Origin of the sequence: Pigmentiphaga soli, from assembly GCF_039541095.1 — a bacterium.
GTDB lineage: Bacteria > Pseudomonadota > Gammaproteobacteria > Burkholderiales > Burkholderiaceae_B > Pigmentiphaga > Pigmentiphaga soli.
This window is the reverse complement of sequence record NZ_BAABFO010000008.1, coordinates 166,850-224,000: the sequence shown is the minus strand read 5'-3', so window position 1 is coordinate 224,000 and position 57,151 is coordinate 166,850. Positions and strand designations below refer to the sequence as shown.

The window sequence follows — 57,151 nt, the reverse complement described above, 5'->3', positions numbered from 1 at the left end:
GCACCCCGATGATGAGCACGCCCAGCGCGGTGCGCGCGACCGAGCCCGAGCCGCCGTTCAGGCTGGTGCCGCCCAGCAGCACCGCGGTAATGACCCACAGTTCGTAGGCATTGGCCGCGCTCGGCGTGGCGGTGCCGGCCTGGCCGCTCATCATGATTCCCGCCAGCGCCGCCGACACGCCGCTGGCAACGTATAGCGAGAACCGGTACAGCGGCACGTCCAGGCCAGCGATCAGCGCCGCGCGCGGGCTCGCGCCGACGGCGAAAACGCCCCGCCCGTAGGTCGTCCGCAGCGCGATGAAGTGGCACAGGGCGAGGACGGCCGCCAGGATCCACACCGAGGCCGGCAGCCCGAGAAACTTCTGCGCGCCGAAGAACAGCAGCTGGTCGCTGCTGACCAGGACCGGCTGCCCGTCCTTGGCCACGTAGGCCAGGCCGCGGAACACGGACAGCGTGCCGATCGTCGTGATGATGGGACTGATGTTGAACCTGGCGACGATGATCCCGTTGAACGCGCCGCAGATCCCGCCCGCCAGCAGCCCCAGGGGAATCCCCAGCATCCACGGCACGTGCAACTCTTCGATCAGCATGCTGGTGAGCAGGCCGCACAGCGCGCAGATCGAGCCGAGCGAAAGATCGATGCCGCGCCCGATGATCAGCAGCGTCGACACTGCCGCCATGGTCCCGATCACCGACACCGCGAGCAGCAGGTTCGAAATGTTCTCGGCCGTGAAAAAATAGGGCGAGCGGAACGAAAAGAAAATCATCAGACCCGCGAGAACCCCGATGAGGCTGAGGTAGCGTACGTAGTCTGCCCACCTGGACTTGAGAGGATTGGCCATCTGGCATCACGCTGAAAGATTTGAACGACGATAAGACGGGCGCCTACAGCGCCGCCGCGATCAGTCCGGCTTCCGTGATCTCGCTGCCGCGCAATTCCTTGAGCGCCCTGCCCGCTTTCATCACGATCACCCGCGTCGCGATGGCCGCGATCTCGGCGGCGTCGCTCGACGAGATGAGGCAGGTGCCGCCGCGCGCGGCCAGCGACTGCACGAATCGATAGATTTCCACCCGCGCGCCCACATCCACGCCGCGCGTGGGTTCGTCGAGATACAGTATCCGGACGCCGCGCACGGCCCACTTGGCCACCGAGACCTTCTGCTGGTTGCCGCCGGACAGCTCGTCCACGCGCTGCCTGAAGCCCGCGCAGCGGATGTCGTAGGCCTTGATCGCCGCCTGGCAGACCTCGGCCATGCGCTTTCCGTCGACCAGCCCCCAGCGGCTGACCCTGCCCATGTCGGGCATCAGCAGGTTCTCTCCGATCTGCAGGCTGGTCGCCAGGCCGGCGCCCTTGCGGTCGGCGGGCACGTAGGCCATCCCGAGCGCCAGCGCGCGCCGCGGGCTGGCGGGCAGGCGCTGCCCGCCGGCGGCATCCGGCGCTTGCCGGCCCGCGGCCCGGGCGCGGAAGAAGGCGCAGCGGGCCTTGCGCAGGCCGAACAGGGAATCGCCTATCGCGCTCTGGCCGGCGCCGAGCAAGCCGAAGAAGCCGAGGATCTCGCCTTCGGCGGCCTGAAAGCTCAATCCGCGCAGATCGTTCCCGCTCGCCAGTTCCTGGCACTCGACCACCGGGGCGGCGGATTTCGGCGGCGCGCTCTGCGGGATCTTGTCTTCGTCGCGTCCCAGGATGTGGCGCACCAGCGCATCGCGGCTGATGGCCTCCCGCTCCAGGCTGCCCACCACGCTGCCGTCGCGAAGAATCGTGGCGCGATCCGCGATCTGGGCCACTTCATCGAGCCGGTGGGTCACGTACAGGATGCCCACGCCCTGGTCCCGCAGCCTGCGCACCACGCGCAGCAGGTTGGCGACCTCCGAAGGCGGCAGCGCCGCGGTGGGTTCGTCCAGGACCAGGAAGGACGCCTTGCGCGCCAGGCCCTTGGCGATCTCCACCACCTGCCTGTCGCTGATCGACAGATGGGCGACCGGCGTGCGGGGATCGATCTTCGATCCCATGGTCTGCAGGGAGCGCGACGCCTGCTCGTAGAGCGCTTTCCAGTCGATGCGCCCGGCCCTGCCCGGCAGCCTGCCCATGAAGATGTTCTCGGCAACGCTGAGCGGAAGCGCCAGTTCCAGTTCCTGGTGAACCGTCTGAATGCCCAGCTCGTTCGCCTTGGCGACCGAATCCGGCGCCACCGGCTGGCCGTCCAGGGTGAACGACCCCTCGTCGGCCTGGACGATGCCGGACAGGATCTTGATGAGCGTCGACTTGCCGGCGCCGTTCTCGCCGAGCAGGGCGTTGACCTCGCCCGTGCGCAGGGCGAGGTCGACGCCGCGCAGCGCGTGCACGCCGCCGAACCGCTTGCGCAGGCCCTGGACGATCAATACGCTCATTTGGGAAACAGCGTATCGATGTTCGACTTGTCGATGAACAACTGCTTGGAGGGCCGGACGATGTCCGGAATGGGCTGCTTGTCGGCAAGCTTGATCGCGGCCTCCAGCATGTCCTTGCCCCACGATTCCGGAAAGAACGAGAAAGTGCCGACGTAGGAGCTGTTGGGCTTGCGGATTTCCGGAAAGGCGACCACCTCGCCGCCGGTCGAGCTGACCAGCACGTCCTGCTCCCGGCCCGAATTCCTGGCCGCGGTGATCGATGCGATGCCGACCGCGTCGATGTGGGCCCAGATGATGGCCTTCTTGCCGGGATTCTTGGTCAGGAAATCGGTCGCGATCTGGCGTGCCACGTTCGGGTCGTTCTTGGAGGAGAAGTCTTCCACCTTGGCGCCGGGGAAGGCCTCCAGGATCGCCTTGCGCGCGGCCTCGGCGCGGTCGATGTAGATCTGCCCCGACTCCGGCAGGCCGATGATCAGCACCTGCGGCACGGCGCCCGGCCACCTGGCCTTGGCGGCCGCCGCCAGCCCCTTGCCGGATTCATAGCCGGCCAGCTCGTTGTCCACCGCGAACAGCGGCGTATTGGCGACCCGCACCTGGACCGACAGCATCGGCACCTTGGCGGCCTCGATCAGCCGTGCCACCTGCTGGTTGGCCGCGGTGGCGATCGAGTTGTACTCGATGAACGCGTCCGGCCTGACCGTGGCCACCTGGCGGGCGACGGCGACGGCCTGCGCGGCGTCCTGCTTGTTGTCGTAGTACAGCATTTCGACGTCCGGCCGCGCCTTCGCCGCCGCCTGCACGCCGCGCAGGATCAGCACCCCGAAGCTGGATTCGTCGTTGTAGTTGGCGAACGCGATCCGCTTCTTCTTCGGCTGGGCGAATGCGGGAAAACATGCCAGGCCCAGATAGGATGACAACAGCATCAATACGTTGCGCCGCGTTGGCATGGTTTTGTCTCCTTGGTTGGAATGTAGTGTGAACCGGCGGCGATCGGCTATCGGATCGCCGCTTCGAACCTCGTCAGACCGGCGCGTAGCGCCCCGCGATGACCTGCTGCGGCGGCGCCTTGGGCGCCGGGCCGGCGCGGCCGGCCTTGCGCCACGCGGCATCGGCCAGCGTCTGCACGCCCAGCCGGTACTTCTCGAACAGGAACTCGCGGCTGCCGGATTCGGCGAAAGTGTCCTGCAGGCCCAGCCGCAGCAAGGGCACGCCCGCGCCGGCCTCGGCCATCGCCTCGGCCACCGCCGTGCCCAGGCCACCGATCACCGAATGGTTCTCGACCGTCATCGCGAAGCCCTTCGATCCGATCGCACCCAGCACGGTGGCGGCATCAAGCGGCTTGACCACCGGGCAGTTGACCAGCGAAAGCCGCAGGCCGCCCTGGGCCAGCGTCTTCACCGCCGAAATCGCCGCCGGCACCATCATTCCCGAAGCGATGACGCAGCCGTCCGGCCCCTGGATCAGGTGATGGGCGCTGCGCAGCGTGAACTTGTGGTCCGGTTCGAAGATCACCGGAATCTCGCCGCGCTTCAGGCGCAGATAGACCGGCCCGTCGTGCTCGGCCGCCGCGCCCACCGCCTGGGTGATTTCCTCGGCATCCGCGAGGTCCACCACCGTCATGTTGGGCAGCGCGCGCATCAGCGCCATGTCGTCGATGGCCTGGTGGCTGGGGCCGCCCGGACTCGAAATGCCCGGCATGAAGCCGACGATCTTCACGTTGAGATTCGGATAGGCCACCGCCATCGCGATCTGGTCATAGCAGCGCCGCGTGGCGAACACGCCAAAGCTGTTGACGAACACGATCTTGCCCGCACGCGCCAGGCCGCCGGCGATGCCGATCATATTGGCCTCGGCCATGCCGACGTTGATGAAACGCTCCGGCATCTGGTCGCGGATCAGGTCCGTCTCGGTCTGCCGGGTCAGGTCGGCGCCCAGGCATATCACGTCGGGATTCCGGCGCGCCAGGTCCACCAGCGCCTTGCCGTACGGCTTGAGGACGATATCGTACGGGGACTCACGCATACTCGGCCTCCAGCTGGGCGAGAATGCCCGCCGTCATCTCCGGATCGAGCTTGATGAAATGCGCGTCGACCGTGTCCGGGATCGCCTTCAGGTGCCCCGTGATCTTCGTGCGGCCGACGACGACCAAAGGCTTGCCGCCGCGATCGCTGTCCAGCGCGCCGGTCAGCTGCGCGATGTCGTGGCCGTCGACTTCGGCGACCTGCCAGCCGAAGGCGGCCCACTTGTCGGCGATGGGTTCGATGGTGGTGACGAATTCCACGCTGCCGTCAACCTGCGAATTGTTGGCGTCCAGCACGACGGTCAGGTTGGCGATCCGGTGGTGGGCGGCGAACATCGCGGCCTGGAATTTCTTAACACACCGCGGCGGGCCGCGCTTTTTCCGTGCGGAACGTGGCAGGCGAACATCCGTTCAGCTGACGGAAGCGGCGAGAAAAGTAATCCGCGTCGTCGAAGCCCACGGCGCGCGCCACCTGGGAAACCCGCAGGCAGCTGTAGGCCAGCAGGTCGGCCGCCCTCGCCATGCGCCGCGCGGTCAGCAGTTCCACGAAGGTGCTTCCGGTCTCGCGACGCAGCAAAGAGGTCAGGTAATTGGGCGTCACCGATGCCGCATCGGCCACCTCCGACAAGGTGACCCGCCGGTTCAGGTTCTCGTCGATGTACGCCACGGCGGTCTTCACATAGCGCGTGGCGCGGCCGGTGCCCACGCACTTCTCGGCCTGCAGATCGCCATTGAGCCCGTACCGCCGGACGATGTCGCACAGGAACAGGGAAAGCAGCGACCGGACCACCGTGTCCGAGCAGATCGAATGCTCTTCATAGCATTGGCCCATGCGCTGCAACATGCTTTCGATACCGGCGATGTCGGCGCTCGTGATGCAGAACTCCCGCGTATCCTGGTAAAGAAAGGGGGCGAGTTCCGGCGCCTTGCGGATGACTTCGCCATCCAGGGCGTGGGACGCGGCCAGCTCGGGGTGAAGAAAACCGAGGTCGAAATACAGCAGATAGCACCGGTCGGACTGCTGCAGAAATACCTCGTGCGGCTGCATGGGCGCAACGAAGATGATCGTCCCGGGCGCCGGCGTCACCCGCCTGGCGGCGATGCGCTGGTCCAGCCCGCCCTCCGGAAAAAACAGCAGTTCGAAATACGGGTGCCGATGCGGCCCGAAGGAACCGTATCGTTCGGCCGACCGGCGAAGGCCGAACCTGGGCGCGGACGCCTGGGGTGTCACGAATGCCCTTGCGCATCCAGCATCGGCGCCAGCAATTCGCCAAGCGTGTGCGGACGCAGTGGGAATGTCCTGCTCTCGAAGCCGGGACGGCAAAAGGCCGGCTCCCCCGGCCGCTCGAAGTGCCGCAAATTGCTGTTGGAGACCAGCAGATTGGGCCGATCGACGCTTTTCTGCTGGCGATGACGCAGTACCCGCCCGGCCAGTTGGATCAGCGAACGCACCGACGACGGCTCCACCACGGCCCAGTCGTAGTCATGGTCGCGTCCCACTTCCGTGACGGGCGACCCCAGCACGATGAAAAGCTGGTCCTGCGCGGCTTGGCAATCGATAGCGCGCCGAACGTCTGGGAGTTCGAACACGGCATCGACATCACGCCGGTTCAAGGCCGTGTCGAGCCGATGCTCGATGGCAGAACGCACGTACAGCGGAAATTGCGAGTGATAAACACACAGGTGGATGTGCGTGCCTGCCGGCGCGCCATGCCGGAACAGCGCCAATGCCACGTCGAACAGCGGATCGATGTTGGCCATGCGGACCAGGCCGAAGCTGATGCGTTTCCCGCTGCGGGGGTCCACGCCATGATGGCTGGCGTGCAAGCGCAGCGCGGCGTCGCGCAGCAACAGCGCGAACCCGCGCCGGCGCTCCGCTTTGCCCAGCCCATGCAGCCCTGGCGGCATCGGCAGGAGTTCAGCGCGGCGCCGCGCGGCCAATGCGCCCAGTCTGCGATCACGCTGCCCGACGAAGGCCATATGCCGCGCGTTGAAGCTGTCGGCATCGGCGCACCCCAGGTGATCCTGAGCAAACTCATCCAGCCAGACGCAGCAGACCAGGGGCATTTCCGTCGGCCGCTGCCCCCGATTCTTCTTAAAATGGCCGCGCCCCTCGCGGTACGCCATAAAAAGCCCTTGCACCAGCGCCGGCGGCAAGGTGGCCGACGACAGTAGCACCCGCGCTCCAAGCAGGCCGGCCCAATACACGAGGCGCGTAAGCGCCGGCAGGTCGTCAAGATCGAAATCGTCGGGTTCATCCAGCACCAGATCCCCCGTCATGAGCCTCAGCATCGGCGCGATCTGCCGGCCGCCGCGCAGTCCTTCGGTCGCAGGCGTGAGGTGATCGACGGTGCAGACCAGCAAGGGCGCCGATACAAGCCTGCGCGCATTGGCGTCATCGCCAAGTTGCTTCAGAACGGGATGGCTGTCGTTCCCTTCGTAGACGACATGCGTGGTCTCATCCAGCAGTCCCATGCGCGAAGCGGAACCCGTCTGCTCGGCCAATTGCTCGTAATACTCGAACAGTTCACGGCTGGCCGCACCGCCCACCTGGATCGCCAGTTCGTCATCCCCCAAGCCCAGATCCCGCTGGAAGCTCCGGCCCGTCTGCAGGGTAAGCGTGCGCAGGCCGATGGCGAAGGCGCAACGCAGGCCCTGCCCCGGCTCGGCCAGCGCATTCATGATGCGGGCGTTGCCCAGCGTCTTGCCGCAGCCGGTAGAAGCCATGTTGACGATGAACGCCCCATGTTCGGCCGCGCTGCGACGCAGGCCGGCGACAAGGTCCGCCGCCTTGTCCTGCCAGCGGAACAACGGATGGCTGCTGCGCTTCTTCAAGCCGCGGTGACCGACCAGGTGCGGCAACTGTGCGACCAGACCTGGCAAGGCATGGACGAGTTGACTGGCATGCGCCTCGACACCCAGCAAATGCTCGTCCAGCGGTTGCAGCAAGGCCCCCGTAGCGCGATCGGTATTGGCAAACAGCGGATGATCCTGTTCGCCCCGCACGCGCTGCGCCTCGTCCTTGAGGCTGGAATAATGATGGTCGCCAAGCATCAGCGCCATGCGGGAAACGTGCATGGCGAACGGGTCCTGTAGGGACCCCTGGCTGCCCGGCAAGTTCTTGAGCAAACCTTGCGCGATGCGGGCTGCACGCTTGCGCCACGGCAGCGTGCGCACCGGCAGTCCATGCCCGAAGGTCCAATAAGGCTCGATCAACCCGCGCTCCTGCGGCGTGGGTTGCGACGCCCACGGCTCGTTCCAGTCCGCATCGATCTTGCCCAGCGCCGTGTCCAGTTCGGCGCCGTGCACGCCGCCGGGTATCCGGCCGTGCCACAGTGCCGTTTCCGACGGCTCGGTGCTACTACGGGGCATGGCCGGCAAGCGATGATGGGTGAACACCAGCCAGGCCACGGCCTGGGCCAATGGCGGCAGCCCGCCGTCTCCGGCCCAGGGTTTGTTCGTCCGGGCGCCCTGATCGATCCCATCGCGCAACAGGCGACCATCCGCATGACTCAGCCAGGCGGCCTCGAACACCTTGCCGGCCACGCCTTCGTTCGCACCGTCGGCCAGCCGCTGCAGCCAGGCCGCATCGTCATCCCGGCCAACGAAAGCCTGGAACAGCCGAACCGAGATCCATTCATGGCGATAGCGGTTCTTCTCGCGCGGAGCACCGGGTTTCAGCCGCGCCTGGAAAGCGGCGCAGGCCTTGCCCAGGTCGTGCAGCAAGGCGGCCAGGGCGGCAATCAGGCGGATGACGCGCAGGCTGTGCCAGTCGTTCTCGTCTTCGCGCCGCAAAACGTCACGCACCGTGGTGTCGGTCGGTACGGCCCCCTCGGGGTTGAATTGGCCGGCATCGCCAACGATCCACAACAATTCGCTGTGGTCCCGGCCGCGGATCCAATGGCAGGCGACCGCGGTGTTCTTGCGCGCGGTCTTGCGCAGAAGCCTGCGCAGGGTATCCAGTCCGGCTTGCGTGATGGCGGTCTGCCAAGTCCGCTCGCCGCGCCGCTCTGCGAACTGATCGAGGATGCGCCGGGTTTCCGTCAACGCGCGCTTGCTGCATTGGGAAACCAGCACGACATTCATGCCGTCCCGTCCCTGCCGTTCGCCGGCGCGTCAGCCTGCCGCGCAGTGGCGACTGCAATCTCCTTGACGGCATCGATCATGAAATCCAGCGACTCGCCGCGGGTCAACGCCTCGATGCAGTTGCGGCGGAACTGCTGCTCGTCGTCGCCCGCCATGGCCGACAGGAAGGCCTGCGGCAGAATGCATGCGTCCTTGATCAGATCGGCCACGTCGAATACCAGGCCGCCGCGCCGCGTCTTGCCGTGAAGCACGGCCAGGCCATGCGGCAGACCCAGCACCCAGCAGGCCGTGGCGCCCAGCCCATAGGCCAGGTAATTGCCATGGTCCAGGAAACGGTTGGCCGGATCGGTGCCCGTGCCGCGCTTGGCACGCGTGAACTCCCCATAGCCGACGGTGTCCACGGCCAGCTTGAACAGCGCCTTGGTCAGGCGCGCTTCCTCGGTCAGCAGCGCCGTCGTATCTTCGGCCAGGGCGATCGCCCCAAGCGTCCGGTCCAGCAAGCCATCGAGCCGCCCGGCATCGACCTCGAAACCGGCTTCGCGCAGGCTGCGCGCCCGCCATTCGCTGCGCAGCCGCTGCACGCGCGCACGCTGCAAAGCCTTGGCCGCCATCAGCCGCAGCTCGTCGTCGAACCAGAAACGCACCCAGGCCTGGAGATATTCGGTGGGACGATACTCGCTCTGCGGGCTGAGCCAGGCCACCTCCACGTCCATTTCGTGGGCCGCGAACAGCGGCGTGCCGCCACCGCCGCAAAAACCCACCAGCACGCCGGCCTTGGCCAGTTCGCGCATCGCGGCCTGGGTAATGGAGGTCCCCGTGCCCAGCAGGATGCTGGTCGTGTTGGCGATGGGAATGTTCCAGTACAAGGAACGCTTGCCCGCGTCCGTCACGTATTCGACGCGCCCGCCGTTGACCAGCACCCGGCAGTGTTCCAGGTAATAGATGTTGGCCCGCTTGGAATGCAGGATGGTCTTTAGGTCGGACGGGGCAATATCTTGCATGTATGTTTTTGTAACACATTTGCGCGCAGATTCGGACCATGCATCTACGCGCCAATGGCCGCAAACAAAAACAAACCTTAGCGCCGGCGACCTCCGCCGCAGCCTCGGATTAGCATTGCCCATTCGGAACATGGTCAAATATCCGCGCTCGCTCCCAAGCGCGGCAGCCCCTGCCCGGCCGGCGTTCCACGCGCGCCGCCCCGCCCGACCCCAGATTTGATGAACAAACCAGACACCACCGGCCACACCCCCATGATGCAGCAGTACCTCCGCCTCAAATCCGAGGCCGGATCCATGCTGCTGCTCTACCGCATGGGCGACTTCTACGAGCTCTTCTACGACGACGCCGAAAAAGCCTCGCGCCTGCTGAACCTGACCCTGACCACCCGCGGCGCCTCCAACGGCGTCCCCATCCGCATGGCCGGGGTCCCGTTCCATTCCCTGGAGCAATACCTGGCCCGCCTGGTCAAGCTGGGCGAGTCGGTGGCGATCTGCGAGCAGATCGGCGATCCGGCGGCGGCCAAGGGCCCGGTGGAGCGCCGCATCGTGCGCATCGTCACCCCCGGCACGCTGACCGACGACGCGCTGCTGCCCGCCAAGGCCGACCGCGCGATCGCCGCCGTCCACGCCGGCGCGGCGAAGTCGCGCGGCGGCCAGCAGCGTATCGGCCTGGCCTGGCTCAATCTGGCCAGCGGCGAATTCCGCCTGAGCGAATGCGCCCCCGCCCTGCTGGCCAGCGAGTTGCACCGCATCGCGCCGGCCGAAGTGCTGCTGGCCGAAGGCCAGCCGCTCGAAGCCGATTTCCCTGCCACGCTCACCCAGGTGCCGGTCTGGCATTTCGAGGCCAGCGGCTCGCGCCAGCAACTGCTTTCCCACTTCGGCACCGACTCCCTGGCCGGCTTCGACGTGGAAGACCTGCCCGAGGCGATCTGCGCCGCCGGCGCGCTGCTGCGCTACGTGGCGCACACGCAGTCGCAGGCGCTGGCCCACGTGCAGCAGCTCAGCGCCGACCGCGCCAGCCAGTACGTATTGCTGGACCCGGTCACGCGGCGCAACCTGGAACTGACCGAAACGCTGCGCGGCGAGGAGTCGCCCACCCTGTTCTCGGTGCTCGATCACTGCAAGACGCCGATGGGCAGCCGCCTGCTGCGCCGCTGGCTGCACCACCCGCTGCGCGACAACGCGCCGGTGGCCGCCCGCCAGCACGCCATCGGCTGCCTGCTGGCCTCGGGCGATCCGCAGGCGCTGCAGGCCGTGCTGGCGCCGCTGCCCGACGTCGAGCGGATCGCCGCGCGGGTCGCGCTGCGTTCGGTGCGGCCGCGCGAGCTGGCCAGCCTGCGCGACGCGCTGGGCGCGCTGCCGGCGGTGCACGCGGCGCTGGAAGCGCTGAAAGGCTCCGACTCCATCCTGCCCGAGGCCACCCCGCCGCGCCTGCCCGAACTGGCGCGCCAGATCGTGCTCGACCCCGCCGTGGCCGACCTGCTGGCGCGCGCGGTGGCCGAAGACCCGAGCGCCAATGTGCGCGACGGCGGCATCATCGCCGCCGGCTTCGACGCCGAGCTGGACGAGCTGCGCACGCTGGAAACCCACACCGGCGATTTCCTCGTTCAGCTGGAAACGCGCGAGCGCCAGCGCACCGGCATTCCCAATCTGCGGGTCGAATTCAACCGCGTGCACGGCTTCTTCATCGAAGTCACGCGCGGCCAGACCGACAAGGTGCCCGACGATTACCGGCGCCGCCAGACGCTGAAGAATGCCGAGCGCTACATCACCCCCGAACTGAAAAGCTGGGAAGACAAGATCCTGTCGGCGCAGGACCGCGCGCTGGCGCGCGAGAAGTGGCTGTACGAGCAATTGCTCGACACGCTGGCGCCGCACGTGCGCGCGCTGACCCAGGCGGCCGCGGCGCTGGCCGAGATCGATGCGCTGGCCGCGCTGGCCGCGCACGCGCACGGCAACGACTGGGTGGCGCCGGAGCTGACCGACCTGCCCGAGATCGAGATCGTCCAGGGCCGCCATCCGGTAGTGGAGCGCGCCATCGAGCGCTTCACGCCCAACGACTGCCGGCTCGGCCCGCTGCGCCGCATGCTGCTGATCACCGGTCCCAACATGGGCGGCAAGTCCACCTATATGCGGCAGGTGGCGCTGATCGTGCTGCTGGCCCGCATCGGCAGCTACGTGCCGGCGCGCGCGGCGCGCATCGGCCGCATCGACCGCATCTTCACCCGCATCGGCGCCGCCGACGACCTGGCGGGCGGACGCTCCACCTTCATGATGGAGATGATCGAGGCCGCCGCCATCCTGGCCGCCAGCACGCCCGACAGCCTGGTGCTGATGGACGAAATCGGCCGCGGCACGTCCACCTACGACGGCCTGGCGCTGGCCTGGGCCATCGCCCACCAGCTGGCTACCGCCAACCGCGCGTTGACGCTGTTCGCCACGCACTATTTCGAGCTGACCCGGCTGCCGTCGGTGCGGCCCGAGGCGGCCAACGTGCATCTGGCGGCGGCCGAGTCGCACAAGGGCATCGTGTTCCTGCACGAGGTGCGCGACGGCCCGGCCAGCCGCAGCTACGGCATCCAGGTGGCGCAGCGCGCGGGCATCCCCGCCTCGGTGGTGCGGCTGGCGCGGCGCGAACTGGAAAAGCTGGAGACCCAGGGCACGGCCACGCCGCAGCTAGATCTGTTCGGCGCGCCGTCCTACGCCGCGCAGCCGGACGCCGCGGCAGCCGGCGACACCGCCGACGCCGTCGCCGATCCGCTGCACGACGCGCTGGCCGCCATCGACCCGGACCTGCTGAGCCCGCGCGAGGCGCTCGATGCCTTGTACCGATTGAAAAACCTGGCGCGGGGAGCATGAGGCCCACCCCTACGCGCTTGCGCGCGCCCCTCAAGGGGCGGCACTGGCGGACCGGCGGAGCCGGATCCGCTGTGCCCTGGAGGAGGGGTGGTCTTCTGTTGGCCGCGTTCTGCGCGGTGGCGTTGTTCGTATGGACGGCCATGCCGGCGGCGGCGTCGGAGTCTTCTTACGCTGCGGCGCAGGGCTTCCGTTTTGCGCTGCTGGGGCAGACGCCCGCCCGCCCCGTGGACGAGCCGGTGCTGATACAGACGCTGGCGCAGATCGGCAGCGAGGCGGATCTCGCGGTGCATGTCGGCGCCATCAAGGGCAGAGGCGAGCGCTGCGACGATGCGGTGTACCAGCGCCGCCGCGAGCTGCTCCAGGCCAGCCCGGTGCCGCTGGTGCTGACGCCGGGCGATGAAGACTGGGCCGACTGCGACCAGGAGTCCGGCGGCCGTTTCGCGCCGGTGGAACGGCTGAACCGGATCCGCGAGCTGTTCTTCGACGCCGACCAGTCGCTCGGCCAGCTGCAGCTCGACCTGCAGCGCCAGAGCGACACGGCGCGTTTCCGCGGCTACCCGGAAAACGCGCGCTGGGAGTACGGCGGCGTGGTGTTCGCCACCTTCAACATGCCGGGCAATTTCAACAACTTCCGGCCCGGCGCCGGCCGCAACGGCGAATACGAAGACCGCATCCTGGCCAATGCCTCGTGGCTGCGCCAGGCGTTCGCCGCCGCGTCGCGCGAGAAGGCGCAGGCCCTGGTGCTGGCTTTCCACGCCAATCCGCATTTCGAAGGCAACCGCGACGACCGCCGCGCCGCCGATGGCCGCGACCCCTACGGCGATTTCAAGCTGCTGCTGGCGCGCCTGGCGTCCCGCTTCCCGGGCCAGGTGCTGGTCGTGCATGCCAGCGACAACACGCTGACCGACCCGCCGCCCGCCGACCACCCGCTGCGCCTGAACGGCCGCGTGCTGGCCAACGTGCGCCGCGTGCAGACCTACGGTTCGCCGCTATCGCAATACTGGATCCGCATCGACGTCGCTCCCGGCCGCAAAGGCGCGCTGACCGTGACCCGGCGCACCGCCGTGCTGCTCCCGCCGCGTCCCTGAACCACCGCGCCTCGACAGTGCATCCAGGACGCCGCGGATCCGGCTCCGCCGGTCCGCCAGCATCGCCCCTTGAGGGACGCGCCAAGCGCGTGGGGGTGGATCCAACTAGTGCAAAGTATCCGACTGCCGACGGATCTCGATCATCGCGTCGAGCACTTCGTCGCTCTCGTCTTCTTCGTCGGCATAGCCCTGCTCGATCTCTTCCGGATCGGCCGGGCGCACGGCCAGCAGCTTGATGCGTACGCGCAGCGCCATCCCCGCGAAGGGGTGGTTGGCGTCCAGCACGACCTTGTCTTCGGTCAGGTCGGTCACGACGAAGATCAGCGCGTTCTCGTCGGGCTCGTCGTCATCGTCGGCCACCGTCACCACCGGGCCGTCGCCGTCGCCCTGGCCGGGCACGCCTTCGAAGCGCATGCCGACTTCGAGCGGCTCCGGGAAGCGCGAACGCTCTTCCACGCGCAGCAGGTCGGTGTCGTAGTCGCCGAAGGCATCGGCCGGTTCGAGGTGGAAGGTCTGCTCGAAGCCGGGCTCCTGGCCTTCCAGGCCGTCGTCGAGCCGCGGCAGCAGGCTGTCGTGGCCGCGGTGCAGGAAAGAAACCGGGCCGCCGCTGTCGTCCAGCGCCTCGCCGTCGGTACTGGAAATCCAGAATTCAACGGTCACCACGGTGTTCTCGCCGACCGTCAATCCGGGAGGGTTCGTGGATGCAGTCATAATCTCGGTTCCCGTTTGGCTGGGTCAAACACCCATTTTATACAGACATCCCCGCATGGACCCGCATCGCCCCACCGCCCTGCTGGGCGGCCTTTCGCCCGCCGAATTCATGCGCCGCCACTGGCAGCGCAAGCCCCTCCTGATCCGCCAGGCCTTTGCCGGTTTCCGGCCGCCGCTGTCGATCGCCGAGACCCGGCGGCTGGCGCGCCGCGACGACGTCGAATCGCGCCTGGTGTGGCGCGAGCAGGGCCGGTGGCAGATGGAGCAGGGTCCATTCGGCCGGCTCCCTCCGGCGCGCGAGCCGGGCTGGACGCTGCTGGTGCAGGGCGTCAACCTGCACAGCGATGCAGCCGCCGACTTGATGCAGGCATTCCGCTTCGTGCCGGACGCGCGGCTCGACGACGTGATGATCAGCATCGCCACCGACGGCGGCGGCGTGGGCCCGCATTTCGACAGCTACGACGTCTTCCTGCTGCAGGGCGTGGGCCGCCGCCGCTGGCGCATCGGCCGCCAGAAGAACCTGGCGCTGCGGCCCGATGCGCCGCTGAAGATCCTGGCCGACTTCGAACCGTCGGCCGAATACGTGCTGGAGCCGGGCGACATGCTCTACCTGCCGCCGGCCTATGCCCACGACGGCGTCGCCGAAGGCGATTGCATGACGATCTCGATCGGCTTTCGCTCGCCTTCGCTGGCCGAACTGGCGCGCGGCATGCTGGAAACGGCCGCCGACGGCCTGGCCTCGCCGCCGCCGGCGCTGCGCGGCCATTACCGCGATCCCGGCCAGCCCGCGGTCGACGCGCCGGCCGCATTGCCGCCGGCGCTGGTCGAACGGGCCGTACAGGCCGCCGCGGCGGTCCGCCTCGACGCCCGGCTGGCCTCCCGCTTCCTGGGCTGCTGGCTGACCGAGCCCAAGCCCCAGGTATTCTTCGATCCGCCGGCAGGCGATACGCCCGACCTGGCCGAAGCCTGGCCGCCCGCCGGCCGCCTGGCGCTGGACCGCCGCACGCAGATGCTCTATCGCGACAAGGCCTTGTACATCAACGGCGAAGAGCCGCCGGTGGCGGCCTCCCGCTTCTGGAAGGCATTGGCCGATCGCCGCAGGCTGGACTGCCGCGATCCGCTCTGCGCCGAGCTTACCCTTCAGGACCGCGGCTTGCTGGCTGAATGGCTGGCGGCCGGGTGGATGCACTACTCGGCCGACTGAGACGCATGCCGGATTGCTCCATCGCATCACTCATCCGGCCTAGCCTAAACGCGGCGGAAATGCCACAAACCCGAAACCCTTGCCAACACTATTGACCGAACCGATACACAAATTGCTTACGTGAGACTTACTTTTAAGCGCAACCATGGAAAGTCCCTAGTCACGCTGTTAAAATTTACATGTGCTCGAATACAGGCCTTCCCGTCCGGCAATTCCTACCCGGAACCGCAGAACGCAGGCCGAGTATCTGGCCATGACCGGAAATAGCGCTATTTCTAGTTGGTTGTATTTGGATTACTACTATAAGGAATGCTCATGAAGAAGACTCTGTTCGTCGCGTCGCTGCTGGCGCTGGCCCTGTCGGCTTGCAACAAGCAGGAAGAATCCACTCCCGCCCCGGCCGATACCGCTCCTCCTCCGGCCGCGGCTCCCGCTGAACCCACCCCGGCGCCGGCCACGCCCGCGCCGGCCGATCCGTCGGCTCCGGTTACGCCGCCGGCCGACTCCGGCACGACCCCGGCCCCGGCTCCGTCGTCGAACTGATCGGCGCCTCCAGACCGGCGCACCGGATTCCGCTTCCGGCAGCAACCCCCGCCCGCCGCCGGTCTGGCGGGCTCTCGAGCCCAGACGAAAAAGCCAGCCGCAGGGCTGGCTTTTTGCTGTCCGGCGCCGCCGCTACAGCGTCACCCAGTCGAAACCGTCGTCCTGCGATGCCACGCCGATTTCCGCCGGCGCGCAGCCCAGCACGCCGGCCAGCGCGATCCGCGCCAGTTCCGGCGCGTTGTTTTTCCGGCTCAGGTGCGCCGCGTGCAGGAAGCGCAGCCGGGAACGGTCTACCGCCTGCAGGATCTCCGCCGCCGCGCCGTTGGAAAGATGCCCGAAGCGGCCGGCGATGCGCACCTTCAAGGAGGCCGGATAATCGCTGGCGGCGAGCATGTCGGGGCAGTGGTTGCATTCCAGCACCAGCGCGTCGCAGCCCGACAACATGCGCTGCACGTGCGGCGTGCCCTGCCCCAGGTCGGTCAGGACGCCCACGCGCCGGGCGCCGTCGCTGAACACGAACTGGACCGGCTCGCGCGCATCGTGCGGCACCGGGAAGGGGAAGATCTGCAGGTCGCCGACCGCGAACGGCGTGTGGCTGTCGCAGCGCCGCGCCTGCATGCCCTCGGGAATGCGCAGCGCCACCGCCGCGCGGGTGCCGGTCGTCATGTAGACGGGAATGCCGTGGCGACGCGCCAGCCGGAACACGCCGCCGATGTGATCCCCATGTTCATGCGTGACCAGGATGGCGTCCAGCGCGGCCGGCGCCACGCCGCGCGACAGCAGCCGCCGCTCGATTTCGCGCAGGCCGAAGCCGCAGTCGACCATCACATGGGTGACGGTGCAGCCCGACCGGGCCCGAACCACCAGCGCGTTGCCTTCGCTCCCACTGCCCAGGCTCGTATAACGCATAGACGCCGTACCCGCCAGCTTCAGTTGCCCATGGCGCCACGCGCCTGCCCACCGCATGAACCCGCGCCGCCCCACCCAGGATGCGGCGGATCCGGCTCCGCCGGTCCGCTCGCATCGCCCCTTGAGGGGCGCGCGTAAGCGCGTAGGGGTGGGCTCATTTCAACTGATTGGAAAGCACGTTCAGGATGCGCCGCCCGGTCTGCGACCGTTCCGGATTGCCCTGGGCGTCGAGCACGGTCACGCGGGTCTGTTCGCCGGCGGTGGACAGCTTGACGCGGTACTGCGGACTGTTCTCGGGCTTGCCGCGGCCGAACAGGCGGCTGAGGAAACCCGGCTTGCTGTTGTTGGCGTCGGAATCGACGTCGACATAGCGCACGTAGTAGACGCCTTCGGCCCGGTTGCGGTCTTCCACCGTGAAGCCGCCGCGGTCCAGCGCCAGCCCGACGCGGCGCCAGGCGCGGTCGAAGGACTCGCCGATCATGAGCTCGCCGCTGTCGCCGGAGCCCGTCACCAGCTGGGTCGGCGCGCCGGAGGCCGGCTCAGGCGTAGCCTGCGCCACCATTGTCTTGGCGCGGTCGGCATCGCTGCCCAGCCGCACCATCAGGCGGCTGAGGAACTCGGCCTCCAGGCCGGGATCGTTCGGGCGGCTGGTCCAGGCGGTCTGCGTCTTGTCGGCGCCGACCAGCTCCTCGACCGCGCCGCGGTGGCTGATGTAGATCTCGGTACCCTTGTCGGTACGCTCCAGCCGGGTGCGGAACATGTCGCGCTCGCCGGTATCCCAGGCCGAATCGAACACCCGGCCGATGGTCCGGCGCAGGAAATCCTGCGGGATCTTGGCCCGGTTTTCGGCCCAGTCGGTTTCCATCACGCCGGCCTGCTGGTCTTCCTCCCGGATCAGGAAGCCGTTGTCCTGCCAGAACTGGCGCACCAGCGGGTAAAGCTGCTCCGGCGAGCGATTGTCGACCACCAGCCAGCGCTGGTTGCCCGAGCGCTCCACGCGCATGTCGGGGCGGGTGGGCAGCACGTTCGACGCGCTGGCCGGGCGCTGCTCTTCCGGCTTGGCAGCCGCGTAGCTGGAGAATGTGGTCGTGCCGCTGGTACCGCCGGCACCGGCCGCCGCGCTGGCGGTGCCGCTAGGCGCGCCCGGGACCTGGTAGCGGGTGTCGTTGGGCAGCTGCGTCAGGTCGGGCGGCACTTCCAGCTTCTGCACCGGCGCCGAGGTGGCGCTTTTGTAATCGATGGACTCTTCCTTGCCGAGCAATTGGTTGACGCTGCTGCAGCCGGCAAACAGCGCAGACAGCGAGACCAGCACCGGCAGCAGCGCCAGGCGCGGCAGATTCGAACGCACTGCATTCATTGACTCGTGACTCCTGAAACCGCGGACGGCCGCCGACCCGGGCGGGCGCAGGCCTGGCGGCATGAAACGCAAAGCGTGGGCAAAATCAAACGTCGATCCCGGCCGCCTGGAGCGCCTCGCACACCGCCGCGTGATGCTGCGGGGCGAGTTCGACCAGAGGCAGGCGATAACCCAGGGCCGTGCGCCCCATCCGGGCCAGGGCCCACTTGACGGGGATCGGGTTGGGTTCGACGAACAGGTTGCGGTTGAGCAAGGCCAGCCGGCCGTTGATCCGCCGCGCGGCCGCGGCATCGCCGGCCAGCGCCGCGGCGCACAACTCGTGCATCAGGCGCGGCGCGACGTTGGCCGTGACCGAGATGTTGCCGCGCGCGCCCATCAGCATCAGCGCGGCGGCCGTGGGGTCGTCGCCGCTGAACACCGCGAACGACTCCGGCACCCGGCTCAGCAGCAGCGAACCGCGGCCGATGTCGCCGGTGGCGTCCTTCAGGCCGACGATGCCGGGCACCTCCGCCAGCCGCAGCACGGTATCGTGCGCCAGGTCGGCGCCGGTGCGGCCCGGCACGTTGTACAGGATGACCGGCAGGTCGACCGCCTCGGCGATGGCGCGGAAATGCCGGTACAGACCTTCCTGGTTGGGACGGTTGTAGTACGGCACCACCGACAGGCCGGCATCGGCGCCGATGCGCTTGGCTTCCTTGGACAGCTCGATCGCCTCGGCGGTGGAGTTGGCGCCGGTACCGGCGATGACGGGCGCGCGGCCCGCCACGTGCTGCACGGCAAAGCGGATCAGCTCCACGTGCTCTTGCACCGACACCGTGGGCGATTCGCCCGTGGTGCCGACCACCACGAAGCCGTCCGTACCCTCGGCCAGGTGCCAGTCCAGCAAGGACTTGAAAGCGCCGTAGTCGAGTTTCCCGTCGGCCTGCATCGGGGTGACGATTGCGACGATACTGCCCTGGATCGGTGTGCGGTCGGAGGTTGCCATACGGTCGATCGGCGCCGTGCGCCGCGAAAACGTAAATCGCTCAAGTGTACCGGATATGGAAGGCGCCGGCGGATCCGCGCATCACAGGAAAAGCCTGACGATGCCGTTGCCCAGCGCCAGCACCGGCGCCACCAGGAAACCCAGCATGTTGGTGGCCAGCAGCAGGATCAGGATGACCATGCCGTAGGGCTCCAGCTTGGAGTATTGCCAGGCCAATCGGTTCGGCAGCAGGCTGAATACGATGCGGCCGCCGTCGAGCGGCGGGATCGGCAGCAGGTTGAGCGCCATCAGCATCAGGTTGACCCGCACGCCTGCCGCCGCCATGCCGAGGAAGAAATCCTCCTGCACCCCGCTTTCGATCATCAATTTGAGGCCAATGGCCCACATAATGGCCATCAGCAGGTTGACGCCCGGCCCGGCCGCCGCCACCCATAGCATGTCGCGCTTGGGGTGGCGCAGGCGGCCGAAATCCACCGGCACCGGCTTGGCCCAGCCGAACAGCAGGCCGCCCACGCCCATCAGCTTGGCGGCCAGCAGGATCAGGATCGGCACCAGCAGCGTGCCGACCGGGTCGATGTGGCGCACCGGGTTGAGCGTGACCCGGCCGGCCAGCTGCGCCGTGGGGTCGCCGAACATCCGGGCCACGTAGCCGTGAGCCGCTTCGTGCAGCGTGATCGCGAAAATCAGCGGGATCGCGTAGACCGCGATGGTTTGAATGACGGAGTCCATCGCGCGATTGTAATGGCTGCGATGGATGCGGCGCCTAGCTTTCCTGCAGGCCGAGGGCGGCGGGATCGCCGCGGCCGCGGCGCAGGACCTGCGGCGGCTCGGCGGTCAGGTCGATCACGGTGGTGGGCTCGCCGCAGCAGGCGCCGCCGTCGATCACCGCCGCCAGGTCGTGCTGGTAGCGTTCGCGGATCTCGGCCGCGTCGTTGAGCGGCTCTTCCTCGCCGGCCGGGATCAGCGTGGTCGACAGCAGCGGCGAGCCGGTTTCCTGCAGCAGCGCCAGCGCGATCGGATGGTCGGGGATGCGGATGCCGATGGTCTTGCGCGACGGGTGCGACAGCCGGCGCGGCACTTCGCGCGTGGCCTCCAGGATGAAGGTCCACGGCCCCGGCGTGGCGGCCTTGAGCAGGCGGTACTGGCGGTTATCGACGTGCGCCAGCTGCGCGATCTCGCCCAGGTCGCGGCACAGCAGCGTCAGGTGGTGGCGTTCGTCGACGCCGCGCAGGCGGCGCAGCGCGTCGGCCGCGTGCCGGTCGTCCAGCGGCGCCGCCACCGCATAGCTGGAGTCGGTGGGCACCGCCACCAGCCCGCCGGCGGCGATCATCTGCGCGGCCTGCCGCAGCAGGCGGATCTGCGGGTTCTGCGGATGAACCGAAAAGAACTGCGCCACGATAGTCCTCCATGCGAAAGCGAATTGCGCCGCCGGGACGGCGGACCAGGGGCCGGGCCGCCGGCCGCGGCAGCCGCGAATGGCGGGCGCGGCGGTACGGCAGGCGCTCAGCCGGCGGCCAGCGCGGCCAGTTCGGCGCGCAGCTTGCGCTCGGCGCCGTCGCGCGCGGCCGGATCGTCGAATGACGCCCCGCGCGCCACTTCGCGGCCGTCGAGCACCGCCACGTAGGAATCGCCCTCGGCGCGCACCGTGCCCTCGTCGCCGGCCAGCTCGCGCAGGCGGCGGATGTCGGCGCCGGCGGCCTGGGCGTCGGCGTAGGGGCCGGACAGCAGCAGCGCCTCGCCGTCGGCGGCCAGGAAGCGGAAGCGGAAGCTGCCGTCGTCGTCGCGGAAGCTGACGAAGCGGCCGGCCTTGCCGCCCTTGTCCTTCTTCTTGCCCGCCGCGCCGTCCTGGACGGGGCCGCGCAGGCGGCTCAGCCCCACGGCGGCCCGCAGCTCGGCGATGAAGGGCGCTGCGATCGCGCGCGCCTTGGCGGCGCCGGCCAGCAGGATGTCTTCGATGTCGTCGGGCCGCGCGATCAGCGTCTCGTAGCGCTCGCGCAGCGGCGCCAGATCGCGGTCGATCCGCTCGAACAGCGCCTGCTTGGCGTCGCCCCAGCCCATGCCGCCTTCCAGCGCGGCGCGGAAGGCGGCCGCCTCGCCCGCGGTGGCGAAAGCCTGGTACAGGATGAACAGGTGCGAGCCCTCGGCGTCCTTCGGCTCGCCGGGCAGCCTCGAATCGGTGACCACCCGGCCGATGGCGTCGCGCAGCGCCTTCCTGCCGCCTTCGAACAGCGGGATGGTGTTGTTGTAGCTCTTGGACATCTTGCGGCCGTCCAGGCCCGGCAGCGTGGCCACCGATTCCTCGATCAGCGCCTCGGGCAGCACGAACAGCTCGCGGCCGCGGCCGTACAGGTGGCTGAAACGCTGGGCGATGTCGCGCGCCATCTCGATGTGCTGGATCTGGTCGCGGCCCACCGGCACCTTGCCGGCGTTGAACATCAGGATGTCGGCGGCCATCAGCACCGGGTAGGAGAACAGCCCGAGCGTGACGCCGGCATCGGGCTCCTCGCCGTCGGCCACGTTCTGGTCGACCGCCGCCTTATAGGCGTGGGCGCGGTTCATCAGGCCCTTGGCGGTGACGCAGGTCAGCAGCCAGCACAGCTCGGGAATCTCGGGAATGTCGGACTGCCGGTAGAACGTGACGCGCTCGGGGTCGAGCCCGGCGGCCAGCCAGGTGGCGGCGATCTCCAGGCGCGAACGCAGGATCCGCGCCGGGTCGTCGCACTTGATCAGCGCGTGGTAGTCGGCCAGGAAGAAGAAGGCGTCGGTGCCGGCGTCGCGGCTGGCGGCGATGGCCGGGCGGATCGCGCCCACGTAGTTGCCCAGGTGGGGGGTGCCGGTGGTGGTGATGCCGGTCAGGATGCGGGTTCTCATGAAGCGTGTCTGGTCCGGAAGGCAGGCGAGCAGTTTAACGCCCCGGCGGCCGTAGAATAGGCGGCGGATACCAAGGACGCCCGATGACAGCCCCTACCCCCTACGGCATGCCCGCCTACGAGATCGAGTTCATCGCCGGCGTGCTGCGATGAGCCGGGGCCGCGTGCCGATGCAGGAAATATCCTTCCCGCTGTCCGGGCCCTTCATCGCGCTGTGCGACCTGCTCAAGGTGACTGGCGTGGCCGGCTCCGGCGGCGCCGGCAAGCAGATGGTGGCCGACGGCCTGGTGCGGGTCGACGGCGCGCCGGAGTCGCGCAAGACGTGCAAGATACGGGCCGGCCAGGTAGTAACGGTGGACGGCGTACGGATCAAAGTGACGGCCGGCTGAACCCGGCCGGCCTCAATGCGCCTGTTCCCAGGTAGCGCCGGCCCCGACTTCCGCCACCAGCGGCACCTTCAGCTCCGCCACGCCGCACATCAGTTCGGGCAGCATCCGCCGCACGCCGGCGACCTCGGCGTCGGGCACTTCGAGCACCAGTTCGTCATGCACCTGCATGACCTGGCGGGTGCCCAGGCCCTGGTTTTCGATCCAGTCCTGCACCGCCACCATGGCCATCTTGATCAGGTCGGCCGCGGTGCCCTGCATCGGCGCGTTGATCGCGGCGCGCTCGGCGGCGGCGCGGCGCGGGCCGCTGCCGCCGTTGATCTCGGGCAGCCACAGGCGGCGGCCGAACACGGTTTCCACATAGCCCTTGTCGCGCGCCTGCATGCGGGTTTCGTCCATGTAGCGCGCCACGCCCGGATAGCGGGCGAAATAGCGGTCGATGTAGTGCTTGGCGGCGTCGCGCGCGATGCCCAGGTTGGCGGCCAGCCCGAAGGCGCTCATGCCGTAGATCAGGCCGAAATTGATCACCTTGGCGTAGCGCCGCTGTTCCGACGTGACCTGGTCGGCCGGCGTGCCGAACACCTCGGCCGCGGTGGCGCGATGGATGTCGTCGCCGCGCTCGAAGGCCGACATCAGGTTCTCGTCGCCCGAAATATGGGCCATGATCCGCAGTTCGATCTGGGAATAATCGGCCGACACGATCAGGCAGCCGGGCGAGGCCACGAAGGCTTCGCGCACGCGCCGGCCTTCGGCCGTGCGCACCGGGATGTTCTGCAGGTTCGGATCGCTGGAAGCCAGCCGCCCGGTCACCACCGCCGCCTGCGCGTAGCGCGTGTGCACGCGCTGGGTGGCCGGGTTGATCATCTTCGGCAGCTTGTCGGTATAGGTGGACTTCAGCTTGGCCAGGCCGCGGTAGGCCAGCAGCGCCTTCGGCAGCGGGTAATCCTCGGCCAGCTTGGACAGCACTTCCTCGTCGGTCGACGGCGCGCCGCTGGCGGTTTTCTTCACCGCCGGCAATTGCAGCTTCTCGAACAGGATCTCGCCCAGTTGCTTGGGCGAGTTCAGGTTGAACGGCTGGCCGGCCAGCTCGTAGGCGAGCTGTTCCAGCCGCAGCATTTCCTGGCCCAGCGCGTGGCTCTGCCGGCCGAGTTCGTCGGGGTCGATGCGCACGCCGTTGCGTTCGATCACGCACAGCACGCGCGACACCGGCATCTCGATCGCGTAGATCGCGGCCAGCTTGCCGTCGGCCTCGATGCGCGGATGCAGCACGCCGTGCAATTGCAGCGTGAAGTCGGCGTCTTCGCACGAATACTGGCTGGCGACGTCGATCGCCACTTCGTCGAAACAGATCTGGTTGGCGCCCTTGCCGCAGATGTCTTCGTAGGCCACCCCCTTGCGGCCCAGCCAGCGCAGCGCCAGTTCGGCCAGCCCGACGCCGCGGTGCGATTCCAGCACATAGGCCTGCAGCATGGTGTCGTGCGCCACGCCGCGCAGCGCGACGCCGGCGTTGGCGAACACATGGGTGTCGAACTTGGCGTTGTGCAGCAGCTTGGGCGCCTTGGGGTCTTCCAGCCAGGGCCGCAGCCGCGCCAGCACCTCGTCTTTCGGCAATTGTTCGATCGAGCCCGGGTGGCGGTGCGTGAGCGGGATGTAGCAGGCGCGGCCCGGCGCCACCGACAGCGAAATGCCCACCAGCCCGGCCTGCATTTCCGACAGCGAATCGGTTTCGGTATCGAGCGCCACCAGCCCGGCCTGGCCGATGGCCTCCAGCCAGCGGTCGAACACGGCCCAATCGGTGACCGTGTCGTAGTGCAGCTCGACCGGCGCCGCCGGCGCCTCGGCCTGCACCACGCGCGAATCGCCTTGCGGGATCCGCTCGGCGTCGCCCGTCAGTTCGCGCAGCCAGCTGCGAAAGCCGTAGCGCTCGTACATCCGCTCCAGCTCGGCGCGGTCGGCCGGCCGCTCGACCAGCGCGTCCAGGCCGGGAATGTGCGCGGCCAGGTCGCAGTCGGTGCGGATGGTGACCAGCTTGCGGGTCAGCTCGAAGTTCGGGATCGCGGCGCGCAGGTTGCTGCCGGCCACGCCTTTGACCGAATCGGCCTGCGCCACCAGCTGTTCCAGCGAGCCGTACTGGCTCAGCCACTTGGCGGCCGTCTTGGGGCCGACCTTTTCCACGCCCGGCACGTTGTCGACCGTGTCGCCGATCAGCATCAGGTAATCGACGATGCGCTCGGGCGGCACGCCGAACTTGGCGGCCACGCCGGCGGCGTCCAGCGTTTCGCCGCTCATGGTATTGACCAGCGTGACGTGGTCGTTGACCAGCTGCGCCATGTCCTTGTCGCCGGTGGATACGATGGTGCGCACGTCTTGCGCGGCGGCCATCACCGCCAGCGTGCCGATCACGTCGTCGGCCTCGATGCCCTCGATCGCGAACACCGGCCAGCCTTGCGCCCGCACCGCTTGCACGATGGGCTCGACCTGCAGCGCGAGGTCGTCCGGCATGGCCTTGCGGGTGGCCTTGTAGTCGGCGTAGAGGTCGTCGCGGAAGGTCTTGCCGGGCGCGTCGAAAATGCACGCGATATAGTCTGCCTTATGATCGTTGCGGGCCCGGCGCAGCATGTTGAGCACGCCGTACAGCGCACCGGTCGGCTCGCCCTGCGCGTTGCGCAGGTCGGGCAGGGCGTGATACGCACGGTACAGGTAGCTGGAACCGTCGACCAACAGCAACGTCTTTGCCATGATGAAACACAGAGATATTCAAAAGAAACAGGAAGACCTTTCCGGCAGCATGGATCCGAGGATCGCCGCCAAGAACACGCGGCGCGTGCCCGGCCTGCGCGACGTGGTCAACGTGGAGCGCGCCACCGCCACCAAGGCGCGCGAATCGTGGCACGTGCTGGGGATTATGTCAGAGTTCTTCGAGGCCTCCGAACGGCTGGCCCAGATCCGGCCGGCGGTCAGCATCTTCGGCAGCGCCCGCACCGCGCCCGGCTCGCCCATGTACGAAAAGGCGCAAGCCATCGCCCGCCTGCTGTCGGAAGCCGGGTTCTCGGTGGTTTCCGGCGGCGGGCCGGGCATCATGGAGGCCGCCAACAAGGGCGCCTACGAAGGCCCCAGCCCCAGCATCGGCCTGAACATCGAGTTGCCGCACGAGCAAAGCAGCAACGGCTTCCAGAACATCAGCCTGTACTTCCGCCATTTCTTCGCGCGCAAGGTGGCGTTCGTCAAGTTCACCTCGGCCTACGTGGTGCTGCCGGGCGGCTTCGGCACGCTGGACGAGCTGTTCGAGGCCCTGACGCTGGTGCAGACCAACAAAAGCCGCAGCATGCCCATCATCCTGGTCGGCAGCGACTACTGGGGCGGCCTGCTCGACTGGATCCGCGCCCGGCCGCTGGCCGAGGGGATGATCTCGGTGGCCGATCCCGATCTGTTGCAGCTGATCGACGATCCGCAACAGGTCGTCGAGGCGATTTTCGATTTCTACGAACACGCCGGCTTCACGCAATCGCCCGGCGAACGCGAGGCATTGCTGAATCTCTGAGGTGGGCGCTTCTTCCGGGCTAAAATGAAGCGATTTCGCCGTTTCCCGACCTTCGCCCCCCACCCTACATGGCCGTATTCACCCCTGTCGACGAGGCGGACGCCCGCGATCTGCTTGCGCGCTATCCGCTCGGCGACCTGATTTCGCTGCGCGGCATCGCCTCCGGCATCGAAAACACCAATTATTTCCTGACCACCGGCCGCGGCGAATTCGTGCTGACCGTGTTCGAACGGCTCACGCGCGAGCAACTGCCGTTCTACATCGAGCTGATGCGGCACCTGGCCGAGCGCACGGTGCCGGTGCCCGACCCGCAGGCCACGGTCGACGGCCAGCGCATCGCCGAGCTGCATGGCAAGCCCTGCGCCATCGTCACCCGGCTGCCGGGCCAGTGCGACATGGCGCCCGCCGAGGCCCATTGCGCGCTGGTGGGCGCCGCGCTGGCGCGCATGCACCTGGCCGGACGCGACTTCCCGCTGCGCCAGCCCAACCTGCTGGGGCTGGACTGGTGGCGCGCCACCGCGCCAGTGGTGGCGCCCTACCTGGGCGAACAAGCCGCCGCGATGCTGCTCGACGAAGTCCGCATCCAGGCCGAATTCGCCCAGGGCGCGACCTGGCGCGCGCTGCCCGAAGGGCCGGCCCACTGCGACCTGTTCCGCGACAACGTGCTGTTCGCCGGCACGCCGGAGGCGCCGGAGCTGGGCGGCTTCATCGACTTCTACTTCGCCGGCTGCGACCGCTGGCTGTTCGACGTGGCGGTGTGCCTGAACGACTGGTGCGTGGCGCCGGCCAGCGGCGAATTCCGCCCCGCGCTGGCCGCCGCCTTCCTGCGCGCCTACGCGGGCGTGCGCCCCTTCGAGCCGGCCGAATACGCCGCCTGGGCCGCGATGCTGCGCGCCGCGGCGCTGCGGTTCTGGATCTCGCGCCTGTTCGACTTCCACCTGCCGCGTCCGGCGCAAACCCTGACGCCGCACGACCCCACCCACTTCGAGCGCATCCTCCGGCTGCGCCGCACCCAGGCCCCCTTCCCCCTCCCGTAATGAGCCCACCCCTACGCGCTTCGCGCGCCCCTCAAGGGGCGACGCCCGCGGACCGGCAAAGCCGGATCCGCGGCGTCCTGGATCGAGCCGCGGCGCAGGAGGGCGACGGCCGGGGATGTAACACCATGGACCACTGAACCGACATGCAAGCCTCATCTCTTCCCCCGAACGCGGGCATCCGATGGGTGCGCGAAGGCTGGGCGCTGTTCCGCCGCCAGCCGGTCGCCATGTTCACCTGGGCCCTCACCATCGGTTTCATGGTGCTGGTGGCCAGCCAATTGCAGCCCGTCGGGCCGCTGCTGTTCGTCGTGCTGATGCCGTCGATCACGGTGATGACGCTGCAGGCCTGCCGCGACATCGTGGCCGGCAAGCCGGTCTACCCGCTGCAATTGTTCGCGGTGCTGAAGCGGCCGGGGCTGGCGCGGCGCCTGCTGGCGATGGGCGGCGCCTACGTGGCCCTGGTGCTGGCGGTCGGCATGCTGGCCTTCCTGCCGTTCGCCGATACGCTGCGCGACACGCTGGAACAGATCTCCGACAACGACCTGGCGCCGCTGCTGGTGGCGATGCGCTTCCCGATCGCGATCTTCGGCCTGCTGTACGTGGCGATCGCTGCCCTGTTCTGGCATGCGCCGGCCCTGGTCGCGTGGCAGGGCCTGGGCCTGCGCAAGGCGCTGTTCTTCTCCGGCGTGGCGTGCTGGCGCAACAAGGGAGCGTTCGTGGTCTACGGCCTGGCCTGGTTCGTGATCGTGTCGGCGCTGGAGATCGCCGGCGGCCTGCTGGTCGAGGCCGGCTTGTCGGAAAACCTGGCCGGGCTGATACAGATGCCGTTCAATTTCCTGGCTGCCGCGGCGCTATATTGCAGCTTCTACCCGGTATATGTGTCCATCTTCGGCCAGGACGCCTTCGAGCGGCCGGCCATGGCTTTGCCGGAACGTCATTGACCGCCACCGGCACGGCGATCCAATTCTTAAAAGCAGTTGACGCTGCCCCCAATCCCCCGTATAAGGATCCGGCACGATTTTCAGGTGATGAGTTGCTGTACAAATTGCTTACCCTCGCGGTACAGGGTTGTTCTGGTCTCTTTCCTTGATTGTCCTGCATTCCGTCAAGCAGTCTTTTTTAAGTATCGAGGATAAACACCATGGAAACCGGTACCGTCAAATGGTTTAACGATGCCAAGGGCTTCGGCTTCATCACGGCCGATTCCGGCGGCGACGACCTGTTCGCCCATTTTTCAGAAATCCGCATGGACGGCTTCAAGTCCCTGCAAGAAAACCAGAAGGTCAGCTTCGAAGTGACCGTGGGGCCGAAGGGCCGCCAGGCTTCGAACATCCGGCCGGTCTGAGCCCGGAACGCGGGTAGCACCGCTTCGGAGAGCCCCCGCCCTGCGGGGGTTTTTCATTTCGGGCGGCGCTTTCGCCCGCCCCGGGATCACACCACGTCGAGCTTGGCGATGCCGAGCGCCAGCGTCTTGGTGCCGACCTTGCCGAAATTGATCTGCGCCTGGGCGTCGGTGCCGCTGCCAGACAGGCTGACGATCACGCCTTCGCCGAAGCGGGCGTGGGCCACGCTCTGGCCCACCTTGAACAGTACGCCCCCCACCTCGACCCCGGCGTCGGCGCGGCGGCCGGCGTAGCCCTGCGACGAGCCGTAATAGGCGTCCTTGCTGCTGCGCCCGGTATCGCCGCGCGCCGGGCGATCGTCGTCCCAGGCCGAACGGGCCCACGAAGAGCCGCCCGCCGGCGGCAGCCCGGCCAGGCCGGTCTTGGGCGTCAGCCACTTCAGGCACTCTTCCGGAATTTCCGACAGGAAGCGCGAGCGCATGTGGTAGCGCGTCTGCCCGTGCAACATGCGGGTCTGGGAAAAGCTCAGGTACAGCCGCTCGCGCGCGCGCGTGACGGCCACGTACATCAGGCGCCGCTCTTCTTCCAGGCCGGCCTGTTCGAGGATGCTGTTCTCGTGCGGGAACAGCCCTTCCTCCAGGCCGGAGATGAACACCGCCTCGAACTCCAGCCCCTTGGCGGCGTGCACCGTCATCAGCTGCACGGCGTCCTGGCCTTCGCTGGCCTGGTTGTCGCCCGCCTCCAGCGCCGCGTGCGACAGGAAGGCGGCCAGCGGCGAGGGCAGCTCGATGCCGGCCTCGGGCAGGGTCTGCGCCAGCGCGCCGGCGGCGTCGAAGGGATAGCCGTCCTCGGCGGCGAAGGCGGCGGCGGCATTGACCAGTTCGCGCAGGTTCTCGACCCGCTCGGCGCCTTCCTTTTCCTGCAGGTAGTGCGGCACCAGGCCGCTGGCCTCGATCACGTGGTCGACGATCTCGTGCAGCGGCAGGTTCTGCGTCTCGAAGCGCATGCGGTCGATCAGGGCCGCGAACTGGGCCAGGTTATTGCCGCCGCGGCCCGGCACCTGGGCCACGGCGGCGTACAGGCTGCTGCCGCTGGCGCGCGCGATGTCGGCCAGCTGCTCCAGCGTGCGGGCGCCGATGCCGCGCGCCGGGAAGTTGACCACCCGCATCCAGGCCGTGTCTTCGTGCGGATTTTCCATCAGCCGCAGATAGGCCAGCGCATGCTTGACCTCCTGCCGCTCGAAAAAGCGCAGGCCGCCGTACACCTTGTACGGCATGCCGGCCGAGAACAGCGCATGCTCCAGCACCCGCGACTGCGCGTTGCTGCGGTACAGGATGGCGATCTCGCGCCGCTGGCGGCCCTCGGCCACCAGCGAGCGGATCTCTTCCACCACCCACTGCGCTTCCTGCGAATCCGTCATCGCCTCGTATACGCGTATCGGTTCGCCGTGGCCGCGTTCGGTCCACAGGTTCTTGCCCAGCCGGCCCGAATTGTTGCGGATCAGCGTGTTGGCGGCGTCCAGGATGTGGCCGTAGGAACGGTAGTTCTGTTCCAGCCGGATCACCGCGCCGTGCGCGTATTCGCGCTCGAACTCGGCCATGTTGCCGACGTTGGCGCCGCGGAAGGCGTAGATCGACTGGTCGTCGTCGCCCACCGCGAACAACGCCGCGCCGCCGCCGGCCAGGAGCTTGAGCCAGCGGTACTGCAGGCGGTTGGTGTCCTGGAACTCGTCGACCAGGATGTGGCGGAAGCGGTGCTGGTAGTGCTCGCGGATCGGCGCGTTGCGCGACAGCAGCTCGAAGCAGCGCAGCAGCAGTTCGGGGAAGTCGACCACGCCTTCGCGCTGGCACTGGGCGTCGTACATGCCGTAGAGCTCGGCCATCTGGCGGCTGAAGCTGTCGTAGGCCTCGACGGCGGTATGGCGCAGCCCTTCTTCCTTGGCGCCGTTGATGAAATTCTGCAGCTGGCGCGGCGGGTATTTCTCGTCGTCGACGCCGGCGGCCTTGAGCAGCCGCTTGATGGCCGACAGCTGGTCGGCCGTGTCCAGGATCTGGAAGGTCTGCGGCAGGCCGGCGTCGCGATAGTGGGCGCGCAGCAGGCGGTTGCACAGGCCGTGGAAGGTGCCGATCCACATGCCGCGCGTGTTGATCGGCAGCATCGCGGTCATGCGGGTGAGCATCTCGCGCGCCGCCTTGTTGGTGAAGGTGACCGCCATCAGGCCGTGCGGGCTGACCTGCCCGGTCTGGATCAGCCAGGCCATGCGGGTGGTCAGCACCCGGGTCTTGCCGCTGCCGGCGCCGGCCAGCACCAGGGCGTGGCGCGGTTCGAGGGTAACGGCGGCGAGCTGGGGGGGATTCAGGTTGTCGAGCAGGGACATCGGGAGGCAGGGGAACGGCGCGGCGGCGGACCCTGGGAGTCTAGCATTCCGGCGGCGGCCGGCACTGCCCGGGTGCCCGGACGGCGTCCTATACCCCCAGGTAGCGTGTCCAGAGCGAACGGTCGGCGGCCAGCGCGGCCGAGGTGCCGCTCCACACCAGGCGGCCGCGTTCGAGGATCAGGTGGCGGTCGGCCAGCGTGACCAGGCGGTCGACGTATTTGTCGACCACCAGCGTGGTCTGGCCCTCGGCCTTGAGCTGTTCCAGGCAGCGCCAGATCTCGTCGCGGATCACCGGCGCCAGCCCTTCGGTGGCCTCGTCCAGGATCAGCAGGCGCGGATTGGTCGACAGCGCGCGGCCGATCGCCAGCATCTGCTGCTCGCCGCCCGACAATTGATGGCCCAGGTTGCGCGCGCGTTCGGCCAGGCGCGGGAACAGGGCGTAGATGCGGTCCAGCGTCCAGGCCTCGGCCGTCGCGCCGTTGCGGCGGTCGGCGAAAGCGACCAGGTGTTCGCGCACCGTCAGGTTCGGGAAGCAATGACGGCCCTCGGGCACGATCGCCACGCCCAGCCGCGCGATCGCGTCGGCCCGCCGCCCCGCCACCGCCGCGCCGCCGAAGCGGATCTCGCCGCGCCGCGGCGCCAGCGCGCCCGTCAGCGCGCGGATGGTGGTGGTCTTGCCCATGCCGTTGCGGCCCAGCAGCGCGACCACTTCGCCGGCGGCGATGTCGAAGTCCAGGCCGAACAGCACCTGGCTGGCGCCGTAGCCCGCCTCCAGGCCGCGGACGGACAGCAGCGGCGCGGCCCCGGGTACGGCCCGGCGGGCAGCGGACATGCCGGTAGCGGGCATGGCGGCGGCCTTGGCCGCGAACAATGGCCCGGTCCCCGCACTCATCGCTCGCCCTCCGTGCCCAGATAGACGCTCTGCACGCGCGGGTCGGCCTTGATGGCGGCCGGCGTGCCGGCGGCAAGCACCCGGCCGTAGACCAGCACCGACACGCGGTCGGCCAGCTGGAAGACGGCATCCATGTCGTGCTCGATCAGCAGGATGGCCGCGTCGCGCCGCAGCGCGGCGATCAGTTCGATCATGCGCGCCGATTCGTCGGGCCCCATGCCGGCCATCGGTTCGTCCAGCAGCAGCAGGCGCGGCCGCGCGGCCAGGGCCAGCGCGACGTCGAGCTTGCGCTGCGCGCCGTGCGGCAGCGCACCGGCCACGCGGTCGAAATCGGCCTCCAGGCCGACCCGGCGCGCCAGCCCGAACGCGGCTTCGCGCAGCGCCGGCTCGGCATCGCGCACGCCGAAGCAGCGGAAATGGCCGCCGGCGTGGGCCTGCACGGCCAGCAGCAGGTTGTCGCGCACCGTGGCGTCGCGGAAGATGCTGGTGACTTGGAAGCAGCGCGACAGCCCGGCCCGCACCCGGCGGTCGGCGCGCATCCGGGTCAGGTCGGCGCCGTCCAGCGTGAGCGTGCCGGCATCGGGCCGCAGCAGCCCGGAGATCAGGTTCACCAGCGTCGACTTGCCGGCGCCGTTGGGGCCGATCAGCGCATGGATCTCGCCGTCGGCCACGTCGATGTCCACGCCGTCGACGGCGGACACGCCGCCGAAACGCTTGACCAGGCCGCGCGCCGCGAACAGCGTCATGCGCGCGCCCTCCGCGCCGCCAGCGCGGCGATGCCGCGCGGCGCCAGGAATACCGCCAGGATCAGCAACAGGCCCAGCGGCCAGTGCCAGAAATCGGTCTGCTCGCGCAGGAATTCCTCCAGCGCGATCCACACGGCCGCGCCGATCGGCCCGCCCCAGCGGCGCCCCACCCCGCCTATCACCACCATCACGATCAGCGTGGCCGACTGGGTCCACAGCATGATGGACGGGCTGACGAAGCCGTTGTGCACGGCCAGCAGCGCGCCGGCCAGGCCGGCGGCCGCGCCGGCCGCGGTGAAGGCGGCCAGCTTGATCGCGAACACCGGGAAGCCGAGCGCGGCCATGCGCGTGTCGTTGTCGCGGATGCCGGCCAGCGCGCGGCCGAAGCGCGAGTCCGCAGCGCGCGAGAACAGCGCGAAAACCAGCGCCGCCAGCGCCAGCACCACCCAGTACAGCGTGGTCTCGGCGCCGCCGTCCAGCCCCAGGCCCAGCTCGGGCCGCATCGGCAGCGTATAGCCGTCGTCGCCGCCATACGCACCCAGCGAAACCGCCACGTAATAGATCATCTGCGCGAAGGCCAGCGTGATCATGATGAAGTAGGCGCCGCGCGTGCGCAGCGACACCAGCCCCGCCAGTGCCGCGGCTGCGCCGGCCGCCGCGATCGCCGCCGCCCACATCGGCCAGGCCGACGTATAGCCGGCATCGACCAGCGCCACCAGCGTATACGCGCCGACGCCCATGAAGCCGGCATGCCCCAGCGCCACCATGCCGCCATAGCCCAGGATGAAATTTAGGCTGGCGGCTGCCAGCATGAAAATCAGCATCCGGGTGACAAATCCCACGTAATAATCGGCGCCCAGCGCCTGCGCGGCGAACGGCAGCGCAAGCAGCAGCACTGCCGCCAGCCACTGTGCATGGCGCCACGGCGAACGTCCGGCGCCGCAAGATGGGGCCGTCGGCGACGGGGAAATCGAACCCCCGGCCGCAAGCGCCCCGGCCGCCGCACCGGTGCCTGCAGATGCCGTGGAAGCAGCTTCCTCCGCCGGAGGGTCGCCAGGTGCCGGGAACGCGGCGGACACGTCGCGCTTGGACATCGGCATTCCCCTGCTCAGGCCCGCGCCGGGAACAGCCCGGCCGGCTTGAACGCGAGCACCGCCACCATCAGCGCATACACCGCGATGCTGGTCAACGCCGGGCCCAGGTCGGCCGCCACGGCCGGCGGCAGCACCGCGCGCAGCGCCGGCGGCAGGAAGGCGCGGCCGGCGGTATCGACCACGCCCACCAGCATGCTGGCCACGAACACGCCCCGCACCGAGCCGATGCCGCCGATCACGATCACCACCAGCGCCGGGATCAGGATCGATTCGCCCATGCCGATCTGCACCGCCGAAATCGGCCCCATCAGGGCCCCCGCCACCGCCGCCAGCGCGGCGCCCAGCAGGAACACCAGCGTGAACACGCGGTCCACCCGCACGCCCATCAATTCGGCCATGCCGCGGTTGGAGGCGCCGGCCCGCACCAGCATGCCGATGCGGGTCCGGTTGACCAGCAGGTACAGCCCCGCCGCGATGACCAGCCCGGCCGCCAGGATCAGCAGGCGGTACGAGGGATACGGCAGCCCCGGCAGCAGCGTGACCGGCTCGCCCAGCGCGGCCGGCGGCGGCGCCATGATGGGCGCCGGCCCCCACAGGGCCTTGACCGCGTCGTCCAGGATCAGGATCACGCCGAAGGTGGCCAGCACCTGCGCCAGATGGTCGCGCCCGTACAGCCGCCGCATCAGCAGCGCCTCCAGCACCAGCGCCACCAGCACGGTGGCCGCCACGCCGCCCAGCACCGCGGCGGCGAACGAATCGCTGCGGGTATGCACGGTGGCCGCCATGTAGCCCCCCACCATGAACAGCGAGCCGTGGGCCAGGTTCATGGTGTCCATGATCCCGAACACCAGCGTCAGCCCGGCGGCCAGCAGGAACAGCATGAAGCCGTAGCCCATGCCGTTGAGCAACTGCTCGATGACAAAGATAGTCTGCATGCCGCCGCAACAATCTCCAGTTTTCCCCGGCACATCCCCGGGCACCGCGGATCCGGCTTTGCCGGTCCGCCGGTGCCGCCCCTTGAGGGGAGCGGCCGAAGGCCGCCAGAGGTGGGCCTACTTCAACGCGCAGTCTTTATAGTATGCGTCGCGATGGGCCTCCAGCACCTTGCCCGCCAGCTTGTTCGTGATCACGCCTTGCGCATCGCGCCCGATCACCCGCACGTAGTAGTCCTGGATCGGGTACTGGTTGTTGCCGTAGCGGAAATTGCCGCGCACCGACGCGTAGCTGGCCGCCTTCAGCGCCTTCAGCAACGCCGGGCGGTCCGACACCTTGCCGCCCACCGCGCGCACCGCGGCGTCCATCGCCATGATCACGTCATAGCCCTGCGCCGCGTACAGCGAGGGATAGCGCTTGTACGCCTTGCGGAACTCCGCCACGAACTTGCGGTTGGCGGGGTTGTCGAGGTCGTGCGCCCAGTACGAGGTATTGAGCAGGCCCAGCATCGGCTCGCCCACCGCCGGGATGATGTCCTCGTCGGCCGAGAAGGCGGGCGCGATCAGGGTGATGTCTTTCGACAGCCCGGCAGCCACGAACTGCTTGATGAAATTGATGCCCATCGCGCCCGGCAGGAAGAAGTACAGCGAGTCGGGCTTGCTGGCGCGCAGCTGCGCCAGTTCGGCGGCGTAGTCGAGCTGGCCCAGCTTGGTGTAGAGCTCGTCGCCCACGGTGCCGGTGAACAGCCGCTTGAAGCCGGTCAGGGCGTCCTTGCCGGCCGGGTAGTTGGGGGCGATCAGCGCGGTCTTCTTGAACCCACGGTCCGACGCCAGCTTGCCGGCGGCCTCGTGCACGGTATCGTTCTGGTAGGTGGCGCCGAAGAAATAGGCGTTGCACTGCTTGCCGGCGAACTGGCTGGGGCCGGCGTTGGCGCTCAGGTAGGGCACCTTGGCCGCGAACAGCGCCGGGCCCACGGCCAGCGCCACGTTGGAACCGATCGGGCCGGTGAACAGGTCGATATGGTCGCGGCGGATCCAGCGGTCGGCCAGCTGGCGCGCCTGGTCGGGATCGCCCCCCATGTCGGTCTGCAGGAACTCGGCCGGCACGCCGCCCAGCTTGCCGTCGAGCAGCTTGACCGCCAGCGCGATGCCGTCGCGGGTCTCGGCGCCGAGCGCCGAGAACGGGCCGGACACGTCGAGCGCGACGCCGACCTTGACCGGCTGCTGGGCCGCGTGCGCGCCGGCGGCGGCGAACGCCAGCAGCGCGCCGGCGAAGAGGCTGCGAAGGGGGAAAGCTTGGCCGGGCATCGGATTTTCTCCTGTTGGGTGCGTGGGGTGCGAGCAAAGCTCCGGCATTCTACTTGCCCGGCGGCGCCGCGCCTACAGCGCCCGGCAGGCGCAGCGCGCCCGCTCCTTCTATAATCGACGGTTTCCCCTGGCCCGCCCGCGCAAATCATGCAGGAACGCTATTCCCCCACCGAGATCGAGTCTGCCGCCCAGGAGCACTGGGAAGCCGTCAACGCCTACCTGACGGTGGAACACGCCCGGCGCCCCGACGGCACGGAAAAGCCCAAGTTCTACGCCTGCTCGATGCTGCCCTACCCCAGCGGCAAGCTGCACATGGGCCACGTGCGCAACTACACCATCAACGACGCCATGTACCGGCAGTTGCGGATGAAGGGCTACAACGTCCTGATGCCGATGGGCTGGGATGCCTTCGGCATGCCGGCCGAGAACGCCGCCATCAAGTCCAAGGTGCCGCCGGCCAAATGGACCTACGAAAACATCGCCTACATGAAAAAGCAGATGAAGGCGATGGGGCTGGGCATCGACTGGTCGCGCGAGCTGGCCGCCTGCGATCCGCGCTACTACAAGTGGAACCAGTGGCTGTTCCTGAAGATGCTGGAAAAAGGCATCGCCTACCGCAAGACGCAGGTCGTCAACTGGGATCCGGTCGACCAGACGGTGCTGGCCAACGAGCAGGTGATCGACGGCCGCGGCTGGCGCTCGGGCGCGCCGGTGGAAAAGCGCGAGATCCCCGGCTACTACCTGCGCATCACCGACTACGCCGAGGAACTGCTCTCCTACGTGCAAGACCGCCTGCCCGGCTGGCCCGAGCGCGTGCGGTTGATGCAGGAACACTGGATCGGCAAGAGCGAAGGCACGCGCTTCGCCTTCACCCACGATATCCGCGGCGAGGACGGCCGGCTCATCCAGGACGGCCGGCTCTACGTGTTCACCACCCGCGCCGACACCATCATGGGCGTGACCTTCTGCGCCGTGGCGCCGGAACACCCGCTGGCCGCCCACGCCGCCCGCGGCGACGCCGGACTGGCCGCCTTCATCGAAGCGTGCCGCCAGGGCGGCGTGACCGAGGCCGAGCTGGCCACCCGCGAAAAAGAAGGCCGTCCCACCGGCCTGACCGTGACCCATCCGCTTACCGGCCAGCCGGTGCCGCTGTGGGTCGGCAACTACGTGCTGATGAGCTACGGCGACGGCGCCGTGATGGGCGTGCCGGCGCACGACGAGCGCGATTTCGCGTTCGCGAAGAAATACGATCTGCCGATTCGCCAGGTGATCGCGGTCGAAGGCCAGTCCTTCTCCACCGACGCCTGGCAGGAATGGTACGGCGACAAGCAGGCCGGCCGCACCGTCAATTCCGGCAAGTACGACGGCCTGGCCCACGCCGCCGCGGTCGACGCCGTGGCGGCCGACCTGCAGGCATTGGGCCTGGGCGAAAAGCGCACCACCTTCCGCCTGCGCGACTGGGGCATCTCGCGCCAGCGCTACTGGGGCACGCCGATCCCGATCATCCACTGCGCCGACTGCGGTCCGGTGCCGGTGCCCGAGCAAGACCTGCCGGTGGTGCTGCCGGAAGACCTGATCCCCGACGGCAGCGGCAACCCGCTGGCGCGCCACGAGCCTTTCCTGGCCTGCACCTGCCCCAGATGCGGCAAGCCGGCGCGGCGCGAAACCGACACAATGGACACCTTCGTCGATTCGTCGTGGTATTTCATGCGCTACGCCTCGGCCGGCAACGACGACGCCATGGTCGACGCCCGCAACGATTACTGGATGCCCATGGACCAGTACATCGGCGGCATCGAGCACGCCGTGCTGCATTTGCTGTACGCGCGCTTCTGGACCAAGGTCATGCGCGACATGGGCCTGGTCAAGTTCGACGAGCCCTTCGTCAAGCTGCTGACCCAGGGCATGGTGCTCAACCACATCTACTTCCGCAAGGGCGAGAAAGGCGGCATCGAATACTTCTGGCCCGACGAGGTCGAGAACGTCTACGACGCCAAGGGCAGCATCGTCGGCGCCCGCCTCAAGCGCGACGGCTCCGAGATCGAATACGGCGGCGTCGGCACCATGTCGAAGTCGAAGAACAACGGCGTCGACCCGCAATCGCTGATCGAGAACCAGGGCGCCGACACCGCGCGGCTGTTCGTGATGTTCGCCAGCCCGCCCGAGCAGACGCTGGAATGGTCCGGCTCCGGGGTGGACGGCGCGCACCGCTTCCTGCGCCGCCTGTGGTCGTTCTGCCATGCCCGGCGCGACCGCATCGCCGCCGGCCAGGCGGTGGCCGCGCCCGACTGGAAGGCCGCCGGCCCCGCGGTACAGGCCCTGCGCCGCGACGTGCACGCGATCCTGAAACAGGCCGACTACGACTACCAGCGCATCCAGTACAACACCGTGGTGTCGTCGGGCATGAAGCTGCTCAACACGCTGGAAGACGCGCAGCTCGACGGCCCGGCCGGCGACGCCGCGCTGGCCGAGGGCGTGCGCGTGCTGCTGGCCGTGCTCTACCCCATCGTCCCGCACATCACCTGGACGGCCTGGCAGGAACTCGGCTTCGCCGCCCGCCACGGCGACCTGCTCGACGCGCCCTGGCCCGAGGTCGACGAATCCGCGCTGGTCACCGACGAGATCGAACTGGTGCTGCAGGTCAACGGCAAGCTGCGCGGCGCGCTGGCCGTGCCAAGCAGCGCCGACCGCGCCGCGGTCGAGGCCCTGGCGCTGGCGCACGAGGCGGTCGGGCGCTTCCTGGAAGGCCGGCCGCCCAAGCGGGTTATCGTGGTGCCCGGCAAACTCGTCAACGTGGTGGGATGATGCACATCGGCACCGGATCGATCGCTTCGGCGGCGCGGCGCCGCTGGCTGCGCGCGGCGGCGGCCGGCGGCGCGCTGGCGCTGCTGGGCGGCTGCGGCTTCGCGCTGCGCGGAACGGCCACGCTGCCGTTCAAGACCCTGTACATCGGCATCGACGACAAAAGCGAGCTCGGCGCCATGCTGCGCCGCTACGTGCGCGCCGGCACCACCACCCAGGTGGTGGAAGACCCGCGCCAGGCCGAGGCCCAGCTGCAGGTACTGAGCGAAACCCGGCAGCGCAGCATCCTGTCGCTCGACGCCTCGGGCCGGGTGCGCGAATACGAGCTGCGCTACCTGTTCGAATTCACCGTGCGCGACGCCCGCGGCCATGAGTACATCCCGCCCACCACGATCACGCTCAAGCGCGACCTGACCTTCAGCGACGCCGCCACCCTGGCCAAGGACAACGAGGCCAACCTGCTGTACCGCGACATGCAGAACGACGTGATCCAGCAGTTGCTGCGCCGTATGTCCGCCATTGAGAGATGACCCCCCCTACGCGCTTACGCGCGCCCCCCAGGGGGCGGCGCGGGTGGACCGGCAAAGCCGGATCCACCGCACCCTGGATGGTTCGTCTTACGGTAGCGGTAGGCGTACGCTGGCGGCATCCGGGAACGGCCCTCACCTTATCGGAAGGCGTTGAATGAGCGGAACGCTACGTCCTGACCAGCTGGCGGCGCACCTGGCGCGGGCCGGCGGGCGGCTGGAGCCGCTGTATACGGTCACCGGCGACGAACCGCTGCTGGTGATCGAGGCCGGCGACGCGCTGCGGCAGGCGGCGCGGGCGGCGGGGTATACCGAACGCGAAACGGTGGTGGCGGATGCGCGCAGCGACTGGAACACGCTGCTGGCCGGCACCCAGTCGATCTCGCTGTTCGGCGACCGGCGGCTGCTGGAACTGAAGATTCCCACCGGCAAGCCGGGCAAGACCGGCGGCGAGGTGATCGCCCGGCTGGCGGCCCAGGCGCCCACGCAGGGCGACGACCGGGTCACCGTGGTCATGCTGCCGAAACTCGACCGCGCCACCCGCTCGGCGGCCTGGTTCACCGCGCTGGCCGCCCACGGCACGGTAATCGACGTGCCGACCATCGAGCGGCCGGCGCTGCCCGGCTGGATCGGCGAGCGGCTGGCCCGTCAGCGCCAGCGCGCCGCGGGCGACGTGCTGCAGTGGCTGGCCGACCGCGTCGAAGGCAATCTGCTGGCCGCCCACCAGGAGATCCAGAAGCTGGCCCTGCTCTACCCCGAAGGCGCGCTGACGCTGGAACAGGTGCAGGAAGCGGTGATGAACGTGGCGCGCTACGATGTATTCAAGCTGCGCGACGCCATGCTGGCCGGCGACGCCCGCCGCGTGGTGCGGCTGATCGAAGGCCTGCGCGCCGAGGGCGAGGCGCTGCCGCTGGTGCTGTGGGCGGTGGGCGAAGAAATCCGCCTGCTGGCGCGCATCGCGCAGGCCGCCCAGAATGGCCAGAACCCGGCCGGGCTGATGCGCTCGCTGCGTTTTTTCGGCGCGCACGAACAATTGGCCGCGCAGGCGCTCAAACGGGTGGCGCCGCAGGCCTGGCCGGCCGCCGTGCACCATGCGCACGAAGTGGATAAGATCATCAAAGGCCTGCGGGTGCCCGGCCGGCTGGCCGACCCGTGGCACGAACTGACCCGCCTGGCCTTGAGATTGGTGCCCCCCCCTGCGCGCTTCGCGCGCCCCCCAGGGGGCGGCGCTGGCGGACCGGAAGGGAAGGCCCACCCCTAGCGGCCCCCGGCCGCTTCCCTCAAGGGCGGCGCTGGCGGACCGGCACAGCCGGATCCGCGGCGCCATGGATAAAATAAGGCGGCTACATTTGCAGACGACCATGAAAAGCCTCGACATCGACGAATACATGCAGCAGGTAGGCGCCCGCGCCCGCGGCGCCGCGCCGCTGATGGCGCGCGCCGGCAAGCGCGCCATGGCGGCCGCGCTGCGCGCCATGGCGGCCGCGCTGCGCGCGCAGAAAGACTGGCTGCAGGCCGAGAACGCGAAGGACCTGGCGGCCGCGCGCGCCAACGGCCTGTCGCCGGCGATGATCGACCGGCTGACGCTGTCCGACAAGGCGCTGGGCCTGATGGTGACCGGCCTGGAGCAGATCGCCGCGATGCCCGACCCGGTGGGCGAGCTGACCGAAACCCGCAGTCGCCCGAACGGCATGCAGGTGGCCCGCATGCGGGTGCCGCTGGGCGTGATAGGCATCATCTACGAATCGCGCCCCAACGTCACGATAGACGCCGCCGCCCTGTGCCTGAAATCCGGCAACGCCACCATCCTGCGCGGCGGCTCCGAGGCCATCCATTCCAACACCGCGCTCGGCCGCATCGTGCGCGACGGCCTGGAGGCCGCCGGCCTGCCGCCCGACGCCGTGCAGGTGGTGGAAACCACCGACCGCGCCGCCGTCGGCAAGCTGGTCACAATGACCGAATACGTCGACGTGATCGTGCCGCGCGGCGGCAAGGGCCTGATCAAGCGCCTGTCGGAAGAGGCCCGCGTGCCGCTGATCAAGCACCTGGACGGCGTCTGCCACGTCTACGTGGACCAATGGGCCGACCTGGACAAGGCCCACACCATAGCGTTCAACGCCAAGACCTACCGCTACGGCATCTGCGGCGCGATGGAGGCGCTGCTGGTGCACGCGGCGGTGGCCGAACGCTTCCTGCCGAAGATCGGCCGCGCGCTGATCGACCACGGCGTGGAACTGCGCGGCTGCGAGCGCACCGTCGCGCTGCTGCCGGGCATCAAGGCCGCCACGGCGGACGACTGGGGCACCGAGTTCGCCGCCCCCGTCCTGGCGGTGCGGGTGGTCGATTCGCTCGACCAGGCCATGGACCACATCGCCACCTACGGCTCGCAGCATACCGATGCCATCGTCACCGAAAACCTGCAGTCGGCGCGCCGCTTCCAGCGCGAGGTCGACTCCAGCTCGGTCTACGTCAACCTGCCGACCTGTTTCGCCGACGGCTTCGAATACGGCCTGGGCGCGGAGATCGGCATTTCCACCAACAAGCTGCACGCGCGCGGCCCGGTCGGCCTGGAAGGCCTGACCACGCTCAAGTGGGTGCTGACGGGCGACGCCCAGACGCGCGGCTGACCGGCCGCGCGCCGCCAAGGGAGAGATCGCCCATGCTGTGGGTCAAGGCTTTTCATATCGTGTTCGTGGCGTCGTGGTTCGCCGGCTTGTTCTACCTGCCGCGGATTTTCGTCAACCTGGCGCTGGAGACCAACGCCGCCGCGGCCACGCGGCTGCTGACGATGGCGCGCAAGCTGTACCGCTTCACCACCATCCTGGCGCTGCCGGCGCTGGTGCTGGGGCTGTGGCTGTGGCTGGGCTACGGCATCGGCAAGGGGCCGGGCAACGGCTGGCTGCATGCCAAGCTGGCGCTGGTGGTGCTGGTGATCGGCTACCACCATGCCTGCGGCAGCCTGCTGCGCAAGTTCGAGACCGGCCGCAACACGCGTTCGCACGTGTTCTACCGCTGGTTCAACGAAGTGCCGATCGTGCTGCTGCTGGCCATCGCCATCCTGGTGGTGGTCAAGCCGTTCTAGGCCTTTCCGGCCTGTTCTTTCCAACCCTTTTCCGGTTCAACATTTTGTCCGACAGTCCCGAGCGCAAGAAGCTCTCCGTCCGCGCCCGCACGCCGGACGCCACCGCCGGCCGCGGCGACGCCAGGCGCGCCGGGCCGCGCGCCCGGCGCGTGGCCCAGGCCGGCCTGGAAGAGGAAAAGCGGGCGCGCATGCGCGACGCGACACGCGCCGACGCCGCCGGCGACACGCCTGCAGGCGGCTCGACGCGGGGCGGCCGCGACAATGCGCCCTCTCTCCGGCCGCCCAAGGCCGAACGGCGTTCGTCGGCGCGGCCTGCGGCGGAAGGCGGTTTCCGGCCGCGCAATTCGCCCCCTCGCGGTCCGGCGGCAGGCGGGCCCGCCGCTGCGCCGGCCGCCCGCCCGGCGGGGCCCGAGACATTCCGCGTGTTCGCCCCCTGCCCGCAGGGGCTGGAGGGCGCCCTGGCGGCCGAACTGCAACAGCTGGGCTTCGCCGACGTCCACGAGGGCCGCGCCGGCGCCCATTTCAGCGCCGACTGGCAGGGCGTGATGCAGGCCAATCTGCACTCGCGGATCGCCGCGCGCATCCTGGTCGAAGTAGGCCGCGGCCCCGTCGCCACCGAAGACGACCTGCTGGAACTGGCCCGGGCCACCCCCTGGGAACGCTGGTTCGGCGCCGAACAGACGCTGCGCGTCGACACCTCCGCCGTGCGCAGCCCGATGAAGAGCCTGCAGTACTGCAATCTGCGCGCCAAGGACGGCATCTGCGACCGCCTGCGCGACCTCGAAGGCGAACGCCCCAGCATCGACACCGTGCGCCCCGACGCCCGGGTGCACGTCTTCCTGTCGGCCGACACCGCCACGCTCTATCTCGACACCTCCGGCGAATCGCTGTTCAAGCGCGGCTGGCGGCTCGACAAGGGCGAGGCGCCGCTGCGCGAGAACCTGGCAGCCGGCCTGCTGGCGCTGTCGGGCTGGCCGGCCGACGCACCGCTGCTCGACCCGTTCTGCGGCAGCGGCACCATCCTGATCGAGGCCGCACTGGCGGCGCTCAAGGTGCCGCCAGGCGTCTCCCGCCCGTTCGCCTTCGAACGCCTGCGCCATCATCCCGAACGCCGCTGGCGCGACCTGAAGGACGATGCCCGCTCGCGCATCCTGGACGAACTGCCGATGCCTCTGGCCGGCGCCGACCTGGATCCGCAGGCCATCGATGCGGCCCGCGAAAATGCCCGTCGCGCCGGGCTGACCGACGACGCCATCTATTTCGAGACTGCCGACGCCCGCGATACCTGCCCGCTGGACGAGCGCGCCGGCTGGATCGTCACCAACCCGCCCTATGGCGAGCGCCTGGGCGCCGGCGACGCCGAGTTGTGGCCGGAATGGTCGCGCACGCTCAAGCGCGAGTTCGGCGGCTGGCAGTTGCACGTCATCACCAACGACTTCGACCTGCCGCGCAAGCTGCGGCTCGATCCCAAGCGCCGCATCCCGATGTACAACGGCGCGCTGGAATGCCGGCTGTTCGGCTTCGAACTGGTGAGCGGCGGCTTCCGGCGCTGACGCTGCGCCGCAAAACCCATGAGAACGCCCTTCGGGGCGTTTTTTTCACCGCTAGACGGCTTTACGTCACGAATACAGGGCCGACGTTGCTGCATCGCAAAAAAGCAACGCTTAGCAGGATTTCCCGTGCCATGGGCTTGAACAGAATTAGTATTTCCCCTAATATAGGGTTAACACTTAAGCACTACCGCTTGAGTGAAACTGCGGGAGCAAACCATGAAAGTCGTTCAAGACAGCAAGTTTACCGACTCCGTCGAACGCGCACTGGTCCGCGGCGAACTGGCAGATACCAACGAATCCAAGCCCCTCGCCGCGCTGCTGAGTGCCGGTAAGACGATCCTGGGCTTCATTGGCGAACTGAAGGCGAATGCCCGTCGCTACAACGTGGATTACGCCAACAGCTGATCCGGCTGGGGCCGCACAGGCGGCTGCAATGAACAAAGGGCGACTCCTTGCGGGGCCGCCCTTCGTTTTTGCGGCACGGGCCGGGAAGACCTGCGCTCCCCGCCCGCGCGTCCTGATGGCTACTTCTGCGCCTCGACGTCGCCGGACGCCGTGGTGTCGGCCGGCCGGGGCTGATCTCCCGTCCGTTCCAGCCACCCGCCGCCCAGCGCCTGGTACAGGTCGACCAGGTTGGTAAGCCGCTGCAGCCGTGCGGAAATCAGCGACTGCTGCGCCGCGTACAGGTCGGTCTGCGCCGTCAGCACCGCCAGATAGCTGTCCACCCCGTTGCGATACCGCAGGTCGGACAATTCGAGCCGCCGGTTCTGCGAGTCGGTCAGCCCGGCCAGCTGCCGGATCTGCTCGTCGAACGTGCCTCGCGCAGCCAGGCCGTCGGCCACTTCGCGGAACGCGGTCTGGATCGTCTTCTCGTAGTTGGCCACTTCGATGCGCTGGCGCACCTTGGCCAGTTCGTACCCCGCCGTGGCGGCGCCGCCGGTGAAGATCGGCAGCGTCAGCTGGGGCACGAACGACCAGGCTTCCGAATTGGAATCGAACAGGCCGCCCAGCGTGGGCGACAGCGTGCCGAAGCTACCCGTCAGGGAAATGCGCGGGAAGAACGCCGCGCGCGCCGCGCCGATGTCGGCATTGGCGGCGCGCAGCGCCTGTTCGGCCGCGGCGATGTCGGGACGGCGCGCGATCAGGTCGGACGGCAGTCCGGCCGGGATGTCGGCCAGCAGGTTCTGGTCGCCCAGCGCCACGCCGGCCGGCAGGTCGGCCGGCAAAGGCTGGCCCACCAGCAGCGTCAGGGCGTTCTCGGCCTGCGCCCGCAGCCGCAGCTGCGACTGCAGATTGGCCTGGGCCTGCTGCACCACGCTCTGCGCCTGGCGCAGGTCGAGTTCGGAACCGGTACCGGTGTCGAACTGCAGCTTGGTGATGTCGAACGATTCCTGCGCCGTCTTCAGCGTATTGCGCGTGATGGCAAGCAGGTCGTCGTAGGCCAGCACGGCCAGGTACTGGTCGGCCACCGCGGCCACCAGCGCCAGCTCGGCCGACTTGCGCGCCTCGGCCGTGGACAGGTATTGCGCCAGGGCCTCGTCCTTCAGGCTGCGAATGCGGCCGAAAAAATCGAGCTCCCACGAGGCGCCCAGCCCGACCGAATACTGCCGCACCTGGGTCCGGCCGGCAGCCGCCAGGCTGGGCGGCGTGCGCTGCCGCGTGGCCGAGGCATCGATGTCGAGCGCGGGGAACAGGTCGGCGCGGGCGATCAAATACTGCGCGCGCACGGCCTCGACGTTGAGGATCGAGGTGCGCAGGTCGCGGTTGTTCTGCAGCGCCAGTTCGATCACGCGTTGCAGGCGGGCGTCGGCGAAGAAATCCCGCCAGCCGATGTCGGCCGCCGGCAGGCCCTGCGCGGAACGGCCGCCGGACGCGTCCGGCGCGGCATCGGACCTCTCGTAGGCCGGCCCGGCGGGGAACGTGTCGGCCACCGGAGAGACCGGACGCTGGAATGCAGGCTGGAACGAGCAGCCCGCGGCAAGAGCGGCAACGGCGGCCGCCGCTAAAGTATGTCTGAGCATCCTAATTCCTCACCGTACTTTGCACGAGCAGTGGCACGCCGAACTGCCGCAGTCCCGATTCAGGACGCCGCGGATCCGGGCTTTGCCGGTCCACCGGCGTCGCCCCTTTCCAGGGGGCGCGCGAAGCGCGTAGGGGGTAGTCCATCAATGCGGCTTGTCCTTGCTTCTGCCGATCCGGCTGGTGATGACGAAGAACATCGGGATCATGAAGATGGCCAGGAAGGTGGCCGTCAGCATGCCGCCGATCACGCCGGTGCCGATCGCGTGCTGGCTGGCCGAGCCGGCGCCGTTGCTGATCGCCAGCGGCAGCACGCCCAGGATGAAGGCGAGCGAGGTCATCAGGATCGGGCGCAGCCGCAGCCGCGACGCCTCGATGGCAGCCTCGATCGTGCCCATGCCCTGAGCTCGCAGTTCGCGCGCGAACTCGACGATCAGGATGGCGTTCTTGGCCGACAGGCCCACCGTAGTGAGCAGGCCCACCTGGAAGAACACGTCGTTCGAGAGGCCGCGCATCGTGACCGCCAGCAGGGCGCCCAGGATGCCGAGCGGCACCACCAGGATCACCGAGAACGGAATGGACCAGCTTTCATACAATGCCGCCAGGCACAGGAACACGAACAGGATCGAGATGCCATACAGGATGGGCGCCTGCGAACCCGATTGCCGTTCCTGCAGCGACAGGCCGGTCCATTCGTAGCCAATGCCGGCCGGCAGCTTGGCCGCGATGGCTTCCATCGCTTCCATCGCCTGGCCGGTGGACTTGCCCGGTGCCGCCGCGCCCTGGATCTGCACCGACGAAATGCCGTTGTAGCGCTCCAGCTTGGGCGAGCCGTAGATCCACGAACCGGTGGCGAACGACGAGAACGGCACCATCTGGCCGGCCGCATTGCGCGCGTACCAATGGCTCATGTCGTCGGGCTGCATCCGGTACGGCGCGTCGGCCTGCACGTAGACTTTCTTGATCCGGTTGTCGATGTCCAGGAAGTTGTTGACGTACGACGACCCCCACGCGATCGAGAAGATCTGGTCGATGTCGCTGGCCGGCACGCCCAGCGCGCTGGCCTTTTCGCGGTCGATGTTGATCTTGAACTTCGGCGTGTCGTTCAGGCCGTTGGGACGCACCTGGGCCAGCGAGGGATCCTGCGCCGCCAGGCCCAGCAGCATGTTGCGCGCTTCCATCAGCTTGTCGTGCCCCAGCCCGCCCCGGTCCTGCAGTTCGAAGTCGAAGCCGGAGGCCGTGCCCAGTTCAGGAATCGACGGCGGGATCACCGGGATCACCATCGCGTCCTTGTACGTGGAAAAGTGGGCGAACATCCGGCCCAGCAGCGCCTGCGCCTTCAGGTTGGCGGCCTTGCGGTCTTCGAACCCCTTCATCTGCACGAACGCCAGGCCGGTGTTCTGGCCGCGCGCCGCGAAGCTGAAGCCGTTCAGCGTGAACACCGCGTCGACCATGTCCTTCTCGTCGTTGAGCAGGTAGTTGGTGACGTCGGACAGCACCTTGGCGGTGCGCTCCTGCGTGGCGCCGGTGGGCGCCTGCACGAGCACGAACATGGTGCCCTGGTCTTCGTCGGGCAGGAAGGACTTGGGCAGGCGCAGGAACAGCACCGCCACCACGGCCGCCAGCAGCACGTACAGCAGCATCCAGCGCCCCGAGCGCCGGATCACGTGGCCGACGCCGCTGTGGTAGCCGGCCTGCGCCTTGCCGAACATGCGGTTGAACCAGCCGAAGAAACCTTTCTTCTCTTCGTGGTGGCCCTTCGGGATCGGCTTGAGCAGCGTGGCGCACAGCGCCGGCGTCAGGATCAGCGCGGTGATGACCGACAGCGTCATGGCCGCCACGATGGTCAGCGAGAACTGGCGGTAGATGGCGCCGACCGAACCACCGGAAAACGCCACCGGGACGAACACCGCCGACAGCACCAGCGCCACGCCGATCAGCGCGCCGGTGATCTGCCCCATGGCCTTGCGCGTGGCCTCGCGGGGCGACAAGCCCTCCTCGGACATCACCCGCTCGACGTTCTCCACCACCACGATGGCATCGTCGACCAGCAGGCCGATCGCCAGCACCAGTCCGAACATGGATAGCGTGTTGATCGAGAACCCGACCGCCGCCATGATCGCGAACGTGCCCAGCAGCACCACCGGCACCGCGATCGTCGGGATCAGCGTGGCGCGGAAGTTCTGCAGGAACAGGTACATGACCAGGAACACCAGCAGGATGCCCTCGACCAGGGTCTTGACCACTTCTTCGATCGACAGCTTGACGAACGGCGTGGTGTCGTACGGATACTTGACGGTCAGGCCCGGCGGGAAATATTGCTGCAGTTCTGCGATCTTGGCGCGCACGCGGTCGGCCGTGGCCAGCGCGTTGGCGCCGGTGGCCAGCTGCACGCCGAAGCCGGCGGTGGGCAGGTTGTTGTAGCGGGTGTCGAAGTTGTAGTTCTCGGCGCCCAGCTCGATGCGAGCGACGTCTTTCAGCCGCACCTGCGAGCCGTCGGCGTTGACCTTCAAAAGGATGTTGCCGAACTGCTCGGGTGTCTGCAGCAGCGTGGCCTCGGTAATGGAGGCCTGCAGCATCTGGCCGGGCACCGCCGGCGCGCCGCCCAGCGAACCGCCGGCGATCTGCACGTTCTGCGCCGTGATGGCGGCGCGCACGTCGATCGGCGTCAGGCTGTAGTTGGTCAGCTTGCTCGGATCGAGCCAGACCCGCATCGCGTACTGCGAGCCGAACAGCTGCACCGTGCCGACGCCGTCGATCCGGCTGATGGAATCCTGGACCTTCGACGCCACGTAGTTCGTCAGGTCGTTCTTGGTCATGCTGCCGTCTTCGGAGACGAAAGCCATGGCCATCAGGAAACTGTTGCTCGACTTGGTGACGCGCGTGCCGTTCTGCTGCACGGCCTGCGGCAGCAGCGGCGTGGCCAGCTGCAGCTTGTTCTGCACCTGCACCTGGGCGATGTCGGGATTGGTGCCGGCCGCGAAGGTCAGCGTGATGGTGGCCAGGCCCGCGTCATCGCTGGTGGACGACATGTACAGCAGGTGATCGAGGCCGCTCATCTGCTGCTCGATGACCTGGGTCACGGTGTTTTCCACCGTGCTGGCCGACGCGCCCGGATAGTTCGCGCTGATCTGGATCGAGGGCGGCGCGATCGTCGGGTACTGCGCAATCGGCAGGTTGAAGATGGACGCCACGCCGGCGAGCATCAGGACGATCGCGAGCACCCAGGCAAAGATCGGGCGATCGATGAAAAAATTTGCCATGAAACGGATCCCCGATTATTTCGAGCCCGACGCCGCCGGCGCACCGGCAGCGGGCCCGCCCTGCGGCGTCCCGCCGGCAGCAGGCGCCTGGCCCTGTGACGCCTGCTTCGGGGCAGCGGCCTGCCCTGGCTGGCCGCCCTGCGCGGCGGCCGTGGGCAGCTGCGCGGCGACGGGCGTGACCGTCATGCCGGGCCGGACCTTTTCCACGCCGTTCAGGATTACCCGCTCGCCGGCGGACAGGCCGCTGTCTACCACCCAGCTGCTGCCGACCGTGCCCGCGGTGACCAGCGTGCGCAGCTCGACCTTGTTGTCGGGCCCGACCACCAGCGCCTGGGGCTGGCCCTTCTGGTCGTGCATCACGCCCATCTGCGGCACGACGATGGCCTTGTCATTGACGCCTTCATCGATGCGCGCGCGCACGAACATGCCGGGCAGCAGGATCTTGTCTTTGTTCGGGAAAATGGCGCGCACGGTGATCGAACCGGTGCCCTGGTCGACGCTGACGTCGGAAAACTGCAGCTTGCCCATCTGGCCATAGGTGCTGCCGTCTTCCAGCAGCAGCGACACGCGGGCGGCGTTGGCGCCGTTGGCCTGCAGGCGGCCTTCCTGGATCTCGCGGCGCAGCCGCAGGCCGTCGACGCTGGACTGCGCCATGTCGACGTAGACCGGATCGAGCTGCTGGACGGTGGTCATCAGCGTGGCCTGGGAGGCCTGCACGTAGGCACCGGGCGTGACCTGCGACAGGCCGATGCGGCCGCTGATGGGCGACACGACGTCGGTATAGCCGAGGTTTATCTGCGCCGTCGCGACCGCCGCCTTGCCCGCCTCGACGTCGGCCGCGGCCTGGCCCTGCGCGGCCACGGCGTTGTCATACTCCTGCTTGCTGATGGCATTGGCTCCCACCAGCACCTTGAAGCGGTTGACCTGGGCGTTCTGCGCGGCGAGGCTGGCCTGGGCCCGGGCCAGCGAGGCCTTGGCGTTGTTCAGCGCCGCGAGGTATGGAGCCGGGTCGATCTTGTACAGCCGCTGGCCCGCCTTGACGTCGGCGCCTTCTGTGAAGTCGCGGCTCTGCACGATACCGTCGACGCGCGCCCGCACCTGCGCGATCAGGTACGCGCTGGTGCGGCCCGGCAGCTCGGTCACGACCGGCACGGTGGTGGGCTGGAGGGTGATGACCCCCACCTCGGGCGCCTGCTGCTGCTGCGGCGGCGGCGCCGATTGCTTCTGGCCGCAGGCGACCAGTATCGCGGCAGCCGCCGCGATACTGATCAGGCGAAATGGAACCCGTTCGACGAGCATTGGGATCGACCTCTGACTTGATGTTGAATGTAAGCGACTTGTCATGGCGGGCATGGCCAGGCAGACGGCCTGCGGCCCTGCGACGGACTGCCCCCCGAACCCATCCATTGACGGCCCCGGGCCAACAACGTTCCCGCCGGGCGGCGCCCCGCGCGCATACGCAGGCCCCTCATTGCAGCCGTGAATGATACACTGACAAATAAAGTCAGTGTGTCAAAGCAACAGCAATCAAATAATGAAGGAAGAGACTCCCAGCGGACCGGCGGCACGCCGACAGCACATCGTCGACGCAGCCATCGGTGTGTTCCTTCGCTATGGCTACCGGCGCACCACCATGGCAGACATCGCCGAGGCGGCCGGCTTGACGCGCCCTACGCTGTACCTCACCTTCCCCGACAAGGAAAAGGTCTTCAAGGCGGTCATCGACACGATGGTCGCCAACAAGCTTACCGCCATCCGCCAGGGGCTGGCCCGCCGCGCCAGCCTCGCCGCCAAGCTGCGCTTCGCCTGCGAAGCCTGGGGCGCCGAAGGCTTCGAACTGGTGCGCGCCAACCCCGACGCCAAAGACATGTTCGACTTCGGCTTTCCCCCCGTCCGCGAAGGCTGCCTGGCATTCGAAGAGCTGATCGCCGGCATCCTCAGCGAACCGCTGCGCCATACCGAACTGAAAATCGCGGCGCGCCAGCTGGCGCGGGCCATCGTGTTCGGCATGACGGGCTTCAAGCATATCGCCCGCGACGGCCAGGAAATGCGACAGCTGATCGACACGCAGATCGGCGTGGTTTCGGCGGCGCTCAACCTGGCCGCCGAGCGCCGCGCCGACGCCGACGGCGAAACGCCAAACGACGCGCCATAGCCGGCCGGCGCGCCTGCGAGGACAGGCGACGCGCCGGGGTACAACCCTTTATCGATACATGTAGTCCCGCCGGAACGGATACGCCTGGCCCGGCGGCTCATCGAGCTGATCGCCCAGCACCGAATCCTGGCGCTGGCACAGCACCTGGTGCAGCGAGATCCAGCCACGCTCGAACGCCATCGCGCAACCCGCCAGGTACAGCCGGTAGGCCCGCACCGATTTGGCGCCCTGCTCGCCGCTCAGGATCCGGTAGGCCTCGTCGAGCCGGGCTTCCAGCCCGTCGCTCCAGGCCCACAGCGTGCGTGCGTAGTGCGGCCTGAGATTTTCGACGTCGACGGCCTCCAGGCCGCCCTGGCTGAGCCGTTCCAGTACCTTGCTGATGTGGACCAGTTCGCCGCCGGGGAAAATGTATTTCTCGATGAATTCGCCCATGCCGGCGCCCAGCTCGGCATTGGCCGTGCCGCCGGCCGTGATGCCGTGATTCATGGCCAGGCCGCCCGGCCGCAGCAGATTGAAGATCTTGGCGAAGTAGGCGCGCAGGTTGATCAGCCCCACGTGCTCGAACATGCCTACCGAGGCAATTTTGTCGAACGGCCGCGACTCGTCGAGTTCGCGATAATCGAGCAACTGCATCCGCACCCGGCCGGACAGCCCTTTCTGTTCGATCAGCCGGTTGACGTGCGCATGCTGGTTCTTCGACAGCGTGATGCCGGTGGCGTCGACCCCGTAGTTTTCGGCTGCCCACAACAGCAGCCCGCCCCAGCCGGCGCCGATATCGAGGAAGCGCTCGCCTTCGTGCAGACGCAGTTTGCGACAGATATGGTCGAGCTTGGCCTCCTGCGCCTGGGCCAGCGTCATGTCGGAAGTGCGATAGTACGCGCAGGAATATACGCGGCGCGGATCCTGCCACAATCCGTAGAAATCGTCCGATAGGTCGTAGTGGAATTCAATCTGGCGGGCATCGCGCTCGCGCGTGTGCCGCAGTGTCGACACGACGCGCTTGCCGAGCGTGGCCAGCCAGCCGTAGCCTTCGGTCGAAACCGGCGACCGCGGCAGGATGCCGGCCGCCGCCGACATCACGTCGCGCATCGAGCCGCGGATGTCGAGGCCGCCCTCGACATAATCCTGCGCCAGTTTGCCGATCTCGCCCCGGCCAAGGTGTGCCAGCGCGCGCATATTATTGACGGTGAAACCTACCGGGGCGCCGGGCGTGCCGGCATGGCTGCCGTCCGGCAGCACGACGTCGACGGGCACGGGCAAAGCCTCTAGCCGCCGCTGGACATGCGAAAGTATCGCTTTCATGAATGAACGATTCCGAGTTGCGCGCCCGGCGAGCAGGCGCGTCCGTTACGGCGCCTGCCTGCGCGAGATCCCCCCTGGGCGCCATCGCACGGATTGCCGAATACAGGACTGCCGATTCGCTCTGAATCCTAGCACCAAAATCGGTCCCGGATCGTGTACCGGGCCGCACAGCGAAGCGCCGCGCAGCGCCCGGCCCGGCTTTGCCTGCATTTCGAAAAAAACTATAGACCCTATAGCGGGTACAGTTTTTCGGGGCTGACCGAAAGCGACCCGTCATCTGCGCCGAACCATGCCGTACCGTCCTGGATAGTGCAGCTGAACGCCATCGAGCGGCTGCTGATGACCGCCAGCGCCTGCGATTCCTCCACCGCGATGCGATAGACGGCCAGATTGTCGAGCCGCCCCAGCACCGCGCGCTGCTGCTCCCACCAGCCGCCGGCGGCGCGGCCGTACACATACAGCACGACCTGCGCGGCGCGCCCGCAGGCCTTGCGAATCCATTTTTCGTCGGGCAGCCCCACTTCGACCCACAACTCTATGGCGCCGGTCAGGTCGCGCCGCCAGAGATCGGCCTCGTCGTCGCTGCTCAGGCCGCGGCCGAAAACGAGGGCGGGATCGGCGTGCAGCGCAAATGCTAGCAGCCGCATCATCATCCGCTCGTCGGTTTCGGACGGGTGGCGGGCGAGCACCAGCGAATGATCGGCATAGTAGTGCCTGTCCATGTCGGCGATCTGCAGCGCCGCCTTATATACGGTGGATCGAAGAGCCATAGTCAATTGAAAAAAGTACGCACCGGGTGCGTGACGGTTATCCCGGAAAAACCCGCTGACACGAATACCATATATCGTTTCAACCCTTGCGGCGATATGCGGCTCCGTTGTCTCATAAAATGCTCAGCGCACGCCGAAATGTATCCGTTGTCGAACAAAGCTTCACAGCACTGAATATTCGCTAATAGAATTGCGGCCATGGTGGAAAGTGTCACCAGCGGCCCGCCACCTCGATTACCACCCCTGATTGGAAAAAAATGGCTAAAGAAACCTACCAGTCGCTGCAAGCGCAAATCAAGAAATTGCAGGACAAAGCCGAAGCCGTGCGGCTCAAGCAGCGCCAGCCCGTCGTTGCCTCCATCGTGCGGCTGATGCAAGAGTATGCGATCACCCCCGACGAACTGAAGGCCGCGGTGGCCAAGGGCTTGCCGGCAGCCCGCAAGAGCTCGGCGCGCGTCGGCGCCAAGAGCGCCAACAAAACGCCGAAGCAGGTGGCCCCGAAGTACCGCCACCCCGAAAGCGGCGAAACCTGGACGGGCCGCGGCAAGCCGCCGCGCTGGCTGGTGGCGGCCGAAGCCAGCGGCGCCAACCGCGAGCAGTTCCTGATCGGTTCCTGAAGGCCGGCCTCGCGGCGCCCCTGCCGACGGCGCCGCGCGGGCGATTTTCAATCGGCGAACGCAAAATACACCGCGCCCACCAGGCACACTGCCGCCCATAGGTGATTCAAGCGCAGCTTTTCGTCCATGAACAGGATGGCGAACGGCACGAATACCGACAAGGTGACCACCTCCTGCAGCACTTTCATCTGCATCACGTTCAGGAAACCGAAGCCGAACCGATTGGCCGGCACCTGAATCGCATACTCGAAAAAGGCCAGGCCCCAGCTCGCCAGCACCGCCACGTACCACGGGCTGGTATGCGCATAGCGCAGATGGCCGTACCAGGCGAAGGTCATGAACAGGTTCGACATGACCAGCATGCCGGCAAACATCAAGGTGTGAAGAGGCATTGCTCCCTCGGCTGAGTGGGGGGCCGCGCGGCGGGCGTGCTATATTTACATACAACCACGCATGTATCCATGGCTGCCGCAATGGTACGCAAAACCAAAGAGGAAGCGCTGGAGACTCGCGCACGCATCCTCGAGACCGCCGAGCACATTTTCAGCGAGCAGGGAGTGGCCCACACCTCGCTGCAAGACATCGCGGCCGCTGCCAACGTGACACGCGGCGCCATCTACTGGCATTTCCGGAACAAGACCGACCTGCTCGACGCCATGCTGCAGCGGGTCAAGCTGCCGATCGAAGACGCCCGCCAGCGCCCGGGCGAAGACGATGGCACCGATCCCCTGCAGCGCCTGCGGGATTGCGCGGTATTCGCGTTCGAGTTGATCTGCCAGGAAGCCAGCGCCCACCGCATTTGCGAAATCCTGACGTTCAAATGCGAATATGTGGCCGAAATGGCCGACCTGCGCCGGCGCCATTTCGAAGACCGCAATAACTGCCTCGGCCAATACGAGGCCGGCTTTCGCCAGGCCATTCGCAACGGCCAGTTGCCCGCAACGCTCGACCCGCGCCACGCCGCGATCGGATTGCATGCGCTCACCTACGGCCTGATCCTGGACTGGCTGCTGGCGCCGGCCGCCATCGATATCCTCGCGGTGGGCCCGCGCATGGTCGACAGTTTCCTCGCCGGACTGCGTCAGCGCGCGGGCGGGACCTCATAATCGATTTCGCGCACCTGGCCGTTGGTATCGGGGAAGCGGTCGAAAATCGCGCGCACCAGATAAGGCATGACCTCGGGCAGATCGCCCGAACCGTGATTGACGGCGGTCGATTCGTAAACCTTGGCGTTGCCGTGGGCCGTATCGCGGATTTCCACCTTGAGCGTGCTGCGCGAGGCATCGATGGTGGTTTCCGTCCAGGTACTGGGATAAGGCGGCCCCCACATATAACCGAACCCGCCGCCGCGCCACGGCCGCCCCCAGCCGCCAAAGGCATAAGGTCCCCACGGCCCGTAGAAGGGATCGTAGGCCGGCCGCTGCACCCGGACCTGGACCGGCTCGGTACCGTAAGTGAAGGAAACCAGGAAACGCGGCTTCTGGCCGTCGCGCGCCTCCACCAGCCCGATGGGCCCGATGGCCGAACGGATCATGTCGGCATATTGGCGATATTCCAGGCTGTCGCGCTGCGCGGGCGTCGAATCGAGCGCCCAGGTGGCCCCCACGGCATCCTGCGGCCACTGCTGGAAGGTGGTAACCCGTGCCGGCACGGTGGCGGCGCAACCTGCCAGCAGCATCACCGCCAGCAGCCGTGCGGCCCAGGCGGTTCCCCGCCACCAGCCGACTGACGAAAAATTACATTTGCGTTCTGTCATCGCGTAATCCGGATCGAAAGCGTCCCGCAGTTTAACTACCATTAGCCATACGACTGCGCATCGCGCTTTCGGTTCATGCGCCCGGGCGTCCGCGGGCGCCCGCTACAATCACCACGCTCGCCCTTTTCCCTCTGCCCATCATGCGCACCGACACGCCCGTCACCATCCGCCGCCAGGATTACCGCCCTTATCCCTACGAGATCCCCGCGGTCGACCTGGAATTCGACCTCGACCCGCATAGCACCCAAGTGCGCACGCGCCTGCAGGTGCAGCGGCGCGAGCCCGAGGCCCCGCTTGTGCTCGACGGCCAGGACCTGGAATTGGTGTCGGTCGTCGTCGACGGCCAGGCCTGGGACGCCGGCCGCTACCGGCGCGAGGCCGACACGCTGACCCTGCCCGGCCTGGGCGCCGAGGCCGAGGTGGAGATCGTCAGCCGCTGCCGGCCGCAGGCCAATTCCACGCTGATGGGGCTGTACGTTTCCAACGGCGTGTTCTTCACCCAGTGCGAGGCCGAAGGCTTTCGCCGCATCACCTGGTTTCCCGATCGCCCCGACGTGATGTCGCGCTATACGGTCACGCTGCGGGCCGACAAGGCGCGTTTCCCCACCCTGCTGTCCAACGGCAACCTGGTGGCCGCCCAAGACCTGCCCGACGGCCGCCACCAGGCGCGCTGGGAAGACCCCTTCCCCAAGCCCTGCTACCTGTTCGCGCTGGTGGCCGGCACCCTCACCTGGCGCGAATCGCGCGTGCGCACCCGCTCGGGCCGCGAGGTATTGCTGCAGGTCTACAGCGACCCCGGCAGCGAGACACGCACCGGCTACGCGCTCGAATCGCTGGAGCGCGCGCTGCGCTGGGACGAAACCCGGTTCTCGCTGGAGCTGGACCTCGACCGGTTCATGGTGGTGGCCGCGCGCGACTTCAACATGGGTGCGATGGAAAACAAAGGCTTGAACATTTTCAACGCCGCCTACGTGCTGGCCGACCCGGAAAGCGCCACCGACGCCAACTACAGCGCGATCGAAGCCGTCATCGGCCACGAATACTTCCACAACTGGACCGGCAACCGCGTCACCTGCCGCGATTGGTTTCAACTCAGCCTGAAGGAAGGGCTGACGGTATTCCGCGACCAGGAATTCACCGCCGACATGATGGCGGCCGGGCTCGACCCGCAGGCCGCCGCCAGCGCCCGCGCCGTCAAGCGGATCGACGACGTGGCCACGCTGCGCGCCGCCCAGTTCCCGGAAGACGCCGGACCAATGGCGCACCCGATCCGCCCCGAGAGCTACCAGGAAATCGGCAACTTCTACACCGCCACCGTGTACGAGAAAGGCGCCGAGGTCATCCGCATGCAGCAGACGCTGCTGGGCGCCGACGGCTTCAAGCGGGGGCTGGCCGAATACTTCCGGCGCCACGACGGCCAGGCCGTGACCTGCGACGATTTCGTGGCGGCGATGGAATCGGTCTACATGCAGTTGCATCCCGGGCGCGACCTGAAAATCTTCCGCCGCTGGTACCAGCAGGCCGGCACGCCCCGCGTGGGCGTATCGATCGAGCACGACGCCGCGGCCGCGCGCTGCACGGTCACGCTGACCCAGCGTTGCGATCCGGTCGGCGTGGAACGGCTGGCCG

Annotated in this window: 49 protein-coding genes (2 of these 49 cut by a window edge); 20 read left to right on the top strand and 29 right to left on the bottom strand. The window is 68.2% G+C overall.

Annotation, left to right across the window (positions count from 1 at the left end; translation table 11 throughout):
- The 8 genes from ABD927_RS10850 to cas1f form a co-directional block, all read right to left on the bottom strand.
- Nucleotides 1–766 carry the 5' portion of an ABC transporter permease gene (locus ABD927_RS10850; protein ID WP_345249176.1) on the bottom strand. Its footprint begins 131 nt before the window's first position, so 766 of the gene's 897 nt are visible here — the first part of the coding sequence; the start codon lies at nt 764–766; its stop codon lies beyond the left edge, outside the window.
- Between the two features lie 118 nt (nt 767–884).
- Nucleotides 885–2,387: a sugar ABC transporter ATP-binding protein gene (locus ABD927_RS10845; RefSeq protein WP_345249174.1), complete on the bottom strand. Its 1,503-nt coding sequence runs from the start codon at nt 2,385–2,387 to the stop codon at nt 885–887.
- Complete coding sequence (locus ABD927_RS10840; RefSeq protein ID WP_345249172.1) at nt 2,384–3,334, bottom strand: sugar ABC transporter substrate-binding protein; 951 nt, start codon at nt 3,332–3,334, stop codon at nt 2,384–2,386. Before ABD927_RS10840 ends, ABD927_RS10845 begins: the two co-directional genes overlap by 4 nt.
- A gap of 73 nt (nt 3,335–3,407) precedes the next feature.
- Nucleotides 3,408–4,409 carry a transketolase family protein gene (locus ABD927_RS10835; protein ID WP_345249170.1) on the bottom strand — a complete coding sequence of 334 codons (1,002 nt, stop codon included), beginning with the start codon at nt 4,407–4,409 and terminating at the stop codon, nt 3,408–3,410.
- Nucleotides 4,402–4,743: a hypothetical protein gene (locus tag ABD927_RS10830; protein ID WP_345249168.1), complete on the bottom strand. Its 342-nt coding sequence runs from the start codon at nt 4,741–4,743 to the stop codon at nt 4,402–4,404. The genes ABD927_RS10835 and ABD927_RS10830 overlap by 8 nt, the downstream gene beginning before the upstream one ends.
- Nucleotides 4,744–4,759: 16 nt before the next feature.
- Nucleotides 4,760–5,638 (bottom strand): helix-turn-helix transcriptional regulator, encoded by an 879-nt coding sequence (locus ABD927_RS10825; protein WP_345249166.1) that lies wholly within the window; start codon nt 5,636–5,638, stop codon nt 4,760–4,762.
- A complete protein-coding gene (gene cas3f, locus ABD927_RS10820; protein ID WP_345249164.1) occupies nt 5,635–8,493 on the bottom strand; it encodes a type I-F CRISPR-associated helicase Cas3f in 2,859 nt (952 codons plus the stop codon). Before cas3f ends, ABD927_RS10825 begins: the two co-directional genes overlap by 4 nt.
- Complete coding sequence (cas1f, locus tag ABD927_RS10815; RefSeq protein ID WP_345249161.1) at nt 8,490–9,494, bottom strand: type I-F CRISPR-associated endonuclease Cas1f; 1,005 nt, start codon at nt 9,492–9,494, stop codon at nt 8,490–8,492. The genes cas3f and cas1f overlap by 4 nt, the downstream gene beginning before the upstream one ends.
- A gap of 219 nt (nt 9,495–9,713) precedes the next feature.
- Between cas1f and mutS the strand changes: the two genes are divergently transcribed.
- Both mutS and ABD927_RS10805 read left to right on the top strand, forming a co-directional pair.
- Nucleotides 9,714–12,353, top strand: coding sequence for a DNA mismatch repair protein MutS (gene mutS, locus ABD927_RS10810; protein ID WP_425570232.1), 2,640 nt, complete (start codon nt 9,714–9,716; stop codon nt 12,351–12,353).
- A 98-nt stretch (nt 12,354–12,451) separates the two neighbouring features.
- Nucleotides 12,452–13,441 (top strand): hypothetical protein, encoded by a 990-nt coding sequence (locus tag ABD927_RS10805; RefSeq protein WP_345249159.1) that lies wholly within the window; start codon nt 12,452–12,454, stop codon nt 13,439–13,441.
- A 105-nt stretch (nt 13,442–13,546) separates the two neighbouring features.
- On the opposite strand, the gene ABD927_RS10800 is transcribed toward ABD927_RS10805, so the two are convergent.
- On the bottom strand, nt 13,547–14,125 hold the full coding sequence (locus ABD927_RS10800; protein ID WP_425570237.1) for an FKBP-type peptidyl-prolyl cis-trans isomerase: 579 nt from the start codon (nt 14,123–14,125) through the stop codon (nt 13,547–13,549).
- Between the two features lie 82 nt (nt 14,126–14,207).
- On the opposite strand from ABD927_RS10800, the gene ABD927_RS10795 reads away from it, so the two are divergent.
- Both ABD927_RS10795 and ABD927_RS10790 read left to right on the top strand, forming a co-directional pair.
- Nucleotides 14,208–15,356: a JmjC domain-containing protein gene (locus ABD927_RS10795; RefSeq protein ID WP_345249155.1), complete on the top strand. Its 1,149-nt coding sequence runs from the start codon at nt 14,208–14,210 to the stop codon at nt 15,354–15,356.
- A gap of 315 nt (nt 15,357–15,671) precedes the next feature.
- On the top strand, nt 15,672–15,899 hold the full coding sequence (locus ABD927_RS10790) for a hypothetical protein (protein WP_345249153.1): 228 nt from the start codon (nt 15,672–15,674) through the stop codon (nt 15,897–15,899).
- 132 nt (nt 15,900–16,031) lie between these two features.
- Here the strand turns inward: ABD927_RS10790 and ABD927_RS10785 are convergent, their stop codons facing one another.
- From ABD927_RS10785 to ABD927_RS10760, 6 genes are all read right to left on the bottom strand, one after another.
- Nucleotides 16,032–16,808 carry an MBL fold metallo-hydrolase gene (locus ABD927_RS10785; RefSeq protein WP_345249151.1) on the bottom strand — a complete coding sequence of 259 codons (777 nt, stop codon included), beginning with the start codon at nt 16,806–16,808 and terminating at the stop codon, nt 16,032–16,034.
- Nucleotides 16,809–16,962: 154 nt separating this feature from the next.
- Nucleotides 16,963–18,165 carry an NlpB/DapX family lipoprotein gene (gene bamC, locus ABD927_RS10780; RefSeq protein WP_345249149.1) on the bottom strand — a complete coding sequence of 401 codons (1,203 nt, stop codon included), beginning with the start codon at nt 18,163–18,165 and terminating at the stop codon, nt 16,963–16,965.
- Between the two features lie 85 nt (nt 18,166–18,250).
- Nucleotides 18,251–19,150 carry a 4-hydroxy-tetrahydrodipicolinate synthase gene (gene dapA / locus ABD927_RS10775; RefSeq protein WP_345249147.1) on the bottom strand — a complete coding sequence of 300 codons (900 nt, stop codon included), beginning with the start codon at nt 19,148–19,150 and terminating at the stop codon, nt 18,251–18,253.
- Nucleotides 19,151–19,231: 81 nt separating this feature from the next.
- Complete coding sequence (locus tag ABD927_RS10770; RefSeq protein WP_345249145.1) at nt 19,232–19,879, bottom strand: site-2 protease family protein; 648 nt, start codon at nt 19,877–19,879, stop codon at nt 19,232–19,234.
- Between the two features lie 34 nt (nt 19,880–19,913).
- Nucleotides 19,914–20,546 carry an L-threonylcarbamoyladenylate synthase gene (locus ABD927_RS10765; RefSeq protein WP_345249143.1) on the bottom strand — a complete coding sequence of 211 codons (633 nt, stop codon included), beginning with the start codon at nt 20,544–20,546 and terminating at the stop codon, nt 19,914–19,916.
- A gap of 107 nt (nt 20,547–20,653) precedes the next feature.
- Nucleotides 20,654–22,021: a tryptophan--tRNA ligase gene (locus tag ABD927_RS10760; protein ID WP_345249141.1), complete on the bottom strand. Its 1,368-nt coding sequence runs from the start codon at nt 22,019–22,021 to the stop codon at nt 20,654–20,656.
- 169 nt (nt 22,022–22,190) lie between these two features.
- On the opposite strand from ABD927_RS10760, the gene ABD927_RS10755 reads away from it, so the two are divergent.
- Nucleotides 22,191–22,409: an RNA-binding S4 domain-containing protein gene (locus ABD927_RS10755; RefSeq protein WP_425570236.1), complete on the top strand. Its 219-nt coding sequence runs from the start codon at nt 22,191–22,193 to the stop codon at nt 22,407–22,409.
- Nucleotides 22,410–22,421: 12 nt separating this feature from the next.
- On the opposite strand, the gene polA is transcribed toward ABD927_RS10755, so the two are convergent.
- Nucleotides 22,422–25,145 carry a DNA polymerase I gene (gene polA / locus ABD927_RS10750; protein ID WP_345249138.1) on the bottom strand — a complete coding sequence of 908 codons (2,724 nt, stop codon included), beginning with the start codon at nt 25,143–25,145 and terminating at the stop codon, nt 22,422–22,424.
- Nucleotides 25,146–25,194: 49 nt separating this feature from the next.
- Here polA and ABD927_RS10745 point away from each other — a divergent pair, with 49 nt between their 5' ends.
- The 4 genes from ABD927_RS10745 (at nt 25,195) to ABD927_RS10730 (ending at nt 28,329) form a co-directional block, all read left to right on the top strand.
- A complete protein-coding gene (locus ABD927_RS10745) occupies nt 25,195–25,947 on the top strand; it encodes an LOG family protein (protein WP_345249137.1) in 753 nt (250 codons plus the stop codon).
- Between the two features lie 68 nt (nt 25,948–26,015).
- Nucleotides 26,016–26,984, top strand: coding sequence for a homoserine kinase (locus ABD927_RS10740; RefSeq protein ID WP_345249136.1), 969 nt, complete (start codon nt 26,016–26,018; stop codon nt 26,982–26,984).
- Between the two features lie 143 nt (nt 26,985–27,127).
- Nucleotides 27,128–27,925 (top strand): BPSS1780 family membrane protein, encoded by a 798-nt coding sequence (locus ABD927_RS10735; protein ID WP_345249135.1) that lies wholly within the window; start codon nt 27,128–27,130, stop codon nt 27,923–27,925.
- Between the two features lie 200 nt (nt 27,926–28,125).
- Complete coding sequence (locus ABD927_RS10730) at nt 28,126–28,329, top strand: cold-shock protein (protein ID WP_345249134.1); 204 nt, start codon at nt 28,126–28,128, stop codon at nt 28,327–28,329.
- An 86-nt stretch (nt 28,330–28,415) separates the two neighbouring features.
- Here the strand turns inward: ABD927_RS10730 and ABD927_RS10725 are convergent, their stop codons facing one another.
- From ABD927_RS10725 to ABD927_RS10700, 6 genes are all read right to left on the bottom strand, one after another.
- On the bottom strand, nt 28,416–30,704 hold the full coding sequence (locus ABD927_RS10725) for a UvrD-helicase domain-containing protein (RefSeq protein WP_345249133.1): 2,289 nt from the start codon (nt 30,702–30,704) through the stop codon (nt 28,416–28,418).
- An 88-nt stretch (nt 30,705–30,792) separates the two neighbouring features.
- A complete protein-coding gene (locus ABD927_RS10720; protein ID WP_345249212.1) occupies nt 30,793–31,536 on the bottom strand; it encodes an ABC transporter ATP-binding protein in 744 nt (247 codons plus the stop codon).
- Nucleotides 31,537–31,592: 56 nt separating this feature from the next.
- The gene (locus ABD927_RS10715; RefSeq protein ID WP_345249132.1) at nt 31,593–32,342 is read right to left on the bottom strand and encodes an ABC transporter ATP-binding protein; all 750 of its coding nucleotides are present in this window, start codon (nt 32,340–32,342) and stop codon (nt 31,593–31,595) included.
- Entirely contained in the window at nt 32,339–33,238 is a 900-nt protein-coding gene (locus tag ABD927_RS10710; protein ID WP_345249130.1) for a branched-chain amino acid ABC transporter permease, read from the bottom strand. Before ABD927_RS10710 ends, ABD927_RS10715 begins: the two co-directional genes overlap by 4 nt.
- A gap of 212 nt (nt 33,239–33,450) precedes the next feature.
- Nucleotides 33,451–34,371 (bottom strand): branched-chain amino acid ABC transporter permease, encoded by a 921-nt coding sequence (locus ABD927_RS10705; protein WP_345249129.1) that lies wholly within the window; start codon nt 34,369–34,371, stop codon nt 33,451–33,453.
- Nucleotides 34,372–34,488: 117 nt separating this feature from the next.
- Complete coding sequence (locus ABD927_RS10700) at nt 34,489–35,676, bottom strand: ABC transporter substrate-binding protein (protein ID WP_345249128.1); 1,188 nt, start codon at nt 35,674–35,676, stop codon at nt 34,489–34,491.
- A gap of 147 nt (nt 35,677–35,823) precedes the next feature.
- Here ABD927_RS10700 and leuS point away from each other — a divergent pair, with 147 nt between their 5' ends.
- The 7 genes from leuS to ABD927_RS10665 all read left to right on the top strand — a co-directional run bounded on the left by leuS (nt 35,824) and on the right by ABD927_RS10665 (nt 44,045).
- Nucleotides 35,824–38,481, top strand: a complete 2,658-nt coding sequence (gene leuS / locus ABD927_RS10695; RefSeq protein WP_345249126.1) for a leucine--tRNA ligase — start codon at nt 35,824–35,826, stop codon at nt 38,479–38,481.
- Nucleotides 38,478–39,008, top strand: a complete 531-nt coding sequence (locus ABD927_RS10690; protein WP_345249124.1) for an LPS-assembly lipoprotein LptE — start codon at nt 38,478–38,480, stop codon at nt 39,006–39,008. The genes leuS and ABD927_RS10690 overlap by 4 nt, the downstream gene beginning before the upstream one ends.
- Before the next feature lie 154 nt (nt 39,009–39,162).
- Nucleotides 39,163–40,266, top strand: coding sequence for a DNA polymerase III subunit delta (holA, locus tag ABD927_RS10685; RefSeq protein WP_345249122.1), 1,104 nt, complete (start codon nt 39,163–39,165; stop codon nt 40,264–40,266).
- Between the two features lie 100 nt (nt 40,267–40,366).
- On the top strand, nt 40,367–41,632 hold the full coding sequence (locus ABD927_RS10680) for a glutamate-5-semialdehyde dehydrogenase (protein WP_345249120.1): 1,266 nt from the start codon (nt 40,367–40,369) through the stop codon (nt 41,630–41,632).
- Between the two features lie 32 nt (nt 41,633–41,664).
- Nucleotides 41,665–42,087, top strand: coding sequence for a CopD family protein (locus ABD927_RS10675; RefSeq protein ID WP_345249118.1), 423 nt, complete (start codon nt 41,665–41,667; stop codon nt 42,085–42,087).
- A gap of 44 nt (nt 42,088–42,131) precedes the next feature.
- Nucleotides 42,132–43,640, top strand: coding sequence for a THUMP domain-containing class I SAM-dependent RNA methyltransferase (locus ABD927_RS10670; protein ID WP_345249116.1), 1,509 nt, complete (start codon nt 42,132–42,134; stop codon nt 43,638–43,640).
- 216 nt (nt 43,641–43,856) lie between these two features.
- Nucleotides 43,857–44,045, top strand: a complete 189-nt coding sequence (locus tag ABD927_RS10665; protein WP_345249114.1) for a hypothetical protein — start codon at nt 43,857–43,859, stop codon at nt 44,043–44,045.
- Between the two features lie 119 nt (nt 44,046–44,164).
- Here ABD927_RS10665 and ABD927_RS10660 read toward each other — a convergent pair whose 3' ends face one another.
- The 3 genes from ABD927_RS10660 to ABD927_RS10650 all read right to left on the bottom strand — a co-directional run bounded on the left by ABD927_RS10660 (nt 44,165) and on the right by ABD927_RS10650 (nt 50,221).
- Entirely contained in the window at nt 44,165–45,661 is a 1,497-nt protein-coding gene (locus ABD927_RS10660; RefSeq protein WP_345249112.1) for an efflux transporter outer membrane subunit, read from the bottom strand.
- A gap of 144 nt (nt 45,662–45,805) precedes the next feature.
- Entirely contained in the window at nt 45,806–48,922 is a 3,117-nt protein-coding gene (locus ABD927_RS10655; RefSeq protein WP_345249110.1) for an efflux RND transporter permease subunit, read from the bottom strand.
- A 15-nt stretch (nt 48,923–48,937) separates the two neighbouring features.
- Nucleotides 48,938–50,221, bottom strand: a complete 1,284-nt coding sequence (locus tag ABD927_RS10650) for an efflux RND transporter periplasmic adaptor subunit (protein ID WP_345249108.1) — start codon at nt 50,219–50,221, stop codon at nt 48,938–48,940.
- Between the two features lie 235 nt (nt 50,222–50,456).
- Between ABD927_RS10650 and ABD927_RS10645 the strand changes: the two genes are divergently transcribed.
- Entirely contained in the window at nt 50,457–51,077 is a 621-nt protein-coding gene (locus ABD927_RS10645) for a TetR/AcrR family transcriptional regulator (RefSeq protein WP_345249106.1), read from the top strand.
- Nucleotides 51,078–51,125: 48 nt separating this feature from the next.
- Here the strand turns inward: ABD927_RS10645 and ABD927_RS10640 are convergent, their stop codons facing one another.
- Both ABD927_RS10640 and ABD927_RS10635 read right to left on the bottom strand, forming a co-directional pair.
- Nucleotides 51,126–52,379 carry a class I SAM-dependent methyltransferase gene (locus tag ABD927_RS10640; RefSeq protein WP_345249104.1) on the bottom strand — a complete coding sequence of 418 codons (1,254 nt, stop codon included), beginning with the start codon at nt 52,377–52,379 and terminating at the stop codon, nt 51,126–51,128.
- A gap of 230 nt (nt 52,380–52,609) precedes the next feature.
- The gene (locus tag ABD927_RS10635; protein WP_345249102.1) at nt 52,610–53,149 is read right to left on the bottom strand and encodes a YaeQ family protein; all 540 of its coding nucleotides are present in this window, start codon (nt 53,147–53,149) and stop codon (nt 52,610–52,612) included.
- A 257-nt stretch (nt 53,150–53,406) separates the two neighbouring features.
- Between ABD927_RS10635 and ABD927_RS10630 the strand changes: the two genes are divergently transcribed.
- A complete protein-coding gene (locus tag ABD927_RS10630; RefSeq protein WP_345249100.1) occupies nt 53,407–53,766 on the top strand; it encodes an H-NS histone family protein in 360 nt (119 codons plus the stop codon).
- A 47-nt stretch (nt 53,767–53,813) separates the two neighbouring features.
- Here ABD927_RS10630 and ABD927_RS10625 read toward each other — a convergent pair whose 3' ends face one another.
- Complete coding sequence (locus ABD927_RS10625) at nt 53,814–54,158, bottom strand: DMT family protein (RefSeq protein ID WP_345249098.1); 345 nt, start codon at nt 54,156–54,158, stop codon at nt 53,814–53,816.
- Between the two features lie 81 nt (nt 54,159–54,239).
- On the opposite strand from ABD927_RS10625, the gene ABD927_RS10620 reads away from it, so the two are divergent.
- Nucleotides 54,240–54,872 (top strand): TetR family transcriptional regulator, encoded by a 633-nt coding sequence (locus tag ABD927_RS10620; protein WP_345249096.1) that lies wholly within the window; start codon nt 54,240–54,242, stop codon nt 54,870–54,872.
- On the opposite strand, the gene ABD927_RS10615 is transcribed toward ABD927_RS10620, so the two are convergent.
- Nucleotides 54,848–55,522 carry a DUF4136 domain-containing protein gene (locus ABD927_RS10615; RefSeq protein WP_345249094.1) on the bottom strand — a complete coding sequence of 225 codons (675 nt, stop codon included), beginning with the start codon at nt 55,520–55,522 and terminating at the stop codon, nt 54,848–54,850. The two genes, ABD927_RS10620 and ABD927_RS10615, sit on opposite strands and share 25 nt — an antisense overlap.
- Before the next feature lie 140 nt (nt 55,523–55,662).
- Between ABD927_RS10615 and pepN the strand changes: the two genes are divergently transcribed.
- Nucleotides 55,663–57,151: the 5' portion of an aminopeptidase N gene (gene pepN / locus ABD927_RS10610; RefSeq protein WP_345249092.1), read on the top strand. Its footprint extends 1,217 nt past the window's final position; 1,489 of the gene's 2,706 nt are visible here — the first part of the coding sequence; it begins with the start codon at nt 55,663–55,665; its stop codon lies beyond the right edge, outside the window.

Bases quoted from the DNA above. Each gene is read 5' to 3' on its own strand.
- leuS (WP_345249126.1), top strand. From the start codon at position 35,824: ATGCAGGAACGCTATTCCCCCACCGAGATCGAGTCTGCCGCCCAGGAG.
- bamC (WP_345249149.1), bottom strand. From the start codon at position 18,165: ATGAATGCAGTGCGTTCGAATCTGCCGCGCCTGGCGCTGCTGCCGGTG.
- ABD927_RS10845 (WP_345249174.1), bottom strand. From the start codon at position 2,387: ATGAGCGTATTGATCGTCCAGGGCCTGCGCAAGCGGTTCGGCGGCGTG.
- ABD927_RS10755 (WP_425570236.1), top strand. From the start codon at position 22,191: ATGCAGGAAATATCCTTCCCGCTGTCCGGGCCCTTCATCGCGCTGTGC.
- ABD927_RS10790 (WP_345249153.1), top strand. From the start codon at position 15,672: ATGAAGAAGACTCTGTTCGTCGCGTCGCTGCTGGCGCTGGCCCTGTCG.
- mutS (WP_425570232.1), top strand. From the start codon at position 9,714: ATGAACAAACCAGACACCACCGGCCACACCCCCATGATGCAGCAGTAC.
- ABD927_RS10785 (WP_345249151.1), bottom strand. From the start codon at position 16,808: ATGCGTTATACGAGCCTGGGCAGTGGGAGCGAAGGCAACGCGCTGGTG.
- ABD927_RS10745 (WP_345249137.1), top strand. From the start codon at position 25,195: ATGGATCCGAGGATCGCCGCCAAGAACACGCGGCGCGTGCCCGGCCTG.
- ABD927_RS10760 (WP_345249141.1), bottom strand. From the start codon at position 22,021: ATGAGAACCCGCATCCTGACCGGCATCACCACCACCGGCACCCCCCAC.
- ABD927_RS10635 (WP_345249102.1), bottom strand. From the start codon at position 53,149: ATGGCTCTTCGATCCACCGTATATAAGGCGGCGCTGCAGATCGCCGAC.
- ABD927_RS10730 (WP_345249134.1), top strand. From the start codon at position 28,126: ATGGAAACCGGTACCGTCAAATGGTTTAACGATGCCAAGGGCTTCGGC.
- cas3f (WP_345249164.1), bottom strand. From the start codon at position 8,493: ATGAATGTCGTGCTGGTTTCCCAATGCAGCAAGCGCGCGTTGACGGAA.
- ABD927_RS10705 (WP_345249129.1), bottom strand. From the start codon at position 34,371: ATGCAGACTATCTTTGTCATCGAGCAGTTGCTCAACGGCATGGGCTAC.
- ABD927_RS10795 (WP_345249155.1), top strand. From the start codon at position 14,208: ATGGACCCGCATCGCCCCACCGCCCTGCTGGGCGGCCTTTCGCCCGCC.
- ABD927_RS10840 (WP_345249172.1), bottom strand. From the start codon at position 3,334: ATGCCAACGCGGCGCAACGTATTGATGCTGTTGTCATCCTATCTGGGC.
- ABD927_RS10835 (WP_345249170.1), bottom strand. From the start codon at position 4,409: ATGCGTGAGTCCCCGTACGATATCGTCCTCAAGCCGTACGGCAAGGCG.
- ABD927_RS10680 (WP_345249120.1), top strand. From the start codon at position 40,367: ATGAAAAGCCTCGACATCGACGAATACATGCAGCAGGTAGGCGCCCGC.
- ABD927_RS10620 (WP_345249096.1), top strand. From the start codon at position 54,240: ATGGTACGCAAAACCAAAGAGGAAGCGCTGGAGACTCGCGCACGCATC.
- ABD927_RS10720 (WP_345249212.1), bottom strand. From the start codon at position 31,536: ATGTCCGCTGCCCGCCGGGCCGTACCCGGGGCCGCGCCGCTGCTGTCC.
- ABD927_RS10675 (WP_345249118.1), top strand. From the start codon at position 41,665: ATGCTGTGGGTCAAGGCTTTTCATATCGTGTTCGTGGCGTCGTGGTTC.
- ABD927_RS10645 (WP_345249106.1), top strand. From the start codon at position 50,457: ATGAAGGAAGAGACTCCCAGCGGACCGGCGGCACGCCGACAGCACATC.
- ABD927_RS10740 (WP_345249136.1), top strand. From the start codon at position 26,016: ATGGCCGTATTCACCCCTGTCGACGAGGCGGACGCCCGCGATCTGCTT.
- ABD927_RS10665 (WP_345249114.1), top strand. From the start codon at position 43,857: ATGAAAGTCGTTCAAGACAGCAAGTTTACCGACTCCGTCGAACGCGCA.
- cas1f (WP_345249161.1), bottom strand. From the start codon at position 9,494: ATGCAAGATATTGCCCCGTCCGACCTAAAGACCATCCTGCATTCCAAG.
- ABD927_RS10630 (WP_345249100.1), top strand. From the start codon at position 53,407: ATGGCTAAAGAAACCTACCAGTCGCTGCAAGCGCAAATCAAGAAATTG.
- polA (WP_345249138.1), bottom strand. From the start codon at position 25,145: ATGGCAAAGACGTTGCTGTTGGTCGACGGTTCCAGCTACCTGTACCGT.
- holA (WP_345249122.1), top strand. From the start codon at position 39,163: ATGAGCGGAACGCTACGTCCTGACCAGCTGGCGGCGCACCTGGCGCGG.
- dapA (WP_345249147.1), bottom strand. From the start codon at position 19,150: ATGGCAACCTCCGACCGCACACCGATCCAGGGCAGTATCGTCGCAATC.
- ABD927_RS10725 (WP_345249133.1), bottom strand. From the start codon at position 30,704: ATGTCCCTGCTCGACAACCTGAATCCCCCCCAGCTCGCCGCCGTTACC.
- ABD927_RS10660 (WP_345249112.1), bottom strand. From the start codon at position 45,661: ATGCTCAGACATACTTTAGCGGCGGCCGCCGTTGCCGCTCTTGCCGCG.
- ABD927_RS10615 (WP_345249094.1), bottom strand. From the start codon at position 55,522: ATGACAGAACGCAAATGTAATTTTTCGTCAGTCGGCTGGTGGCGGGGA.
- ABD927_RS10655 (WP_345249110.1), bottom strand. From the start codon at position 48,922: ATGGCAAATTTTTTCATCGATCGCCCGATCTTTGCCTGGGTGCTCGCG.
- ABD927_RS10700 (WP_345249128.1), bottom strand. From the start codon at position 35,676: ATGCCCGGCCAAGCTTTCCCCCTTCGCAGCCTCTTCGCCGGCGCGCTG.
- ABD927_RS10640 (WP_345249104.1), bottom strand. From the start codon at position 52,379: ATGAAAGCGATACTTTCGCATGTCCAGCGGCGGCTAGAGGCTTTGCCC.
- ABD927_RS10625 (WP_345249098.1), bottom strand. From the start codon at position 54,158: ATGCCTCTTCACACCTTGATGTTTGCCGGCATGCTGGTCATGTCGAAC.
- ABD927_RS10735 (WP_345249135.1), top strand. From the start codon at position 27,128: ATGCAAGCCTCATCTCTTCCCCCGAACGCGGGCATCCGATGGGTGCGC.
- ABD927_RS10650 (WP_345249108.1), bottom strand. From the start codon at position 50,221: ATGCTCGTCGAACGGGTTCCATTTCGCCTGATCAGTATCGCGGCGGCT.
- ABD927_RS10770 (WP_345249145.1), bottom strand. From the start codon at position 19,879: ATGGACTCCGTCATTCAAACCATCGCGGTCTACGCGATCCCGCTGATT.
- ABD927_RS10690 (WP_345249124.1), top strand. From the start codon at position 38,478: ATGATGCACATCGGCACCGGATCGATCGCTTCGGCGGCGCGGCGCCGC.
- ABD927_RS10830 (WP_345249168.1), bottom strand. From the start codon at position 4,743: ATGTTCGCCGCCCACCACCGGATCGCCAACCTGACCGTCGTGCTGGAC.
- ABD927_RS10715 (WP_345249132.1), bottom strand. From the start codon at position 32,342: ATGACGCTGTTCGCGGCGCGCGGCCTGGTCAAGCGTTTCGGCGGCGTG.